At 72.4% G+C, this 43488-nt stretch carries 44 protein-coding genes and 1 pseudogene (1 of these 45 only partly in view); 24 read left to right on the forward strand and 21 right to left on the reverse strand.

Going from position 1 to position 43488, the window contains the following annotated elements; translation table 11 throughout:
• The 6 genes from ACFQW6_RS16195 to ACFQW6_RS16220 all read left to right on the forward strand — a co-directional run.
• Positions 1–1401 carry the 3' portion of an L-aspartate oxidase gene (locus ACFQW6_RS16195; protein WP_378547385.1) on the forward strand. Its footprint begins 273 nt before the window's first position, so 1401 of the gene's 1674 nt are visible here — the last part of the coding sequence; the start codon falls outside the window, past its left edge; it ends in the stop codon at positions 1399–1401.
• A complete protein-coding gene (gene nadC, locus ACFQW6_RS16200) occupies positions 1398–2300 on the forward strand; it encodes a carboxylating nicotinate-nucleotide diphosphorylase (RefSeq protein ID WP_378547388.1) in 903 nt (300 codons plus the stop codon). Before ACFQW6_RS16195 ends, nadC begins: the two co-directional genes overlap by 4 nt.
• Positions 2297–3067: a type III pantothenate kinase gene (locus ACFQW6_RS16205; RefSeq protein WP_378547391.1), complete on the forward strand. Its 771-nt coding sequence runs from the start codon at positions 2297–2299 to the stop codon at positions 3065–3067. Before nadC ends, ACFQW6_RS16205 begins: the two co-directional genes overlap by 4 nt.
• A gap of 75 nt (positions 3068–3142) precedes the next feature.
• Complete coding sequence (locus tag ACFQW6_RS16210) at positions 3143–5110, forward strand: hypothetical protein (protein WP_378547394.1); 1968 nt, start codon at positions 3143–3145, stop codon at positions 5108–5110.
• A 247-nt stretch (positions 5111–5357) separates the two neighbouring features.
• Entirely contained in the window at positions 5358–5693 is a 336-nt protein-coding gene (locus ACFQW6_RS16215; RefSeq protein ID WP_378547397.1) for an Lsr2 family protein, read from the forward strand.
• Positions 5694–5855: 162 nt separating this feature from the next.
• Positions 5856–8435, forward strand: a complete 2580-nt coding sequence (locus ACFQW6_RS16220) for an ATP-dependent Clp protease ATP-binding subunit (RefSeq protein WP_378547400.1) — start codon at positions 5856–5858, stop codon at positions 8433–8435.
• Positions 8436–8455: 20 nt separating this feature from the next.
• Here the strand turns inward: ACFQW6_RS16220 and ACFQW6_RS16225 are convergent, their stop codons facing one another.
• Positions 8456–9337, reverse strand: a complete 882-nt coding sequence (locus ACFQW6_RS16225; RefSeq protein WP_378547403.1) for an A/G-specific adenine glycosylase — start codon at positions 9335–9337, stop codon at positions 8456–8458.
• 67 nt (positions 9338–9404) lie between these two features.
• Here ACFQW6_RS16225 and ACFQW6_RS16230 point away from each other — a divergent pair, with 67 nt between their 5' ends.
• The gene (locus tag ACFQW6_RS16230; RefSeq protein WP_378547406.1) at positions 9405–10214 is read left to right on the forward strand and encodes a hypothetical protein; all 810 of its coding nucleotides are present in this window, start codon (positions 9405–9407) and stop codon (positions 10212–10214) included.
• Between the two features lie 396 nt (positions 10215–10610).
• Here ACFQW6_RS16230 and disA read toward each other — a convergent pair whose 3' ends face one another.
• Positions 10611–11705 carry a DNA integrity scanning diadenylate cyclase DisA gene (gene disA / locus ACFQW6_RS16235; protein ID WP_378547409.1) on the reverse strand — a complete coding sequence of 365 codons (1095 nt, stop codon included), beginning with the start codon at positions 11703–11705 and terminating at the stop codon, positions 10611–10613.
• A 119-nt stretch (positions 11706–11824) separates the two neighbouring features.
• Positions 11825–13222 (reverse strand): DNA repair protein RadA, encoded by a 1398-nt coding sequence (gene radA / locus ACFQW6_RS16240; RefSeq protein WP_378547412.1) that lies wholly within the window; start codon positions 13220–13222, stop codon positions 11825–11827.
• A gap of 143 nt (positions 13223–13365) precedes the next feature.
• On the opposite strand from radA, the gene ACFQW6_RS16245 reads away from it, so the two are divergent.
• On the forward strand, positions 13366–14409 hold the full coding sequence (locus ACFQW6_RS16245; RefSeq protein ID WP_378547415.1) for a LacI family DNA-binding transcriptional regulator: 1044 nt from the start codon (positions 13366–13368) through the stop codon (positions 14407–14409).
• Between the two features lie 7 nt (positions 14410–14416).
• Here ACFQW6_RS16245 and ACFQW6_RS16250 read toward each other — a convergent pair whose 3' ends face one another.
• From ACFQW6_RS16250 to ACFQW6_RS16295, 10 genes are all read right to left on the reverse strand, one after another.
• Positions 14417–15100 carry a class I SAM-dependent methyltransferase gene (locus tag ACFQW6_RS16250; RefSeq protein WP_378547418.1) on the reverse strand — a complete coding sequence of 228 codons (684 nt, stop codon included), beginning with the start codon at positions 15098–15100 and terminating at the stop codon, positions 14417–14419.
• On the reverse strand, positions 15097–15735 hold the full coding sequence (locus ACFQW6_RS16255) for a VOC family protein (RefSeq protein WP_378547421.1): 639 nt from the start codon (positions 15733–15735) through the stop codon (positions 15097–15099). Before ACFQW6_RS16255 ends, ACFQW6_RS16250 begins: the two co-directional genes overlap by 4 nt.
• A gap of 59 nt (positions 15736–15794) precedes the next feature.
• The gene (locus tag ACFQW6_RS16260; RefSeq protein WP_378547424.1) at positions 15795–17165 is read right to left on the reverse strand and encodes an alkaline phosphatase family protein; all 1371 of its coding nucleotides are present in this window, start codon (positions 17163–17165) and stop codon (positions 15795–15797) included.
• 40 nt (positions 17166–17205) lie between these two features.
• Entirely contained in the window at positions 17206–18375 is a 1170-nt protein-coding gene (gene eboE, locus ACFQW6_RS16265; RefSeq protein WP_378547427.1) for a metabolite traffic protein EboE, read from the reverse strand.
• Positions 18376–18377: 2 nt separating this feature from the next.
• Positions 18378–19262 (reverse strand): TatD family hydrolase, encoded by an 885-nt coding sequence (locus tag ACFQW6_RS16270; protein WP_378547430.1) that lies wholly within the window; start codon positions 19260–19262, stop codon positions 18378–18380.
• On the reverse strand, positions 19262–19939 hold the full coding sequence (locus tag ACFQW6_RS16275; RefSeq protein WP_378547433.1) for an EboA domain-containing protein: 678 nt from the start codon (positions 19937–19939) through the stop codon (positions 19262–19264). The genes ACFQW6_RS16270 and ACFQW6_RS16275 overlap by 1 nt, the downstream gene beginning before the upstream one ends.
• Positions 19936–20814, reverse strand: coding sequence for a sugar phosphate isomerase/epimerase family protein (locus ACFQW6_RS16280; protein WP_378547436.1), 879 nt, complete (start codon positions 20812–20814; stop codon positions 19936–19938). Before ACFQW6_RS16280 ends, ACFQW6_RS16275 begins: the two co-directional genes overlap by 4 nt.
• Positions 20811–21674: an SCO3242 family prenyltransferase gene (locus tag ACFQW6_RS16285; RefSeq protein WP_378547439.1), complete on the reverse strand. Its 864-nt coding sequence runs from the start codon at positions 21672–21674 to the stop codon at positions 20811–20813. The genes ACFQW6_RS16280 and ACFQW6_RS16285 overlap by 4 nt, the downstream gene beginning before the upstream one ends.
• Positions 21671–22867, reverse strand: coding sequence for an inositol-3-phosphate synthase (locus tag ACFQW6_RS16290; protein WP_378547442.1), 1197 nt, complete (start codon positions 22865–22867; stop codon positions 21671–21673). Before ACFQW6_RS16290 ends, ACFQW6_RS16285 begins: the two co-directional genes overlap by 4 nt.
• Positions 22868–22934: 67 nt before the next feature.
• Positions 22935–23717 carry a hypothetical protein gene (locus ACFQW6_RS16295; RefSeq protein ID WP_378547445.1) on the reverse strand — a complete coding sequence of 261 codons (783 nt, stop codon included), beginning with the start codon at positions 23715–23717 and terminating at the stop codon, positions 22935–22937.
• 58 nt (positions 23718–23775) lie between these two features.
• Here ACFQW6_RS16295 and ACFQW6_RS16300 point away from each other — a divergent pair, with 58 nt between their 5' ends.
• The 5 genes from ACFQW6_RS16300 to ACFQW6_RS16320 all read left to right on the forward strand — a co-directional run bounded on the left by ACFQW6_RS16300 (position 23776) and on the right by ACFQW6_RS16320 (position 27790).
• Positions 23776–24720, forward strand: coding sequence for a Ppx/GppA family phosphatase (locus ACFQW6_RS16300; RefSeq protein WP_378547448.1), 945 nt, complete (start codon positions 23776–23778; stop codon positions 24718–24720).
• A gap of 2 nt (positions 24721–24722) precedes the next feature.
• The gene (locus tag ACFQW6_RS16305) at positions 24723–25529 is read left to right on the forward strand and encodes a sugar phosphate isomerase/epimerase family protein (RefSeq protein ID WP_378547451.1); all 807 of its coding nucleotides are present in this window, start codon (positions 24723–24725) and stop codon (positions 25527–25529) included.
• Entirely contained in the window at positions 25526–26143 is a 618-nt protein-coding gene (locus ACFQW6_RS16310; protein ID WP_378547454.1) for a TetR family transcriptional regulator, read from the forward strand. Before ACFQW6_RS16305 ends, ACFQW6_RS16310 begins: the two co-directional genes overlap by 4 nt.
• 125 nt (positions 26144–26268) lie before the next feature.
• A complete protein-coding gene (locus ACFQW6_RS16315; protein WP_378547456.1) occupies positions 26269–26988 on the forward strand; it encodes an ABC transporter ATP-binding protein in 720 nt (239 codons plus the stop codon).
• Between the two features lie 64 nt (positions 26989–27052).
• On the forward strand, positions 27053–27790 hold the full coding sequence (locus ACFQW6_RS16320; protein WP_378547459.1) for an ABC transporter permease: 738 nt from the start codon (positions 27053–27055) through the stop codon (positions 27788–27790).
• On the opposite strand, the gene ACFQW6_RS16325 is transcribed toward ACFQW6_RS16320, so the two are convergent.
• The 3 genes from ACFQW6_RS16325 to ACFQW6_RS16335 are packed head-to-tail and all read right to left on the reverse strand — an operon-like array spanning position 27771 to position 29843.
• Entirely contained in the window at positions 27771–28139 is a 369-nt protein-coding gene (locus ACFQW6_RS16325) for a hypothetical protein (protein WP_378547462.1), read from the reverse strand. The two genes, ACFQW6_RS16320 and ACFQW6_RS16325, sit on opposite strands and share 20 nt — an antisense overlap.
• Before the next feature lie 28 nt (positions 28140–28167).
• Positions 28168–28935, reverse strand: coding sequence for a hypothetical protein (locus ACFQW6_RS16330; RefSeq protein WP_378547465.1), 768 nt, complete (start codon positions 28933–28935; stop codon positions 28168–28170).
• Positions 28932–29843, reverse strand: a complete 912-nt coding sequence (locus ACFQW6_RS16335; protein WP_378547468.1) for an ABC transporter ATP-binding protein — start codon at positions 29841–29843, stop codon at positions 28932–28934. The genes ACFQW6_RS16330 and ACFQW6_RS16335 overlap by 4 nt, the downstream gene beginning before the upstream one ends.
• Before the next feature lie 89 nt (positions 29844–29932).
• Between ACFQW6_RS16335 and ACFQW6_RS16340 the strand changes: the two genes are divergently transcribed.
• The 7 genes from ACFQW6_RS16340 (at position 29933) to ACFQW6_RS16370 (ending at position 35714) form a co-directional block, all read left to right on the forward strand.
• On the forward strand, positions 29933–30862 hold the full coding sequence (locus ACFQW6_RS16340) for a proline dehydrogenase family protein (RefSeq protein WP_378547608.1): 930 nt from the start codon (positions 29933–29935) through the stop codon (positions 30860–30862).
• Positions 30863–30892: 30 nt separating this feature from the next.
• Positions 30893–31693 (forward strand): pyrroline-5-carboxylate reductase, encoded by an 801-nt coding sequence (gene proC, locus ACFQW6_RS16345; RefSeq protein ID WP_378547471.1) that lies wholly within the window; start codon positions 30893–30895, stop codon positions 31691–31693.
• Between the two features lie 29 nt (positions 31694–31722).
• Positions 31723–32904 carry an acetoin utilization protein AcuC gene (locus ACFQW6_RS16350; protein WP_378547474.1) on the forward strand — a complete coding sequence of 394 codons (1182 nt, stop codon included), beginning with the start codon at positions 31723–31725 and terminating at the stop codon, positions 32902–32904.
• A 150-nt stretch (positions 32905–33054) separates the two neighbouring features.
• On the forward strand, positions 33055–33261 hold the full coding sequence (locus ACFQW6_RS16355; RefSeq protein WP_191194381.1) for a helix-turn-helix domain-containing protein: 207 nt from the start codon (positions 33055–33057) through the stop codon (positions 33259–33261).
• Between the two features lie 118 nt (positions 33262–33379).
• On the forward strand, positions 33380–33481 hold the full coding sequence (locus ACFQW6_RS16360) for a 30S ribosomal protein bS22 (protein WP_008356322.1): 102 nt from the start codon (positions 33380–33382) through the stop codon (positions 33479–33481).
• A gap of 12 nt (positions 33482–33493) precedes the next feature.
• The gene (locus tag ACFQW6_RS16365; RefSeq protein ID WP_378547476.1) at positions 33494–34471 is read left to right on the forward strand and encodes an NAD-dependent epimerase/dehydratase family protein; all 978 of its coding nucleotides are present in this window, start codon (positions 33494–33496) and stop codon (positions 34469–34471) included.
• Complete coding sequence (locus tag ACFQW6_RS16370; protein ID WP_378547479.1) at positions 34464–35714, forward strand: lysophospholipid acyltransferase family protein; 1251 nt, start codon at positions 34464–34466, stop codon at positions 35712–35714. Before ACFQW6_RS16365 ends, ACFQW6_RS16370 begins: the two co-directional genes overlap by 8 nt.
• A 26-nt stretch (positions 35715–35740) precedes the next feature.
• Here ACFQW6_RS16370 and ACFQW6_RS16375 read toward each other — a convergent pair whose 3' ends face one another.
• The 3 genes from ACFQW6_RS16375 to ACFQW6_RS16385 all read right to left on the reverse strand — a co-directional run bounded on the left by ACFQW6_RS16375 (position 35741) and on the right by ACFQW6_RS16385 (position 38934).
• Positions 35741–37039 (reverse strand): DUF5667 domain-containing protein, encoded by a 1299-nt coding sequence (locus tag ACFQW6_RS16375; protein WP_378547482.1) that lies wholly within the window; start codon positions 37037–37039, stop codon positions 35741–35743.
• Positions 37040–37118: 79 nt separating this feature from the next.
• A complete protein-coding gene (locus ACFQW6_RS16380) occupies positions 37119–37928 on the reverse strand; it encodes a sigma-70 family RNA polymerase sigma factor (protein WP_378547485.1) in 810 nt (269 codons plus the stop codon).
• Positions 37929–38013: 85 nt separating this feature from the next.
• A complete protein-coding gene (locus ACFQW6_RS16385) occupies positions 38014–38934 on the reverse strand; it encodes an HAD family hydrolase (RefSeq protein WP_378547488.1) in 921 nt (306 codons plus the stop codon).
• On the opposite strand from ACFQW6_RS16385, the gene ACFQW6_RS16390 reads away from it, so the two are divergent.
• From ACFQW6_RS16390 to ACFQW6_RS16405, 4 genes are all read left to right on the forward strand, one after another.
• Entirely contained in the window at positions 38933–40501 is a 1569-nt protein-coding gene (locus ACFQW6_RS16390) for a class I adenylate-forming enzyme family protein (protein WP_378547491.1), read from the forward strand. The genes ACFQW6_RS16385 and ACFQW6_RS16390 overlap by 2 nt on opposite strands.
• Positions 40498–40737, forward strand: a complete 240-nt coding sequence (locus tag ACFQW6_RS16395; protein ID WP_378547494.1) for a glutaredoxin family protein — start codon at positions 40498–40500, stop codon at positions 40735–40737. Before ACFQW6_RS16390 ends, ACFQW6_RS16395 begins: the two co-directional genes overlap by 4 nt.
• A gap of 65 nt (positions 40738–40802) precedes the next feature.
• Positions 40803–41771 carry an MsnO8 family LLM class oxidoreductase gene (locus tag ACFQW6_RS16400; protein ID WP_378547497.1) on the forward strand — a complete coding sequence of 323 codons (969 nt, stop codon included), beginning with the start codon at positions 40803–40805 and terminating at the stop codon, positions 41769–41771.
• A gap of 54 nt (positions 41772–41825) precedes the next feature.
• Positions 41826–42374: a hypothetical protein gene (locus ACFQW6_RS16405; RefSeq protein ID WP_378547500.1), complete on the forward strand. Its 549-nt coding sequence runs from the start codon at positions 41826–41828 to the stop codon at positions 42372–42374.
• Positions 42375–42411: 37 nt separating this feature from the next.
• Here the strand turns inward: ACFQW6_RS16405 and ACFQW6_RS16410 are convergent, their stop codons facing one another.
• Both ACFQW6_RS16410 and ACFQW6_RS16415 read right to left on the reverse strand, forming a co-directional pair.
• Positions 42412–43188, reverse strand: coding sequence for a hypothetical protein (locus tag ACFQW6_RS16410; protein WP_378547503.1), 777 nt, complete (start codon positions 43186–43188; stop codon positions 42412–42414).
• Between the two features lie 107 nt (positions 43189–43295).
• Positions 43296–43488 (reverse strand): annotated as a pseudogene (locus tag ACFQW6_RS16415) (hypothetical protein); the annotation flags it as partial.

Raw genomic sequence — 43488 nt, forward strand, 5'->3', positions numbered from 1 at the left:
GGTGCCTGCGACGTGGAGGCCGTACGCGTCCTGGTGACCGAAGGCCCCGAGGCGGTGCGCGAGCTGATCGCCCTCGGCACGCAGTTCGACCACCACCCCGACGGCGAGCTCTCGCTGACCCGCGAGGGCGGCCACCACCGCGACCGCATCGCCCACGCCGGCGGCGACGCCACGGGCGCGGAGATCCAGCGAGCGCTGATCGCCGCCGTCGAGCGGGCGCCGGAGATCGAGGTCGTCCAGCACGCACTGGCCGTCGACCTGCTCCTCGCCGCTGACGGCGGCGTGGCCGGCCTGACGTTGCACGTCCTCGGCGAGGGCCAGCGCGACGGGGTGGGTGCCGTGCACTGCCGGGCGGTCGTCCTCGCCTCGGGTGGCCTCGGCCAGGTCTTCAGCCAGTCCACCAACCCCAGCGTGTCCACCGGGGACGGGATGGCCCTCGCGATGCGGGCGGGCGCCCGGGTCCGCGACCTCGAGTTCGTGCAGTTCCACCCCACCGTCATGTGGCTCGGCCCCGACTCCCAGGGCCAGCAGCCGCTGATCTCCGAGGCGGTGCGCGGCGAGGGGGCGTTCCTCGTCGACGTCGACGGCAACCGCTTCATGCAGGGCGAGCACCCGCTCGCTGACCTCGCGCCCCGCGACGTGGTCGCCAAGGCGATCACCCGCCGGATGATCGAGACCGGCCAGCCGCACATGTGGCTCGACGCCCGCCACCTCGGGGACGCGTTCTGGCGCAAGCGTTTCCCCACCATCCTGGGCGTCTGCCGCGAGCACGGTGTGGACCCCGTGACCGAGCTGATCCCGGTCGCCCCGGCGCAGCACTACGCGTCCGGCGGCGTGGCGACCGACCTGTGGGGGCGTACGACGGTCCCGGGCCTCTACGCCACCGGCGAGGTCGCCTGCTCGGGCGTCCACGGCGCCAACCGGCTCGCGTCCAACTCGCTGCTCGAGGGGCTGGTGTTCTCGCGCCGCATCGCCGACGTGCTGCCCGGCGAGCTGCGCGACTGGGCCGACCCCGTCGTCGACGAGCGCCCCGAGGGCCTCGTCTCGGGGGAGCGCCGCCGGTCGATGCAGGAGACGATGACCACCCGCGTCGGCGTGCTGCGCCACGCGGCCGGACTCGCCGATGCGTTGACCTTCCTCGGGTCGCTCGACCACGGTGCGGCCGAGGTCGGCCCCGACGCCTGGGAGACCACCAACCTGCTGACCGTCAGCACCGCCCTCGCCCGGGCCGCGGCGCTGCGCACCGAGACCCGCGGCTCGCACTGGCGCGAGGACCACCCCGACCGCGACGACACGAGGGCCGGCCACGTCGACTCGTGGCGTGACAGCGACGGCCGCGTGGCCGTCGAGTGGACGTACGCGCCCTCCACCGACCCGTCGAGCGCCGAGGTTCCCGCATGAGCAGCTTGCGTGACGTGCCCACCGAGGTCATCGACGACCTCACTTCTGCGGGGCTCGACCCCGACCACGTCTGGGACGTCGTGTCGCGCGCGCTCATGGAGGACCTCCCCGAGCGACCTCATGAGGACCCGACCAGCGAGTCGACCATCCCGGCCGACGCCCGCGCCGAGGCCGTCTTCGGGGCGCGCGAGCCGGGTGTCGTCGCCGGCCTCGGGGTCGCCGCGGTCGCCTTCTTCATGGTGGGCGCCGACGCGACCCTCACCGACCGCCTGCCCGACGGGACGCGCGTCGAGAAGGGCGACGTCGTGATGCGTGTCGAGGGGCTGACCCAGCGGATGCTCGTCGCCGAGCGCACCGCGCTCAACCTCGCGTGCCACCTCGCGGGCATCGCGACGGCCACCTCCCGCTGGGTCGAGGCGCTGGACGGGTCCCCGACGCGGGTGCTCGACACCCGCAAGACGCTGCCCGGCCTGCGCGCGCTGCAGAAGTACGCCGTGCGCTGCGGTGGTGGGGTCAACCACCGCTCGAGCCTCCAGGACATGGCGATGGTCAAGGACAACCACGTCATCGCCGCCGGGGGAGTGCTCCCCGCGTTGGAGGCCATTCGTGGCCGGCACCCGGGGCTGCCCGTCGAGGTCGAGGTGACGACGCTCGACCAGCTCGACGACCTGCTCGCCCTGCCCGCGCCGCCGGACCGGATCCTGCTCGACAACATGACTGACGAGCTGATGGCGGACGCCGTACGACGTACGGCCGGGCGGGTGCCGCTCGAGGCCAGCGGCGGGATCACCATCGAGCGAGCCGCGCGCATCGGCGCCACGGGCGTCGACTTCGTCTCGGTCGGGGCGCTCACCCACTCCGTGGTCGTGTTCGACATCGGGATGGACCTCGTCGAATGAGCCTGCTCGCCGCCGACATCGGCAACAGCCACACCTTCCTCGGCCTCCTCGACGGCGAGGAGGTCACCGCCCACTGGCGGGTCAACACCGACGAGCGCCGCACGGCCGACGAGTGGTCGGTCCTGCTCCGGGGGCTGCTCGACGAGCGGGTCGACGACGTCGACGGCATCGTCGTGTGCGCCACCGTCCCGGCAGTGCTGCACGAGTGGCGCGAGATGCTCGAGCGGCACTTCCACGACGTCAGGGCGATCGTCGTCGAGCCGGGCGTGCGCACCGGCATCCCGGTGCTGATGGACAACCCGCGCGAGGTCGGTACCGACCGGATCGTGAACTCGCTGGCCGCCGCGACGATCTACGGCGGTCCCGCGATCGTCGTCGACTTCGGCACCGCGACGACGTTCGACGTCGTCAACGGCAAGGGGCAGTACGTCGGCGGCGCGATCTCGCCCGGCATCGAGACCTCCCTCGAGGCGCTCGGTCGGCGCGGGGCCCAGCTGCGCAAGGTCGAGCTCGCGCGCCCGCGGTCGGTGATCGCCAAGAACACGGTCGAGGCGCTCCAGAGCGGGATGGTCTTCGGCGTCGCGGCGCAGGTGGAGGGGCTGGTGGCGCGCATGATCGCCGAGCTCGGAGCTCCGGCCGGCGACGTCACGGTGATCTCGACGGGCCACCTGGCCGCGCTCCTCGTCGACGACTGCGCGTGTTTCACCGAGCACTCCCCGTGGCTCACGCTGCAGGGACTCCGGCTCGTGTTCGAGCGCAACTCCTAGGACCTCGACCGGACCTCGCCCGGCCGACACGTAGCATCACGGGGGTCCTGACCATGATCGACGGGGGTACTCGAGGTGACGTCACGCGTCGCAGGCGCCGCACAGCCACACGTCGGTGACGAAGGCGAACCCGCGGGGACGTTCGGCGACCCCGAGCCCTCGAACGCGCGGCACGGCGTGGTCGTGGGCATCCTGGGAGCCGCGCTGGTCGGTGCGTGCGGTGTCGTCGTCGCGGGCGGCAGTCCGGCGGCGCTCCTCCTCACAGCGGTGGTCACGACGACGCTCGTTCTGCGCTCCTGGCTCAGCACCACCCTCGCGCTGGCAGCGGTCCTGTCGGGGGCGTTCGCCCTGCTCGCGGTGAGCATGCGGTTGTGGCCTGTGCTCGGTGCCTCCCTGACCACGATGCTGACCGTCCCGGCAGTCGTCGCCGCCATAGGTCTCGTCGTCCTCTGGCGTCGTCGTGCCACGGCGCTCGCGGTGTCCGGGTCCCAGCTGGCGCTCGGAGCGGGGCTGGCCGCGGTCTCGGTGCTGCAGGTCGTGACGGTGCCGCTGGCGCGATGGCTCTCGGACAGCCCGAAGCTCGCCTGGATGATGAGGAACGACAACACCTGGAACCTCGTCTCCTCCCGCTTCCTCGTCGAGGACGGAGGACTCGACCCGTCCTCCCACCGCAACCCGGCACCGCTCGCCAACGAGGTCGTGGCGCTCTTCGCCGCACCCGGGCGCTCAGGGGTCGGCCGGGGCGACCTGCTCGCCCACGACCTCTACCGCGCGTCCGAGGCCCTGCTGCTGATGGTGGGCGCCACTAGCCTGCTGGCGGGTCTCCTGGTGGCCTCTGCCTTCCCGGCGTCGAGGGTCTGGAGTCGTGCTGTCCTCGGCCTGGTCGCCGCGGTGATCCCCTGGACGTGGTCGCTGGCCGGCCTCGTGTTCGTCTACGGCTTCTGGAACTCCCTGCCCGCCGCGATCCTGGTCCTGGCCGCCTGGGTGGCGTGGACCTCGTCCGAGCGACGACCCGTGGTCTCCTCCGGCGTCCTCGCGATCGTCGGCACCGGACTGCTGGCCGCATGGGCGCCGCTGGTCCTGCTTCCCGCCGGCCTCGGGCTCGCCGTGGTGGTGTGGCGGCGACGCGCTCATCTCGACCTCCGCGGAGTGGCGCTGGTCGCCTGGGTCACGCCGTTGGCCGTCCTCCTCGCCTACCTCGGGCTCGTCACGCGCAGCGACATCACGGCCGCCTCCGACGCGCTCGCTGCAGAAGGCCTGTTCCCGGCGTACGGCGAGAACCTTCCGCCGGTGTACTGGTTCGTTCCGTTGGGCGTGCTGCTCGTGCTGTCCGTGTGGAGCCCGGTGCGTCTGGACCTGGTGGGCACCGTGGTGGTCGGGCTGGCAGGAGCCATCGGGATCCTCTACCTGATGCACCAGCGCGCGGGCTCCGCGGGAGGGCCCTGGGGCTACTACCCGCAGAAGTTCGGGTGGACCCTCTCGTTCCTCGCGCCGATGGTCCTGCTCATGTCCGCCCGGGGTGCCTTCGCAGTGCCGGGACTGCGGCGTACCCAGCGCGGCAGCCTGGTCGTCGGGACGGCCCTGCTCGCGGGCGTGCTCCTGATGCAGATCCCGCCGGCAGACCCTCGGCCGGTGAGCTCCGTCGACTACCCGATCGCCCACCGCACGCCGGACTACCGACTGTCGTCGGCCCTGCCCGCCGTGTCCATCGCGCTCCCGGACCGGTCCAGCGCGCTCGACCCGGCTGTCCGCGAGCTCCTGAAGCTGGAGGACCCCGCGAGAAAGGTCATCGTGTCGCGCTGGTTCGACGACCCCGGTGACAACGCGTTCGTCAACTTCTGGTTGTTGCAGCTCCCGGTCGACAAGGACGACGAGCTGCCGCGGCCCTACGCGTACGGCCTCGACAGCTTCGACCCTGTCGGCCTGTGTGACCTCGTGCGCGACTGGGGCGGTGGCGTCGAGATCTACACGCACAGCGACACCCTCGAGAGCGAGATGGCCAAGACGTGCAAGGGCCAGGACTTCACGGTCCGTCTGCGTTGATCGTCCCGTCCTGGAGTTCTACTTCACGAATTGATGGGATCTCCCTTCGTTCCCTTTGGCACTGATTTGCTTGTTCGATTGTCGCAAGGACGAAACCCGGCGCGGGAAATGCAAGCTTTCATCACCCTCGACTGAAGTGGACGAACCGCGTCAGGGAATTCCTGACTCCTTTGTGCGCATCAACGAGTAGTGCCACACTGCATTCGACGCGTTCAGCCTGAAGCGCGCACAAAGCAAAGGAATTCACATGGCACAAAAGGTCAACATCGTTCTCGTCGACGACCTCGACGGCACCGAGGCCACCGAGACCGTGTCCTTCGGCCTCGACGGCACCACCTACGAGATCGACCTGAACGACGCCAACGCCGCCTCCCTCCGCGAGGCGCTGAGCGGCTACGTCGGCCATGCCCGCAAGGTCAACGGCGGTGGCCGCCGCACCCGCCGCTCGTCCGGCGGATCGTCCTCCTCGTCGTCCTCCAACACCAAGGACGTGCGCGAGTGGGCCAAGGGCCAGGGCATGGAGGTCTCGGAGCGCGGCCGCATCTCCGCCGACGTGCAGCAGGCCTACGACGCCGCCCACTGACGTACGCTCTCCCCCTCCAACGCTGCCGAGCCCGTTCGCTGATAGCGGACGGGCTCGTCTGCGCCCCGGGAACACGTAGGCTGATGTCGGGCGTTGAGCCCAGTGTCCGTGCTCCCGCCCCGGTGGGAGGCCAGCGGACCACGCAGACGTAGAGGAGCGCACATGTTCGAGCGGTTCACCGACCGAGCCCGGCGAGTTGTCGTGCTGGCCCAGGAAGAGGCCCGCATGCTCTCCCACAACTACATCGGGACCGAGCACATCCTGCTCGGCCTCATCCACGAGGGCGAGGGCGTCGCAGCCAAGGCCCTCGAGTCCCTCGACATCTCCCTGGAGGCCGTGCGCGCCCAGGTCGAGGAGATCATCGGGCAGGGTCAGCAGGCCCCGTCCGGCCACATCCCGTTCACGCCGCGCGCCAAGAAGGTGCTCGAGCTCTCGCTCCGCGAGGCGCTCCAGCTCGGCCACTCCTACATCGGCACCGAGCACATCCTGCTCGGCCTGATCCGGGAGGGCGAGGGCGTCGCGGCCCAGGTCCTGCAGAAGCTCGGCGCCGACCTCAACCGGGTCCGCCAGCAGGTCATCCAGCTGCTCAGCGGCTTCCAGGGCAAGGAGTCGGCGACCGCCGGCGCCCAGACCTCCGGCTCCGGCGGCGAGACCCCGTCGAGCTCGCTGGTCCTCGACCAGTTCGGCCAGAACCTCACCCAGGCCGCGCGTGAGGGCAAGCTCGACCCGGTCATCGGGCGCGAGCAGGAGATCGAGCGCGTGATGCAGATCCTGTCGCGCCGCACCAAGAACAACCCCGTCCTCATCGGCGAGCCCGGCGTCGGCAAGACGACGATCGTGGCCGGCCTCGCGCAGGACATCGTCAAGGGCAACGTGCCGGAGACGCTGAAGGACAAGCAGATCTACACGCTCGACCTCGGCGCCCTCGTCGCCGGCTCGCGCTACCGCGGTGACTTCGAGGAGCGCCTCAAGAAGGTGCTCAAGGAAATCCGCACCCGCGGCGACATCGTGCTGTTCATCGACGAGATCCACACGCTCGTCGGCGCCGGTGCGGCCGAGGGCGCGATCGACGCCGCCAGCATCCTCAAGCCGATGCTGGCCCGCGGCGAGCTGCAGACCATCGGTGCCACCACGCTCGACGAGTACCGCAAGTACCTCGAGAAGGACGCCGCGCTCGAGCGCCGCTTCCAGCCGATCCAGGTGCAGGAGCCCTCGATCGCGCACACCATCGAGATGCTCAAGGGCCTCCGCGACCGCTACGAGGCGCACCACCGCGTCACCATCACGGACGAGGCCCTGGTCTCGGCGGCGACGCTGGCCGACCGCTACATCTCCGACCGGTTCCTGCCGGACAAGGCCATCGACCTCATCGACGAGGCCGGTTCGCGACTGCGCATCCGCCGGATGACCGCGCCGCCGGACCTGCGCGAGTACGACGAGAAGATCGCCGACGTGCGCCAGCGGAAGGAGGCCGCGATCGACGGGCAGGACTTCGAGGCCGCAGCCCGACTGCGCGACGAGGAGAAGCAGCTCTCCGCCCGCCGTGCCGACCGCGAGAAGCAGTGGCGCGCCGGCGACCTCGACGAGATCGCCGAGGTCGACGAGGAGCTGATCGCCGAGGTCCTGGCCGTGGCCACGGGCATCCCGATCGTGAAGCTCTCCGAGGAGGAGTCGACCCGTCTGCTCAAGATGGAGGACGAGCTCCACAAGCGGGTCATCGGCCAGGAGGAGGCCGTCAAGGCACTCTCCCGCGCGATCCGTCGCACGCGTGCCGGGCTCAAGGACCCCAAGCGCCCCGGTGGGTCGTTCATCTTCGCCGGCCCCTCGGGTGTCGGCAAGACGTGGCTGTCCAAGACGCTCGCGGAGTTCCTCTTCGGTGACGAGGAGGCGCTCATCCAGCTCGACATGAGCGAGTTCTCCGAGAAGCACACGGTGTCGCGACTGTTCGGTTCGCCTCCCGGCTACGTCGGGTACGAAGAGGGCGGCCAGCTCACCGAGAAGGTGCGCCGCAAGCCGTTCTCCGTCGTTCTCTTCGACGAGGTCGAAAAGGCCCACCCCGACATCTTCAACAGCCTGTTGCAGATTCTCGAGGAAGGTCGACTGACGGATTCCCAGGGTCGCGTCGTCGACTTCAAGAACACCGTCATCATCATGACCACGAACCTGGGTTCGCGTGACATCGCCAAGAGCGTCAACCTCGGCTTCGGCGCGGTCGGCGCGGACGCCGCCGGCTCCTACGAGCGGATGAAGAGCAAGGTGTCGGAGGAGCTCAAGCAGCACTTCCGTCCCGAGTTCCTCAACCGTGTCGACGAGATCGTGGTCTTCCCGCCGCTGTCGCAGGAGCAGATCGTGGCGATGGTCGACAACATGATCGCGGCCGTCGAGCTGCGCATGAAGGACCGCGACATGTCGCTCGAGCTCACCCAGCCCGCCAAGGCGCTGCTGGCCGAGCGCGGCTTCGACCCGGTCCTCGGTGCGCGTCCGCTGCGCCGCACGGTGCAGCGAGAGATCGAGGACGTGCTCGCCGAGAAGATGCTCTTCGGTGAGGTCGGTCCCGGCCAGATCGTGCTGGTCGACGTCGAGGGAGAGGGCCCCCAGGCCAAGTTCACCTTCAGGGGCCAGAAGAACTCCGCGGTTCCTGACATGCCTCCGCTGGAGACTGTCGACGCCGATGGCGCCCCGGTCGTCGGTCCGGACGACACCGAGGGTCCCACCGACGTGCCGAAGGCCAACGAGGCCTGATCCGACACGTCCTCACCTGATCACCCCGGGAGCGCCCAGCGCCCCGGGGTGATCTGCGTCAGGAGCCCGTCGGCGACGAGCCCGGCGAGGCACCGCTCACGCTGCTCGTCCTCCGGCCAGGCGACCCGGAGCTGCGCGGCGCCGATCGAGTCGGCCTCCCGGGCGAGCGCCAGGATCCGGCCGCGGCACTGCCGGTCGGTGCCCGCCCAGGCCTGTCCGCGGCGGGGCGGTCCGTCGTACGCCGGGAAGCCGGCGCCGCGCCACGTGCAGTCCGCCGCGATGGGGCAGGCGTCGCACGACGGCTGGCGGGCGGTGCACACCAACGCCCCGAGCTCCATCGTCGCCACCGCCCACGTGGCGGCCGTGGCGGGGTCGTCGGGCAGCAGCGTGGTCGCCACGTCGCGCTCGGCGCGGGTGACGGCCGGCGCGGGCAGCTCGCGCCCGGAGACCGCGCGCGTGAGGACCCGGCGGACGTTGGTGTCGAGCACGACGTGCCGCTGGCCGAAGGCGAAGCTGGCGATCGCCGCGGCGGTGTAGTCGCCGACGCCGGGGAGCGCGAGCAGGTCGTCGTACGATGCCGGCACCTCGCCGGCGTGGCGCTCGACGATGGCCGTCGCCGCCGCGTGGAGGCGGAGGGCACGACGCGGGTAGCCGAGCCGCCCCCACATCCGCACGGCCTCCCCGGTGGGGTCGGCGGCCAGCGCGGACGGGGTCGGCCACCGCTCGAGCCATACGGCGTGGACCGGCAGCACGCGCGCGACCGGCGTCTGCTGCAGCATGAACTCGCTGACCATCACCGACCAGGGGGTGGCGGACTCCCCGCGCCACGGCAGGTCGCGCGCGTGGTCGTCGTACCAGTCGAGCACGGCGTCGTGCAGCGCGCTCGGGAACAGTGCGTCCATCGCGGCGATCGTAGGTGAGCCGGTGCGCCTCCGCCGAGACGGGCCGACCGCTACCTAACCTGAACCCATGCCGACGACCGTACGACCTCGTGGGCCGCTCCCGGCCCGGGTCTACTGGACCCGACGCCTCGTCGTCCTCGTCGTCCCGGTGCTGCTCGTCGTCGTGCTCGCCCGCGTGCTCGGCGGCTCGGCCGACGGCAAGGACCAGTCGAGGGCCACGGCCGCGCAGGCAGGCGCGACCACCGAGACGACCGCTGCGCCCACGGCCGGCCCGACCGCCGAGGTGGCGCCCGGCACCGGCAAGAAGGGCAAGAAGAGGAACCGCACCGTGGAGACCGTGCCGCCGGAGCCGGTCCTGGCCGAGCCGACCGGGCCGTGCACCGAGTCCGACATCGTCGCCACGCCTGTCCTGACGTCCGCGGCGGGTGGCGCGGACGTCCCGATCACGATCAACCTCCGCACCCTCGTCACCGAGGCCTGCACCTGGCAGGCGTCGCCGGAGACGATGACCGTCACCATCACTTCCGGCAGCGACTACATCTGGAGCAGCCGCGAGTGTCCGGTGTCGATCCCGCCGCAGGACGTGGTGGTCCGGCAGGCCGTCGACGCCCCGGTCGTCGTCACCTGGTCGGCCAAACGGTCCGACGAGGGCTGCACGAAGTGGACCGACTGGGCGATGCCGGGCTTCTACCACGTGCAGGCCGCGGCGCTCGGCGGTGACGCCACCGACGTCCAGTTCGAGCTCACCGGGGGTGTGCCCGCTGTGGTCACCACCACCGCGGACCCCCAGCAGCAGGGCGGCAAGAACAAGAACAACAAGAACGGCGACACCTCGCACACGCCCGGCGAGGACGGCGCGGGCAACTCCGCCGGCTGATCGCTCCGGCCGTTTGGTCTGTCGTTCCGCCTGTCGTTCCGCCTGTCGTTCCACCTGTCGAAGTCCCCGCTCGAGCGGGGAAACTGTCTCCTCGAGGCCGTTGCAACGGCCACCAGGAGTCAGAATCGCCCGCCAAGTCGTCCGGTGATGGGTACGTCGCGCCCCCGATCCCGGACCCTCGCACGTGCGGCGGTTGTGGCCCGCGGATCGCCGGGTCGGGGGCAACAACACGGGCACGTGCGGCGGGTGTGGCCCGTGCCTCCGCGCCCGCGCGTACGTCGTACGACCTGGTGAGGTCTCGACGCGGCCGTCACGACCTCGTGCCTCGGTCGTGGGCCTTGCTCGACATGGCCGCGCCCACACCGACCGCTCGTTCCTCGCGGCCGGCTGCGCGTCTCAGATGTAGCGCTCGGTGATGCTCGACTCGGCGAGGCGGGAGAGGCCCTCGCGCACGCTGCGGGCACGGAGCTCGCCGACGCCCTCGACGGCCTGGAGGTCGTCGATGCCTGCGGAGAGCAGCTGCTGGAGGCCGCCGAAGTGGTCGACGAGGCGGTCGACGACGGCCGCGGGAAGTCGGGGGACCTTGGCGAGGAGCCGGTAGCCGCGCGGGGCGACGGCGGCGTCGAGGTGCTCGGCGCCGCCGAGGCCGATGGCACGGGCCACCGCCGCCGGGTCGACCAGCTCGGTCGGGGAGAGGGCCTCGAGCTCGGCGACGTGGGAGGACGGGTCGGCCTGACGGCGACGGCCGCCCGGGAGGTAGTCGCGGACGACGAGGTCGCGCTCGGCGTCGACGCCGGTGACGAGCTCCTCGAGCTGGAGGGAGAGGAGGCGTCCGTCGGTGCCGAGCTCGAGGACGTAGTCCTCGATCTCGCGGGCGATCCGGATGACCATCTCGAGGCGCTGCGCGACGACGGCGACGTCGCGCACCGTGACGAGGTCCTCGATCTCGAGGGCGGACAGGGTCGCGGAGACCTCGTCGAGGCGGAGCTTGTAGCGCTCGAGGGTGGCGAGGGCCTGGTTGGCGCGGGACAAGATCTTGCCGGAGTCCTCGAGGACGTGGCGGATCTCGCCGACGTAGGCCGCGATGATCTGCATCGACTGGGACACCGAGACGACGGGGTGGCCCGTCTGCTTGGCGACGCGCTCGGCGGTGCGGTGGCGGGTGCCGGTCTCCTCGGACGGGATCGTGTGGTCGGGCATCAGGTGGACCGCGGCCCGGTGGATGCGGGTGATGTCCTTGTCGATGACGATCGCGCCGTCCATCTTGGCCAGCTCGCGCAGGCCGGTGGCGGTGAAGGGGACGTCGAGGGTGAAGCCGCCCGTCGAGATGGACTCGACGACCCTGTCGAGCCCCAGGACGATCAGCGCGCCGGTGCGGCCGCGGAGGATGCGTTCGAGCCCGTCGCGCAGGGGCGTGCCCGGTGCGATCGAGGCCAGGGTCGCGCGCAGCCTCAGCTGCTCGTCGATGCGCTCTGCCACCGGTCCCTCCACGTGCTCTCTCCTCGGGCGCCCCCGTGCGCCATCGGGTGAAGTGTAGGGGTGGGCGGGGTCGATCCACCGATCGTTTCGCCGCTAGGGGCCTCCGTCCGCGGTGAGGCGCCCCCCGCTCGTCAGAGGGGCGGCGTCAGGTCGAGGGTGAGCAGGGCGCCCAGGACGTCGTCGACCTCCACCACGCGGAGGCCGTCGACCACGCGTCGCGAGGGGATCCCGCGCTCGCTGGGCAACGCCCGCCCACGGGGGACGACCGCCACCTTGAAGCCGAGCCGTGACGCCTCGGCGATCCGCTGCGGCAGGTCGCGCACCCGGCGCAGCTCCCCGGCGAGGCCGATCTCGCCGATGGCCACGGCCCCCCGCGGCGGCGGCACACCGAGGTGGGAGCTCGCCACGGCGACCGCGATCGCCAGGTCGGCAGCGGGGTCGTGCAGCTTGGCCCCGCCGACGGTCGCGACGAAGGTGTCGCTGCCGGCGATCCGCAGCCGGGCGTGCCGCTGGAGGACGGCGAGCACCATGTCGACCCGCGACGACTCCACGCCCGAGACCGTACGGCGGGGCCGCTCGAGCGGGGACGGCGTCAGCAGCGCCTGCACCTCGGCCAGCAGCGGCCGGCGTCCCTCCATCGTCACGGCCACGCAGGTGCCGGAGACGTCCTGGGTGTGGTGCTCGACGAAGAGCCCGGTCGGGTCGGTGACGGCGGAGATGCCCTCGGAGGACAGATCGAAGCAGCCAACCTCGTCGACCGGGCCGTAGCGGTTCTTCATGGCACGGACCATGCGGAAGCGGGAGTTGCGGTCGCCCTCGAAGTGGAGCACCACGTCGACGAGGTGCTCGAGCACCCGCGGGCCGGCGATCGAGCCGTCCTTGGTGACGTGGCCGACGATCATCGTGGTGATGTTGCGGGTCTTCGCGACGCGGATCAGCGCGGCGGCGACCTCCTTGACCTGGGTGACGCCCCCGGGGACGCCGTCGATGCCCGAGGCGCCGATCGTCTGGATCGAGTCGACGACCAGCAGCGTCGGTCGTACGTCCTCGATGTGGGTGAGCACCGCCCCGAGGTCGGTCTCGGCGGCGAGGAACAGCTCGTCGTGCACGCCGCCGGTGCGGTCGGCGCGCAGCCGCACCTGGGCGGCCGACTCCTCGCCGGTGACGTAGAGGGTGCGCTGCCGGGTGCTCGCGGTCTGCGCGGCCACCTCCAGCAGGAGCGTGCTCTTGCCGACGCCCGGCTCGCCGGCCAGCAGGATGGCGGCGCCCGGCACGAGCCCGCCGCCGAGGACGCGGTCGAGCTCGGGGACCCCGCTGGGCCGCGCGACCGACTCCGTGATCGAGACCTGGCCGATGGGCACCGCCGGCGTCGAGACCGGACCGGCGGCGGCGCGCAGGGTCGGCGCGCCCGCCTCGGCGACGGACCCCCAGGCCTGGCACTCCCCGCAGCGGCCGACCCACTTGGCCGTCTCCCACCCGCACTCCGAGCAGCGGTAGGAGGAGCGCACCCGAGCGGTCTTCGTCGACATGCACCACACGCTAGGCGAGCCCACCGACACCCCGGCGCCCGCCGCGCGCGCCGTGCCTCACCCGTCCGGTGGGCGTGCCCCCGCGGGGCCGGGGCTTATGCTCACCCGGTTGGATCGATCTAGGGCGATCGGGAGGGGGAGCCATGGCGCGCAACGAGCACCGCACCGGGAGCACGCTGCCGGTGACGCCGCCCACCCTCGCCGACGTCGCCGAGCGCGCCGGGGTGTCGCGCCAGACGGTGTCCAACGCGGTCAACAACCCCGACCTGCTGCGCCCCGACACCCTCGAGCGGGTGCGCCAGACGATCGCCGAGCTCGGCTACTCACCCAACCGCGCCGCCCGCAACCTCCGCACCCGTACGTCGTCCCTCATCGGCCTGCGCTTCGCCCCCGCCCAGGAGGGCACCGCCAACGCCGCGATGGACCGGTTCGTGCACTCGTTGGTCGAGGCGAGCGAGGGGGTCGGCTACCACGTCCTCCTCTTCCCGGGCGACGACGAGGACCCGGTCGGCGGCTACGACAACCTGCTGCGCTCGACCGCGGTGGACGCCTTCGTCGTCACCGACACCTACCTCGGCAACCCGCAGGCCGCGTGGCTGAGCCAGCAGCGCGCCCCGTTCGTCGCCTTCGGCCGGCCGTGGGACGACGACGAGGCCCGCCACGTGTGGGTCGACGTCGACGGCGCCGCGGGCATCGCGCTCGCCACCCAGCACCTCATCGACCGCGGCCACACGCGGATCGCGTGGATCGGCTGGCGCAAGGACTCCCCGATCGGCGAGGACCGGCGCTCCGGCTGGCTGCGCACGATGCACAAGAACGGCCTCTCCACGACCGGCATGGCTTCCAGGGTCGAGGACGTCGTCCACAGCGGCGCCGAGGCGGCCGCGGTGCTGCTCGACGAGTCCGCCCCGACGGCGTTCGTCTGCGCGTCCGACACCCTCGCGATGGGCGTCCTCCACACCCTCTGGATCCGGCAGCTCGCGCCCGGACGCGACATCGGCGTGGTCGGCTTCGACGACTCCCAGGTCGCCCAGGTCTACCCGGTGGGTCTCACGTCCGTACGCCAGCCGCTGGAGGACGTGGCGGTCGAGATCATCCGCACCCTGCGCGCCCTGCTCTCCCACCAGCCCGTCGAGACGCGCGGCGTGCTCCTCGAGCCGACGCTGGCGATCCGCGAGTCGAGCTGACGCCAGCTCAGAAGTGGCGCCACCAGAGGTTGACCGCGTAGTCGACGTCGGTGCCGCGGTGGGAGACGAGCGCCTCCTCGGCCACCTCGGGCGGCAGCTCGATGCGGACGACGGACTCGAGGTCCACGCGCGAGGCGAAGGACCACCCCATGTCGATCGGCCGCCGCTGCCAGCCGTGCATCGACCAGAACCGCTCCACCGCCCCGGGGTCGACCTCGGGGAAGCCGCGGCGGAACCAGCGACCGAACGTGGACCGGGTCGGGTCGTTGTCGACCACGAACGCGGTGCCCCCGCGGCGTACGACCCGGTCGAGCTCCCTCAGCCCGGGCTCCGAGCCGGGGCCGAAGAAGTACGCCCAGCGGGCGTGCGCCACGTCGACGGACGCGTCGGGCAGGGGGAGCGCCTGGGCGCCGCCCTCGAGGACGCGGACGTGCACCAGCGAGCGCATACGACGACGCGCGAGCGCGACGAGCGGCGGGTGCGGCTCGACGCCGACCACCCGCGCCGCGGACCCGGCCCACATCGGGAGGTGGAAGCCGCTGCCGCAGCCGATGTCGAGGACCGTGCGCCCCGCCCAGTCACCGATCTCGCGCATCGCGGTCGCGATGCGGTCGTGGGGATCGGCGGCGCGGTTCTCGAGCTCGTACAGCTCGGGGGTGTTCCAGATGTTCGGAGAGGGGCGTGGCTTCAAATACGGACGAGCCCGTGGGGGGTCTGCAGCTGGACCGCGACGATGCCGGGGGTGCCGTTGGGGGCGACCCACTCCACCTTCACGTCCTCGAGCGGCGCCTCGACGGTCTCGCCGAGCCACTCGCTGACGCGCTGGGGGTCGCCGGCGATCTCGAGGCAGTCGAGGGAGTACGCGCCCGTCGCGCCGTTGCTGGGGTGGAGGTCCGAGGAGGACTGCCACTGGATGAAGAACGGCAGCTGCGGGTCGGAGAGCAGGCCGTTGACGCCGATCTGCTGCCAGAGCAGCTCGGTGCCGTCGGGACGACGACGGTTGCCCTTGACCGCCTCGCGACCGAGCCGCGACTCGATCTGGGAGATGTCGGCGACGGAGACGACCCAACCGAGCCAGCCGCCGCCGAGGGCGGAGCGGGCGCGAACGGCCTGGCCGAAGGGGGCCTTGTCGCTGGCGGGGTGGTCGAGGACCTCGACGATCTCCATGTAGATGTCGCCGGCCAGCGGCAGGGTCATGTTGCGGGTGCCGAAGCGGGGATGGATGCCCCCGTCGACGAAGTCGGTGCCGAGCAGCCCCCCGATGCGCTGGGCGGTGCTGGCAAGTCCATCAGGTCCGGCGGCGAAGCTGACGTGGTCCAGGCGCATGACCAGATTCTGGTCCGCGCGCATGTCGGCTCTGACACCGGGGTCGGAGTTTCTTGACGTCAAGAGGTGCCGGCGAGCCTCAGCATCAGGTCGCGCACGTCGGTGGCGGCCACCGACCCGGAGACCGCGCCCGGGGTGCTGCACACGAGCATGGGCCCCAGCGTGGGGTCCTTCGGCAGCCGTCCGTGGGTGCCGCGCACCGGCGACGGGTCGAGCGGCACGACCTTCATCGCGTACCGCAGCCCCGCCATCTTCCTGGCGAGGGTGAGCCCGGCCTTGAGCTTGACCGCCTTGTCCTCGGGATCGAAGAACAGCTCGGCGGGGTCGTAGCCCGGTTTGCGGTGGATCTCGACGCCCCGGGCGAAGTCGGGCGCCCGGGCGTCGTCGAGCCAGTAGTAGTAGGTGAACCAGGCGGTCTCGTCGGCGACGAGCACCAGGTCGCCGGAACGCTCGTGGTCGAGGCCGTACGCCGCCTGCGCGCTGCGGTCGAGCACCTGGTCGACGCCGGGAAGCTCCGCGCACAGCCCGCGGACCGTCTCGAGGTCGGCGGGGTCGTCGACGTAGACGTGCGCGACCTGGTGGTCGGCGACGGCGAAGGCCCGCGAGGTCCACGGGTCGAGGTACTCCATGCCGTCCTGGGTGTAGACCTCGAGCAGCCCGCTGCGCCGCAGCATCCGGTTGACGTCGACGGGCTGGTCGGCGTCGGTGATGCCGTACTCCGAGAGCACCAGCGTGGTGACGCCGGTGCGCTCCGCGTCGTCGAGGAGCGGCGCCAGCGCGGCATCGATCTCGCGGGCGGCCCTCACGGCCTCGTCGGAGTCCGGGCCGAAGCGCTGGAGGTCGTAGTCGAGGTGCGGGACGTAGCAGAGGGTGAGGTCGCTGCGCGGCATCAGCCGGCGGGTGGCGGCGATGATCCACTCGCTCGAGGCGATCGCGGCGGTCGGGCCCCAGTAGGTGAACAGTGGGAACTCGCCGAGCGCGTCGACGAGCTCGTCGTGGAGCTCGGGCGGACGGGTGTAGCAGTCGGGGGCCTTCTTGCCGTCGGCGTAGTAGATCGGCCGCGGGGTGACCGTGTAGTCGGTCGTCATGCCCATGGCGTACCACCAGCAGACGTTGGCGACGGTGTAGTCGGGGCGCTCGCGGCGGATCGTCTCCCACACCTTCTCGCCCTTGACGAGCTTGTTGTGCTGGCGCCAGAGGAAGACCTCGCCCAGCTCGCGGAAGTACCACCCGTTGCCCACGGCGCCGTGTCCGGACGGCGGCAGGCCGGTGAGGAACGTCGACTGCACCGAGCAGGTCACGGCCGGGAGGATCGGCTCCAGGGTGGCCTGCGAGCCCGCGTCGGCGAGGCGGCGCAGGCGGGGCATGTGCCGGAGCAGGTCGGGGGTCAGGCCGACGAGGTCGACGACGAGCAGCTTGGGGTGGGCCACGGTGGCGTCCTGTCTGGGGTGTGGGGGGCGGGGAGGTCGGTCAGTCGAGGGGGGTGAGGCCGAGCCCGACGAGCTCGTCGCGCACCCACGCCAGCTCGGCGGCGAGCCCGGCGGCCAGGGCGTCGTCGTCGGCGGGGGCACCGTCGGGCAGCACGGACCAGGTGTAGGTCTCGACCTCGAGGTGGTCGGTGCGGGCGGTGTCGCCGCCGAGGAGCGCGTCCAGCGAGGCTCGCAGGTCGTCGCGGCTGTTGCGCAGCGGTGGCGCGGGGTCGGCGTGGACCGGCACGTGGAAGTGCACCCGCCACGGCGACCGGTCGTCGAGCGGCCGGCGTCCGTCGAGGGCGTCGGGGAGGTCGTCGCGGGACGCGAGCCGCTGCCCGACGCGCTGGCGGACCTGGTGCAGGAAGCGGTCCTCGGAGTACGACGTCAGCGCGGCGCGGGTGTCCGGGTCGGCGGGGTCGTCGACGACCAGCGCGGCGGCCGGCTGCACCTTGACGACGTCGAGGCCGGCGGCGTCGAGCCGGGCGAGCGCGTCGGTCGCGTCCTCGAAGCCGACGGCGAGGTGGCACAGGTCCAGGCACACGCCGATCCGCTCGCGGTCGGCCGCGTCGAGCCGCTCGACCGCCTCGGCGATGGTCTCGATGACGCAGCCGGGCTCGGGCTCGAAGGCGACCCGCACGGTGCGCCCGGTCTCGGCCTCGACCTCGGCCAGCCCCTCGGCCAGGGCCTTGAGGTGCAGCTCGGCGTGCGACTGGCGGTCGGCCAGCCACGGCGCGCGCCAGGCGAGCGGCAGGGTCGAGATGCTGCCCCGGACGGCGTCCTCCGGCATCAGCGCGGCCAGCACGCGGGCCACGTCGAGGGTGTAGTCGAGGCGGGAGCGCTCCGCCCAGGTCGGGTGGTAGACGCGCTTCTTGACGACCTCGTCCTGGAAGGCGGCGTAGGGGAAGGCGTTGAGGGTGACGATCTCGACGCCGTGCTCGTCGATCGCGTCCCGCAGCCGGGCCACGGCGTCGAGGTCGGAGGCGAGGCGGCGCGCCGCGGCCGCCGGGAGCCACATCCCGAGGCCGACGCGGTCGGTGCCGAGGTGCTGGCGCAGCCGGTCGCCGTACGTGCCCACCTGGGCGATGAGCCCGTCGACGTCCTCGGCCGGCAGGACGTTGGTGCCGTAGCCGAGGTGGACGACGGTGCCGTCGGGGTGCTGCAGCCTCATCGTCAGTCCCGCGAGCCGCGCAGGATCGAGTTGCCCTCGAAGGTCGCCGAGGCGTCGGCGGACGCGTCGGCGGAGGCGTCGTCGGCGAGGTCCGGGTCGACGAGCAGCCGGCCGCTCTGGCCGAAGAACTCGATCGGGTTGCGCCACAGCACGCGGTCGACGTCGTCGGCGGAGAAGCCGGCCTCGAGCATCGCCGCACCGGTCTTCGAGGTCTTGAGCGGGTCGCTGCGGCCCCAGTCGGCGGCCGAGTTGACCAGCACCCGGTCGAGGCCGCGGCGCTGCAGGATCGCGACCATCCGGTGCTCGTCCATCTTGGTGTCGGGGTAGATCGAGAACCCCATCCAGCAGCCGGCCTGGTCGACCTGGTCGACGGTGACCTCGTTGAGGTGGTCGACGACGACCATGCCGGGTGCAAGGCCCGACTCGGTGACGAGCTCGAGGGTGCGGCGGGTGCCCTGCTCCTTGTCGCGGTGGGGCGTGTGGACCATCGCCGGCAGCTCGAACTCGACGGCGAGCTCCAGCTGCCGCACGAACGCCTTCTCCTCGTCGACGGTCATCGAGTCGAAGCCGACCTCACCCACGGCGACCACGCCGTCCTTGGCGAGGTAGCGGGGGAGCACGTCGAGCACCTCGGCGCACCGCGGGTCGTTGGCCTCCTTGGGGTTCAGCGCGATCGTGCAGTGGTGGGCGATGCCGAACTGCGAGGCGCGGAACCGTTCCCAGCCCACGAGCGCGTCGAAGTAGTCGGTGAACGAGCCGACGGTGGTGCGCGGCTGGCCCAGCCAGAACGCCGGCTCGACGAGCGCGCGGACGCCGGAGGCGTACATCGCCTCGTAGTCGTCGGTGGTGCGCGACGTCATGTGGATGTGCGGGTCGAAGATGCGCATCAGGAGTCCTTCTGCTGGCGCTGGTCGGGGTCGTTCTCGAGGGAGGCGGCGCAGGCGTCGAGGACGACCTGCACGTCGAGGGGTACGTCGCGCCCGGCGGCCTCGCGCTCGCGCTGGTAGCGCTGCACCATCTCGGCCAGCTGACGGTCGGCGCGGCGCGCGAGCCCGGTGACCGACGCGACCAGGACGCCGGTGAACAGGCACTTGAGCACGCCCTGGCGCCACGAGTCGTCGTCCAGCCGGTCGCTGTGCGGACCCATCGCGGCGGCGACGAGGCGGGTGTCGTTGGTCCGCAGGGCGTCGAGCACGATGTCGGTGCCGTCGAGCGCGCCCTCGACGGCGGCCTCGATGCCGTTGAGGACCTGCAGGACGGCGCGCTTCTCGTCGCTGTCGCCGTAGCGGTAGAGCTCGCGCAGCTCGTCGAGCAGCGCGTCGGACTCGATCCTGCTGGCGGCCAGCGCCACCAGCTCGACGCGTACGGCGTCCTCGAGGAGCACGCCGTCGGTCCCGGGCAGGGGCCCGCGCCCGGTCCTGCGTGCGGTGGCGGGGAAGACGCGCCCGAGCCGTGCCGGGTCGGCCGCGACCTCGTCGCGGAGCGCGTGCCACCGCTCACGAGCGCCGTCGTCGAGGGCGGCCTCGATGACGCTGTGGTCGGCGAGCGGCTGGATGGCGGTCATGGTCGTTCTCCTTCCGCGCCGAGGCGCTCGAGCGACGTGCGCAGGGCGGCGATCTGCCGCGCGGCAACGGTGGGTGCCGCGTGCGAGTGGCGCGGGAGCTCGACGCTGGCGAGGCCGCCGAAGCCGGTGGCCAGCAGCGCGCGGAGGACCGCGTCGAGGTTGAGGGTGCCGGTGCCGAGCTCGAGGTGCTCGTGGACGTCGCGCACCATGTCGTCGACCTGCACGTTGCCGATGAGCGGACCGGCGACGGCGATGGACGCCTCCGGGCTGCGCGGCTCGTTGCACACGAGGTGGCCCAGGTCGAGGGTCAGCCGGAGGTGCTCGGGCTCACCGAGCCGGCGGCGCAGCTCGAGCGCCTCGTCGACCGTGTCGACGTGCATGCCGGGCTCGGGCTCGAAGCACACCGTGACGTCGAGGTCGTGCGCGAGGTCGAGCACGGGACCGAGGCCGTCGGTGAGCCGGCGCCAGCCGTCCTCGGCGCTGGCGCCTTCTGGAAGGACGCCCGACCAGCACGACATCGCCTCGGCGCCCAGGTCGGCGGCGATGCGCACGGCACGGGTCAGGAGCTCGATGCGCGGGCCGCGGTCGCCGTCGCTGACCAGGGTGGGCTCGTGCTTGTGCCACGGGTCGAGGACGTAGCGCGAGCCCGTCTCGATGACGACGGCCAGCCCGTGGTCGGCGAGGGACTTCGCGGCACGCGCCGTCTGGGCGGTCGCGTCGTCGGCGAAGGGGTCGAGGTGCGGCTGGTCGAGGGTGAGGGCGACACCGTCGTAGCCGAGCCCGGCGATCACCGCGCAGGCGTCGGGGAACCGGTGCCCGGAGAAGCCGTTGCTGCCGTAGCCCAGCCGCAGGGCGCCCTTCGCCGGGGCGCTCACGTCGGGCTCCAGCGGCGCGACAGGGCGCGGTAGGCCGGGCCGGCGCCCACGACGGTCGCGGCCGCGGCCAGCCGGCCGCGGCGGGCGAGCCAGGCGCCCTGGAGGAGCGAGAACCCGCCGATCCCGGTGCGGGTGGCGGCACGGGCTGCCTCGGCCGTGGGCTGCTGCGCGGCGCGGGCCTGGGCGCGGCCGACCACGACGGCGTACGCCGCCGACAGGCCGACGCCTGCCGTGCGAGCGAGGCGACCGGCGTGCGGGTCGTGGAACGCGGCGTGCGCCGTGGCGGCGGCCACCGCGAGGGTGCCGGCCGCGACCGCACCGGCGACCTCGGGTCGGGTTCCGTGCACCTCCCCGCGGCTGAGCCAGGTGAGGCCCGCGGTGTGCGCGGTCATCGCGAGTGCCGGCTGCCAGGCGCTCGCGGGCGAGGCGTGGGCGCCGAGGAGGACGTCGAGCCCCCGTGTGGACGCCATCGCGAGGGGTCCGACGGCCGCGTCCTTCGCGACGGCGTCGTACGCCACCACCATGAGCGCGAGCGGGGCCGCAACAGCGACGGCAGAGCGACCGCCGACGATGGCGGCGACGCCAAGGCCGGCCGCACCGAGCCCGGCGGCGACGGCGAGGGCGGCGTCGGGACTGACCCGGCCCGAGGGGATCGGGCGCTCGGGCCGCTCCTCGGCGTCGACGTGGCGGTCGCACCAGTCGTTGAAGGCCATGCCCGACCAGTAGAGGCAGGTGGAGGCGATCGGCATCGCCCAGCCCCGCCCGGCGGTCGCCGCGTGCGCGGCGCCGGACCACGCGTCCCCCGGGATGGAGAACGCGGCGGGGGCCCGGGTCAGCTCGACGAGGTCGGCGACCCTCACGTCGTCACCCGGTCGGCGCACTCCGTCGACCAGGCGAGCAGGGCGTCCCACTGCTGCGCGAGTCGGTGCTCCTGCGAGCCGATCGGCTGCTTGAAGAAGAAGCCGAGGGCGGCCAGGGGGCCGGTCTCGCCGACGGCCACGGCCCGCGCGGTGAGGCGTGCGAGGTCGAGCACCAGCGGCGCCGCGAGGGCCGAGTCGCAGCCCTCCCAGGTGAACTGCATCGTCATCCGGGTGCCGAGGAAGCCGTCGAAGCGGACGTGGTCCCAGGCGGTCTTCCAGTCGCCGAGGTCCTCGACGTAGTCGATGTGCATCGGCCCGGGCACCGGGTGGCCGAGCATCGACTCGAGGCCGGACCGCTTGGTGCTCGTCTTGCTCTCCCGGGCCGCGGGGTCGGACAGGGTGGACCCGTCGCCGCCGCCGAGGAGGTTGATCGAGGTCCACGACCGCACGGCCAGCGACCGGGTGGAGAACATCGGCGCGAGCGCCGACTTCACCAGGGTCTCGCCCGTCTTGCCGTCGCTGCCGGCGTACGGCAGGCCACGCTCCGCGGCGAGCTCGACCAGGGCGGGCACGTCGATGCCGGGACTCGGCGTGAAGGCGACGTAGGCGGCTCCGGCCAGCACGGCCGCGCAGGCGTAGACCGAGCTCGCCGACAGGGGCGCGCGTCCGGCCGACCAGGCGGCCTCCAGGTCGGCCCAGGTGGCGGCGTCGGTGCCGGCGTCGTGCGGCGGCTCGGTGCTCGAGACGTCGACGACGACGACCCGGTCGACGCCGGCGGCGAACTCACGGATGTCGTCGGCGAGGCGCTCCACGTCGACGCGTTGGTCGCCGGACTCGCCGTGGCGCACGCCCGGGCGCAGCCGGGCCTCGGTCGCCTCGAGCTCGGCGGTGACCTGGTGCGCGAGGATCCCCGGCACCACGCCGCCCGCCACCAGGCGCTCGGCCTGCTTGACGAGCGGGAGGGTGTCGACGTCGTGGCCGCCCACGACGATGTCGGCGTACGCCGGCAGGCCGCGCGCGTCGAGGTCGGGGTGGGCGCAGACGCAGCCGGTCTCGTCGGTCAGGTGGGCGGCGAGGGCGCTCAGGCCGATGGTCGCGGTGGTCGCGAGCGAGCCGCGAGCGCCGATGAACCAGATGCCGAGAGTGCCGCCGGGGCCGTGATCCTCGGTCCGGGGGTTGGGGGAGGGTGCCACCTGTCGAAGGTAATGCACGTCACAACCACTTTCAACGCAGGGTCCAGCACTTTTGCGCGGCTGTCGCTCAAAAGTGCCGTGGCGACGCGGGGTGCAGTGCGAGCGCTGATCGCGAAACCGCGTGGGCCTCGCAGTGCCGCACCAGCTCGGCGTACGCCTCGGCGCCCATGAGCTCGACGAGCTCGGGCTCGTGGGTGAGGTAGACCGGCTCGGGCGCGACGTGCGCCTCGGTGTTGCCCGAGCAGTACCAGTCGAGGTCGTGCCCGCCCGGACCCCAGCCGCGGCGGTCGTACTCGCCGATCGAGACCTCGGTGTAGGAGGTGCCGTCCTGCCGCTCCACCTCGCGGAACTGGCGGCGGATGGGCAGCTGCCAGCACACGTCGGGCTTGGTCTCCAGCGGGTTGCGGCCCTGGCGCAATGCGAGGCCGTGCAGCGCGCAGCCGGCGCCGACGTGCCCGGCGCCGGTGGTGAAGTCGGTGCGGTTGTGGAAGACGCACGCCTGCTGGCCGTCGACCTCCACGACCCGCGTCTTGCGCTCGCCGTCGTCGTCGGTCTCGATCCAGTCCGCCTTGCGCACCGCACGACGCGGGTGGAGCTGCCAGTCGTCGGGGGTGAGCTCGGCGACGAACGCCGCGACCCGCTTCTCGTCGTCGCGGTCGGCGAAGTGGGCGCCGAGGGTGCAGCACCCGACGTCGGGGGCGTCCGCGTAGATGCCTTGGCACCCCTGGCCGAAGATGCACGTGTAGGCAGAGGTCAGCCAGGTCAGGTCGCAGCGGAAGACCTGGGCGTCGTCAGCGGGATCGGCGAACTCGACGTACGCACGGGGGAAGACCAGGTCGACTTCGGGCACACGGCCAGCCTAGTTGCGCCGTCCCGGCCCAGTAGCCCGGCCTAGTAGCGTGGCAGGCATGCGCCTGGGCGTCCTCGACATCGGATCCAACACCGGCCACCTGCTGGTGGTGGACGCGCACGGTGGCGCCGCCCCCCTCCCGGCCTCCTCGCACAAGCAGCCGCTGCGCCTCGCCGAGCACCTCGACGAGGACGGGGCGGTCACCAAGAAGGGCATCAAGGCCCTCACGGACTTCTGCTCCTCGGCGACGCGGATCGCCGAGGACAAGGGCTGCGAGGAGATGCTCGGCTTCGCCACCTCGGCCGTGCGCGACTCGGCCAACTCCGACGAGGTGCTCGCGCACGTCGAGAAGCACAGCGGGGTGGCGCTGGACGTGCTGTCGGGGGAGGACGAGGCCCGCCTGACGTTCCTGGCCGTCCGCCGGTGGTTCGGCTGGTCGGCCGGCCGGCTCGCCGTCTTCGACATCGGCGGCGGCTCGCTCGAGATCGCTGGCGGCACCGACGAGGCCCCCGACGTCGCCTGGTCGCTCCCGCTGGGCGCGGCCCGGCTGGCCCGGGCCTGGTTCGGCGGCGGCCGGCCCTCCGACGACGACGTACGCGAGCTGCGCCGGCAGGTGCGCGCCGAGATCGCCCGCGACGCCGGCCACCTGCTGCGCGGTGGTGTTCCCGACCGGGCGGCCGCGACCTCGAAGACCTTCCGCTCGCTGGCGCGGATCTGCGGCGCCGCGCCGAGCGGCGACGGTCCGCTCGTGCCGCGGGCGCTCGAGCTCGACGCGCTCTCGAGCTGGATCCCCAAGCTGATGGACATGTCCGCCGAGGACCTCGCCGAGCTGCCCGGGGTCTCGCCGAGCCGCACGCACCAGATCGTGCCGGGCGCCCTCGTCGCCGAGGCCTGCATGGACATCTTCGACCTGACGGAGCTGGAGATCTGCCCCTGGGCGCTGCGCGAGGGCGTGATCCTCGAGCGGCTCGACCAGATCTCCGTCATCACCAGGGTGCGCTGACCATGGTCACGTCCTCGTCCGTCCCGCTGATCGGGCTCTCCTCCGCCTCGGTCTACCCGGAGTCGACGGCGCACGCCTTCGGGTGGGCGGCGCAGCTCGGCTACGACGCGGTCGAGGTGATGGTCGGCATCGACTCGCTGAGCCAGCAGGTCGACGCGGTCAAGAAGCTCAGCGACCACCACCAGGTGCCGATCTGCGCCGTGCACGCCCCCTGCCTGCTGTTCACCCAGCGGGTCTGGGGCACCGACCCGTGGGTCAAGCTGGAGCGGTCGGCCGAGATGGCGGACGCGGTCGGGGCCGACGTGGTCGTGGTGCACCCGCCGTTCCGTTGGCAGAAGGACTACGCCGCCGGCTTCGTGGAGGGCATCGCGTCCCTCGAGGCGCGCACCGGCATCGCCTTCGCCGTCGAGAACATGTATCCGTGGCGCGCGTCCTCGCGCCGCGGGATGGAGATGTACCTGCCCGGCTGGGACCCGAGCTCGGAGAGCTACGCCAACACCACGATCGACCTCTCCCACGCGGCCATCGCCCGAAGCGACGTCATCGAGATGGCCGACCGGATGGGCGACACCCTGCGCCACATCCATCTCACCGACGGCACCGGCTCGGCCAAGGACGAGCACCTCGTGCCCGGTCGCGGGGTGATGAAGGCCGAGGCGTTCCTGCGCCACCTCGCCGCTCGGGGCTTCTCCGGCCACGTCGTGCTCGAGATCAACACCCGGCGCGCCGCCAGCAAGACCGAGCGCGAGGCCGACCTCAGGGAGTCGCTGGAGTTCGCCCGCGCGCACCTCGCCGTACCCACGCCATGAGCACCCCGGCGACCTCTCCCACCAACCCGCGCACGTCCCGCGGCCGGCGCCCCGGAGCCCCCGACACCCGGGCCGAGGTCCTCGCCGCCGCGAGGGCGTCGTTCGCCGAGAAGGGCTTCCGGGGTACGACGATCCGGGCCGTCGCGGCGTCCGCCGGTGTCGACCCCGCGCTCGTGCACCACTACTTCGGCAGCAAGGACGACCTCTTCCTCGCCGCGCTGGAGATGCCCGTCGACCCGCGCGAGCTCCTGGCTCCCGTGGTCGCCCAAGGGCCGGACGGCGCCGGGGAGCGGCTCCTTCGCACCTTCCTGTCGGTGTGGGACGATCCGGAGATCCAGGTGCGGCTGCTCGCGGTGGTCCGCTCGGTGCTCAGCGAGGACGGCGCGACCCTGCTCAACGAGGGCTTCATCCCGGTAGTCGTCGGCCCCGTGCTCGCGCAGCTCGTGGTGGACCGCCCGGAGGTGCGCGTACCTCTCGTCGCCAGCCAGGTCGTCGGGCTCATCGTCACCCGCTACCTCCTCGCCCTCCCGCCGATGGCCGAGATGTCGGCCGACGACGTCGTGGCGCGGGTCGGCCCGGTGCTCCAGCACTACCTGACGGGCGACCTGCCGTAGCCGTCGTACGCCTGTCCGCCGCGAGGGTCGAGCGGTGTGTGACGCACGTTCTCGGCCGTCAGAACCTGCCTCACTCACCGCTTGCGGGGTTGACGGCGTGCTCGCCTCGGCGCACAATTCAACACATGATGAAAAACGTCGTGGAGGTACGGGACCTCGTCGTCGTGCGCGGCGAGCGCGAGGTGCTGCCCGGCATCTCGCTCGACGTCCCGGCCGGCGTCACCGGCCTGCTCGGACCGAGCGGCTGCGGCAAGACGACGCTGATGCGCTGCCTGGTCGGGGCGCAGCAGGTGCGGTCAGGGACCGTCGAGGTGCTCGGGGAGCCCGCGGGCAGCCGCCCGCTGCGGACCCGCGTCGGCTACGTCACCCAGGCCGCGAGCGTCTACGACGACCTCACCGTGGCGGAGAACCTCGCCTTCTTCGCCCGCGTGCTCGGGGTCGACCGCGCCCAGGTCGACGAGGCCGTCGACGCGGTGGGTCTCGACGACCACCGCTCGCAGGTCGTGGGCCGGCTCTCGGGCGGACAGCGCAGCCGGGCCAGCCTGGCGGTGGCGCTGCTGGGTACGCCGGACCTGCTGGTGCTCGACGAGCCGACGGTCGGCCTCGACCCGGTCCTGCGCCGCGACCTGTGGGACCTGTTCCACCGGATCGCCGACGGCGGGGCCGCCGTGCTGGTCTCGAGCCACGTCATGGACGAGGCCGAGCGCTGCCACCGGCTCCTGCTGATGCGCGAGGGCCGGATCATCGCCGACGGCTCGCCCGACGAGATCCGTCGCAGCACCGGTGCCCCGGACGTCGAGCAGGCGTTCCTCCACCTCGTCGAGGGACCGGGTGGTGCCCGATGAGTAACACCCCACGACGTTCTTCTCCTCCGCTGCGCTCCCCCGAACAACGCCCCGGGGACCCCGAATGAGCGCGCGCATCACGCTCGCCGTCGCCGGTCGCGTCCTCACGCAGGTCCGTCGTGACCACCGCACGCTGGCCATGCTGATGGTGGTCCCGTGCGCGCTGATCACCCTGTTGTGGTGGATGTTCGCGGACCTGCCCGGTGACCTCTTCGACCGCTTCGGGCCGGGCCTGCTGGCGATGTTCCCCTTCATCGTGATGTTCCTGGTGACGAGCGTGACGACGCTGCGCGAGCGCTCGTCCGGCACCCTCGAGCGGCTGCTCACGATGCCCCTCGGCAAGCTCGACTTCCTGCTGGGCTACGCGATCGCCTTCGGCCTGCTGGCCGCCGTGCAGTCGACGCTCGCGGTCGCCGTCAGCGTCGGCCTGCTGGGCCTCGACGTCGCCGGCCCGGTCTGGCTCCTCGGTGTCGTGGCCGTCGCCGACGCCGTCCTCGGCACGGCGCTCGGGCTGCTGGTGAGCGCGTTCGCGACGACCGAGTTCCAGGCGGTGCAGTTCATGCCCGCGTTCGTGCTGCCGCAGATCCTGCTCTGCGGGCTCTTCGTGCCGCGCGAGGCGATGCCCGCCGTGCTCGAGGCGATCAGCAACGTGCTGCCGCTGTCGTACGCCGTCGACGCCATGCAGGAGCTCGTCGGAGCGGCCGACACGAGCGCGGTGTGGCGCGACGTGGCGGTCGTGGCCGGCTTCGCGCTGGGTGCGCTCGCGCTGGGCGCCGGCACCCTCAGGCGCCGGACACCCTGACCCGGCTGAACAGCCACGCGCCCACCGCGAACAGTCCGGCGTACATCGCGGTCAGCATGATCACGTCCGCGATCGACGCGGCCGTGTCGTCGGCGGCGACCAGGACGACGGCGACGACACCTGCGACGACGGTGGTCGCCGCGGCGGCGCCGAGGGCCAGCACCATGCCGTCCGGTCGGAACCGGGTCGCCACGGCGACGACCAGCAGGACCGCCGGCGCCGCCAGGTAGAGCCAGTCGCGGTCGCCGTCGCCCACGATGCCGAGGGCACCGATGCCCAGCAGGAGGAACAGGACGGTGCCGAGGGACGCGCCGAGGGCGAGCAGGTAGCGGGAGCGGGGTGTGGACACGGGTTCCTCCGGGAGTGGTGGATGGACGTCAGTGGTCGGCATCGGTGGCGAGGAGCCGCCACCCGCCGGCGGCCAGCGCGGCGAGCGACCAGGCCACCATCGTGAGGCGGGCCGAGGTCGTGGTCATGTCGTCGCTCGGTCCCTCGCCGAAGATCAGGAAGAGGGCACCCGAGCCGGGCAGGTGGGTCGAGACGCTGAGGGTCCAGTCGTAGGGGAGCTGGGCCAGCAGGAGCGGTCCCACGAGGAGGAGCGCGATGGCGAGGACGAGGGCGGCGGCCGTGCTGCGGGTCGCGAGGCCCAGCCCGACCCCGAGCAGGGCGCCGCAGGCCAGGACCACGCCCATCTCGCCGACGAGGGCGGCGCCGTCGTCCAGCGGGAGGCCGAGGAACGGGACGAACGTCCACACCACGACCGCGCCAGCGGTCATCGACAGCAGCCCGAGGAGGGTCGTGGTGCCGGCGACGACCGCGGTGCGGGCCGCGAGCAGGATGCCCCGCCGGGGCGTCCACTGCAGCGTCGGCACGATTCCGCCGGTCGCGTTGTCGGCGGTCGCGATCACCGCGGCCATCGCGACGAGGCCGAAGAGCGCGAACATCCCGGTGAAGCGGATGCCGTCCCAGGCCGTCGACCCCGGTGTGATCTCCGACGGGTCGCCGGATGCGTCGTTCCCGATGACCGCGCCGAACCCGAGGACGACGACGAGCAGGGCGCCGGCGAAGATCCAGCTCGACCGGACGGTCCAGATCCGGGACCACTCCGCGCGACCGGCGCGGACGAGGGTGAGGGCGGGGCTCATCGGGCGAGTCCTTCCGGGACGGGGTCGACCTGCTGACCGGTGAGGGCGAGGTAGGCGTGCTCGAGCGACTGCTCGACCTCGGAGAGGTGGTGCACGGGTACGCCGACCGCGTGGGCGAGGTCGCCGACGTCGGCCGGCCCGATCCCGGCCACCTCCAGCTCGTCGGTGCCGGTCCGCTCCGCGAGGGCGTGGGCGGGGAGGTGGCGGATCAGGTCGTCGGGGCGCGGTGTGCGGACCCGCACCCGCGGGCCGCCCGCCCGGCCGAGGAGCTCGGCGACCGTCGAGTCGGCCACGAGTCGGCCGTCGCCGATGACCACGACGCGATCGGCGACGAGCTGCACCTCGCTCATCAGGTGGCTGGAGACGAGGACCGTGCGCCCCTCGTCGGCGAAGCCTCGCAGCAACGACCTGATCCAGCGCACGCCGTCGAGGTCGAGGCCGTTGACCGGCTCGTCGAAGAGCAGCACCTGCGGGTCGCCGAGGAGCGCAGCGGCGATGCCGAGCCGCTGCCGCATGCCGAGCGAGTACCCGCGGATCCGGCGGCGGCCCGCATGGGCGAGGCCCACCTGGTCGAGCACCTCGTCGACGCGCGACGAGGCGATCCCGTGGGTGTGGGCCGCGATCCGCAGGTGCGCCCGACCGGTGCGGCCGGGGTGCATCGCGCCCGCGTCGAGCAGCGCCCCGACCTCACGCAGCGGAGCCGGCAGTGCGGCGTACGGCCTGCCGCCCACGGTGGCCGTGCCTGCCGTCGGTCGGTCGAGGCCGACGATCATGCGCATGGTGGTGGACTTGCCGGCGCCGTTGGGCCCCAGGAAGCCGGTGACGGCTCCCGGCACGACGTCGAACGTGAGGTCGTCGACGGCGCGGATGCTCCCGTAGACCTTGGTGAGGCCGCGTGCGGTGATCATGCGGACGACGCTAGGAGAACACCGACCCGGAAGGGGTGGAGGAGCTGTGAAGGTTCGGTGGAGGTCGGCGTAGCCTTGCCGCCATGTCGTTGCTCCGCCAGCCGATCCTCCTCCTCGCCCGCAGCCAGGGGGTCAAGAAGCTCGTGTCCACGATGCCGGTCTCGAGCTCGATCGTGACCGGCTACGTGCCGGGCGAGAAGACCGCCGACGCGGTGGCGGCCACGTCGGTCCTGGTCGACGACGGCCTGCGGGTGACGCTCGACTACCTCGGCGAGGACACCACCGACGCGGCCCAGGCCGAGGCGACGGTCGCGGCCTACAAGGAGGTCCTCGCCGACCTCGCGGCCAAGGGCCTCGCGCCGCACGCGGAGGTGTCGGTCAAGCTCAGCGCGATCGGCCAGTCCCTCCCCGACAACGGCCACAAGGTCGCCCTCGAGAACGCCCGCGAGATCTGCCGCGCCGCCCGCAACGCCGGCACCACGGTGACCCTCGACATGGAGGACCACACCACCACCGACTCGACGCTCTCGATCCTGCGCGAGCTCCGCAAGGACTTCCCCGAGACCGGCGCCGTGCTGCAGGCGATGCTGCGCCGCACGGAGGCCGACTGCCGTGCCCTGGCCTACGAGGGATCGCGGGTGCGGTTGTGCAAGGGCGCCTACATGGAGCCCGAGAAGGTCGCCTTCCAGGACCGGATCGACGTCGACAAGTCCTACGTCCGCTGCCTCAAGGTGCTGCTCGGCGGCCAGGGCTACCCGATGATCGCGACCCACGACCCGCGCATGGTGCAGATCGCCTCGTCGCTCGCCAGCCGCTTCGGCCGGCGGCCAGGCACCTACGAGTTCCAGATGCTCTACGGCATCCGTCCCGAGGAGCAGAAGCGCCTCGCGGGCGCCGGCGAGACCGTGCGCGTCTACATCCCCTACGGCACCGAGTGGTACGGCTACCTGATGCGCCGGCTGGCCGAGAAGCCGCAGAACCTCGGGTTCTTCGTCCGGTCCCTGGTCTCGAAGAAATAGGAGCCGGCCGGCCGGCAGTAGATTGCTGCCATGAGCACAGCGATCATCGGCGCCGGCGTCATGGGCGAGACCCTGCTGTCCGGACTGGTGCGTGCCGGTCGCCGCGTCGACCAGCTGATGGTCGGCGAGAAGCGTGCCGAGCGGGCGCGCGAGCTCGAGGAGCGGTACGGCGTGGCCGTCGTGTCCAACCGCGAGGCCGCCGCCAAGGCCGACACGGTCGCGCTGGTCGTCAAGCCGCAGGACATGGGCGACGTGCTCGACGAGATCGCCCCCGACCTGCGCGCCGGCCAGCTGCTCGTGTCGCTCGCCGCCGGCATCACGACGTCCTTCATCGAGGCGCGGGTGCCCGACGGCGTCGCCGTGGTCCGGGTCATGCCCAACACCCCGGCGCTCGTCGACGAGGGGATGGCCGCCATCTCGCCCGGCTCGCACTGCGACGAGTCGCACCTGACCGAGGCCGAGTCGCTGATGGCGTCGACGGGCAAGGTGCTTCGCATCCCGGAGAAGCAGATGGACGCCGTCACCGCGATCTCCGGGTCCGGGCCCGCCTACATCTTCTTCGTCGTGGAGTCGATGATCGAGGCGGGCGTCCACCTCGGCCTGCCGCGCGCCACGGCGACCGAGCTGGTCGTGCAGACGCTCGTCGGGTCGGCGGCGATGCTCCGCGAGACCGGGTCCCACCCCGTGGTGCTGCGCGAGCAGGTCACCTCGCCGGGCGGCACGACCGCCTCGGCGTTGCGCGAGCTGGAGGTGCACCGCGTGCGTGCGGCCTTCCTCGCCGCGATGGAGGCCGCCCGCAACCGCTCTCGCGAGCTGGCCGAGGGCAGCTGACCGCTCGGGGTGGGAGTAACGTCCGCCACATGGAGTGTGCAGGGCCTGCGTCCGTCGTCTTCGACCAGACGCTCACGGAGTACAACTTCGGGCCCACCCACCCGATGTCGCCGGTGCGCGTCGACCTGACGATGCGCCTGGCCGACGAGCTCGGCGTGCTCGCCGGCATCAAGCGCGTCGACGCCCCCGTCGCCACCGACGAGCAGATCGCGACCGTGCACGAGCAGGGCCTCATCGACGCGGTCACCCGGGCCGGCGCGACGCCCGGCTTCGAGGACGCCGCCCGCGGCCTCGGCACCGAGGACGACCCCGTGTTCGCGGACATGCACCTCGCCAGCGCGCACGTCGTCGGCGCCACCCTGGAGGCGTTCCGCCAGGTCTGGAGCGGGGAGTCGCTGCACTCCGTCAACATCGCCGGCGGCCTGCACCACGCGATGCCCGACAAGGCCAGCGGCTTCTGCATCTACAACGACGTCGCGGTGGGGATCACGCAGCTGCTCGCCGATGGTGCCGAGCGGGTCGCCTACGTCGACATCGACGTCCACCACGGCGACGGCGTCGAGAAGGTCTTCTGGGACGACCCGCGGGTCCTCACCATCTCCCTGCACGAGACCGGGCAGATGCTCTTCCCCGGCACCGGCTTCCCCAGCGACACCGGCGGCCCCGGTGCCGAGGGAACGGCGGTCAACGTCGCACTGCCGCCCGGCACCGCCGACGCCGGGTGGCTGCGCGCGTTCCACGCCGTCGTACCCCCGATCCTGCGTGAGTTCGCCCCGCAGGTGCTGGTCACCCAGCACGGCTGCGACTCCCACATGAACGACCCGCTCGCCCACATGATGCTCAGCGTCGACGGCCAGCGGGCGGCCTACCTCGCCCTGCACGAGCTCGCCCACGAGGTCGCGGGCGGGCGGTGGGTCGTCACGGGCGGCGGTGGCTACTCCGTCGTCGACGTCGTGCCGCGCGCCTGGACGCACCTGCTGGCCATCGTCGCGGGCACCCCGATCGATCCGGAGCAGCCGACGCCTCCGGCATGGCGGGCGTACGTCGAGGAGGTGCTCGGGGCGACCGCGCCGCACCGGATGACCGATGGCCGCACGCCGGCCTACCGGGACTGGTCGGGGGGCTACGACCCCGAGACCTGGCTGGACCGCGCCATCAACGCCACGCGCACCGAGGTCTTCCCGCTCCACGGCCTCGACCCGCTGCCCTGAGGCAAGCCGACACGCCGCAGTCACACAAGTTTCTCTGGCATTACCCTTCCCCACGCGTCACGCGAGCCCTATTGTCAGCGAGAGCGGCACGCCTGTGACGCCGGTTCGGAAGCCGGCGCCGTCGCCGCGCAGAAGGATCGGTGCACACCCATGGCTGAGAACACCCCAGGTGACATGTCCGAGGCGCAGTTCCTGACCATCGCCGAGGTCGCGGCCAGGATGCGCGTCTCGAAGATGACGGTCTACCGGCTCGTGCACGGCGGCGAGCTGCCCGCCGTCCGCGTCGGCCGCTCCTTCCGGGTCCGCGAGGACGACGTCAACGAGTACCTCCGCAAGAGCTTCTACAACGCCGGCTGACGCCGCTCGTCCCCGGCCGGGATCCACTGGTCCGACTCGATTCCACGCTGCCCGCACCCGGCAAGTAGGGTGAGCGGGTCCGACCGACGAACGTCGGTCGCAAGGAAAGGTCTGATTCGTGGGTTCTGTCATCAAGAAGCGGCGCAAGCGCATGGCCAAGAAGAAGCACCGCAAGCTTCTCAAGAAGACGCGCGTGCAGCGCCGCAAGCTCGGCAAGTAACACCCCTCGACCATGGGGCGGGTCGTGCTGGTCACCGGGATCTCCCGGGACATCGGACGACGATTCGCGCGCGCCGCGACCGGCGACCCGTCCATCGATCGAGTCATCGGCGTGGACGCGGTCCCGCCGCGCGGTGACATCGGCGACGTCTCCTTCGTCCGCGCCGACATCCGCAACCCGGTCATCGCGAAGGTCATCGCGAAGGAGGACGTCGACACCGTCGTCCACATGAGCGTGATCGCGACCCCCGGCTCCGCCGGTGGGCGAGGGACGATGAAGGAGCTCAACGTCATCGGCTCCATGCAGCTGCTCGCTGCGTGCCAGAAGTCGACGACCGTCGAGCGGCTGGTCGTGAAGTCGACCACCACCGTCTACGGCTCGGGCCCTCGTGACCCCGCGATGTTCACCGAGGACATGGGTCCCAAGCGCCTGCCCTCCTCGGGCTACGCCAAGGACGTCTACGAGGTCGAGGGCTACGTCCGCGGCTTCGCCCGCCGGCGTCCCGACGTCGACGTCACGATGATCCGGGCGGCCAACGTGGTCGGCCCCCACGTCTCGAGCCCGCTGACCGACTACTTCCGGCTCCCGGTGATCCCGCGGGTCCTGGGCTTCGACCCGCGACTCCAGCTCCTCCACGAGGACGACCTGATGCGGGTGCTGCGCCACGCCGCGACCACCGGCGTGCCCGGCACCTTCAACGTCGCCGGCGACGGGGTGATGACGCTGAGCCAGGCCGTACGACGCCTCGGCACGCCGTCGGTCTCGCTGCCGCGCTTCGCGGTCGGTCGGCTCGCCTCGACCATGCGCCAGGCCCGCGTGTCGGACTTCTCGCCCGAGCAGCTGGGGTTCTTGACCTACGGTCGAGGCGTGGACACCACCCGGATGCGCACCGTGCTCGGCTTCGAGCCGCAGTTCACCACGGCCGAGGCGTTCGCCGACTTCTGCCAGTCGGTCGCGCCCGCCGTGAGGGAGGGGGCCGGCCGTGCCTGAGGAAGCCCGCCGCCGCGACGGCGACGACGCCGTCGTCATCCCGATCGGCACCGGCGGCCGCCCGGGCCGCGGTTCCGGCAGCGCCCGACCGTCCTCGGCCGCGCGCAACCTGGCCCCGTCGGCCCGCAAGGCCGCGTCCGCCGCGCCGGGCTCCCCGGCCGCGGGGAAGAAGAAGGCCCGCACCGGCGCGAGCCGGGCGAGCGGGTCGGCCCGCCCCACGTCGGTCCGCCCCACCACGTCGGCCCGGTCGACCGCGTCGACCGACCCGTCCGGCGAGGAGATCGTTGCGCCGCCCGCCGACGCGGGGCCAACCGCCGTCGACGACGTCGAACGGCCGTCGCCCACCACCGGCATCCCGGTCGGGGACTGGCTGGCCGCGGCCCAGGACGCCGCGCAGGAGATCTTCGGCGCCGACTGGGAGCGCCGCCTCGCCGAGCTGATGGCGTTCGTGCGCCGCCGCCTCGAGGGCGACTACGACGTCGACGACTACGGCTTCGACCGGGAGCTGACCGAGCGGTTCTTCATGGCCGCGCTCCGCCCGATCGCGGAGAAGTGGTTCCGCCTCGAGGTCCGGGGGCTGGAGAACATCCCCGCCGAGGGCGGCGCGCTCGTGGTCTCGAACCACTCCGGCACCGTGCCGATCGACGGTCTGATGACCATGCTGACGGTGCACGACCACGCTGGCCGCTTCCTGCGCCCGCTCGGCGCCGACCTGGTCTTCAAGCTGCCCCTGGTCAGCTCGCTCGCCCGCAAGGGCGGCGCCACCCTGGCCTGCACCGAGGACGCCGAGCGGATGCTGTCCGGCGGCGAGCTCGTCGGTGTCTGGCCGGAGGGGTTCAAGGGCATCGGCAAGCCGTACAGCGAGCGCTACAAGCTGCAGCGCTTCGGGCGCGGCGGATTCGTCTCGGCCGCGCTGCGCACCGGCGTACCCATCATCCCGCTCTCCGTGGTGGGGGCCGAGGAGATCTACCCGCTCGTCGGCAACGTTCCGTCGCTGGCGCGGCTGCTCGGGGTGCCCTACATCCCGATCACGCCGTTCTTCCCGTGGCTCGGTCCGCTCGGCATGGTGCCGCTGCCCTCGAAGTGGATCCTCGAGTTCGGCGAGCCGATCCGCACCGACGCCTACGAGCCCGGCGAGGCCGAGGACCCGATGCTGGTCTTCAACGTCACCGACCAGGTGCGCGAGACCATCCAGCACACGCTGTTCGACCTGCTGCGCGATCGCGGCAGCGCCTTCGGCTGACCTCCCGACGTCGTCGAGCCCAGCAGCTAGGGCAGGAGTCCGCCGGTCGCGTTGCCGAGCGTGCCGCCGGTGAGTCCGTCGAGGGTGCCGGTCACCTCGCCGATGAGCCCGCCGGTCGCGTTGTCGGCGCCCGACGTGAGGCCGCCGAGCGCGCCGCCGGTCACGTCGTCGAGCTGGCTCGTGAGGGTGCCGGTGGTGTCGGTGAGGCCGTCGGTGACGGTGTCGGTCGTGTCGGTCACCGTGTCGGTCGTGTCGGTCACCGTGTCGGTGAGGTTCTTGGTGATGTCCTTGACGGGCTTGGTCGGGTCGGGCTCGGCGGGGTCGGTGCTGGTCGGGTCGGGCACCACGGAACCCGGTCCGGGGCTGGGAGTGGTGGACGGCTGCGCGGTCGGCACGACCTGCTGCGGGTCGAGGGCCTCGGGGACAGTGATGCCGGTGAGGTCCTGGCCTGAGATCGGCGCTCCCTCCAGCGTCAGCTGGTCCGTGTCGAGGCCGCTGAGCAGGCCGACCTGCGGGGCGCTGGTCAGCAGGAACTCGGGGGTCGTGGTGATGCCGCCGGTGCAGGTCAGGCAGGTGTTGCTCACCTCGAGATCGAGGTCGGCGAGCGTCCGTCCGGCGGCGACGAGGTCGTCGCGGGCACTCTCGGGCAGCTCGCCCTGCAGTCGCTGGAGGCGGTCCATGCTGGTGGCGGTGAAGTCGCGCGCGACCTGCGCGTCGCTCTCGTTGCCGGTGGCCTCGTACGACACGAGCAGGCTGCGCACGCCGTCGCTGGACTGGCGGGTGAAGGAGTCGAGCGTGTCGGGCACGAGCTGGTCGCGCCCCGCGTCGCCGGCGGCCAGCTCCTCGAGCTCGGTGAGGCGGGTGCCGGCCTGGGCGAGCAGGGTGCGGCCGCGGTCGGCCTCGTCGGTGGCGAGGCGTACCTGCGCCGACTCGATCCCGCGCTTCACGCCGTAGAGGGACTCGCCGGGAAGCGCGGTCTGCGCCGCGACGGCCATGGTGGCCGCCGAGCCGACGAGGGCGGCGCCGCCGAGGAGGGCGCCGATGCGCCGCTGGCGAGTGCGCGACGAGGCAGGCATCGCCAGTGGTGACGGGGCGGGCGGCTGCCGCACCAGCGCGGTGTCGGCCTCGGCCATCAGGCGCTCGCGCAACGACGCGACGAACTCGGGCCGCGCGGTGACGGGCGGCACCGCCCGCAGGTCGGCGACGACGTCGAGCAGGTCGGCGTACGGCTCGGCGTCACGCCCCGAGGGCGTGGTCGTGGGGTCGCGGGAGAGGAGTGCCTCGAACTCTTCGGCACGGCGTCGTGCCGAGAAGGGGGCTGTCATCGCGGTCGTCCTGTCTCACAGCTGGCGGGTCCTCCCACTGGGGCGAACGAGCCAGACGGGGCAGGGGTTACGGGGTGTGTCACGCGTCTCTCAACCCCTCCGGCAGCAGCTTGGCGAGATTGCGCACCCCGCGGAGCTGGAGCTGCTTGACCGCACCGTCGGAACGGTCGAGGGCGCGCGCCGTCTCGGCGATCGAGAGGCCCTGCAGGAACCGCATGATGAGGCACTCGCGCTGCTCGACCGGCAGCTCGGTGAGCGCCTTGAGCAGCACCTCGTTGGTGAGGCCGGCGATGACGGTGTCCTCGGGCCCCTCGGTGGTGTCGTCGTGGGGGGTCATGTCCTCGGTGGTCATCTCGAGGCGGGTGCGGCCCGCCTTGAAGTGGTCCATCGTGAGGTTGCGCGCGATCGTCATCAGCCAGGCGCCGAAGTCCTTGCCCTGCCACCGGAAGCCGTTCATGCTGCGCAGCGCCCGGAAGAAGGTCTCCGAGGTGAGGTCCTCGGCGAGCGTCTGCGAACGGGTGCGGTAGTACAGGAAGCGGTAGACCGAGGCCTGGTAGTGGTCGTAGAGGAGGCCGAACGCCTCCTTGTCGCCGCCACGAGCGAGCTCGACGAGGGCGATCAGCCGCTCGCGCTCGGCCTCGTCGACCTCCGACGACGTCGCGCGGTCCTCGTCACCGACGGGGCCGGAGCCGGAGCGCCCGTCGGGGCCGCCGACGGACGCCGAGCCCGGCGTCGATGTCTGGGACAGCAGCACGTGGCCCACGGGCTGGAGGACGGGACGGAGGACGGGATCGAGGGACGGCTGGGGGGCCAGCGCAGCGAGGACCGCGCGCCGGAGCGCGTCCATGCCGTGCTCGAAGGCACGATCGAGGTCGTTCGTCGACCGCATGCGGTGTCCCCTCCCGGTTGCAGCACTATGCACGATAAGGGCCGTTCCCGGTCTTGTGAACCCGCGAGTAACTTTCAGTTACAGGTCAGGCGGAGCGGTCGCGCCCGCGCAGGCTCACCCCGGCGGCGACAGCGCCCGTCACCGCGCCGGCGACCGCTGCGCCGAGGAAGCCGACCCGCGCCGCCTTCCGGCCCGTGCGGTAGTCGTGGACCCGCCAGCCGTGGGCGCGGGCGTGCGCCCGGAGCCGGGCATCGGGGTTGATCGCGCACGGGTCGCCGACGAGCGAGAGCATCGGCAGGTCGTTGCTGGAGTCGGAGTACGCCGAGCAGCGGGCGAGGTCGAGTCCCTCGCGGGCCGCGAGCGCCTTGATCGCCTCCGCCTTGGCGGGGCCGTGGAGCAGGTCGCCCACGAGCTGGCCGGTGTAGACGCCGTCGACGTGCTCGGCCACCGTGCCCATGGCGCCGGTGAGGCCGAGCCGCCGGGCGATGATGGTGGCGATCTCGATCGGTGCCGCCGTCACCAGCCACACCCGCTGCCCCTCGTCGAGGTGGATCTGCGCCAGGGCGCGGGTGCCGGGCCACACCCGGTGCGCCATCGCCTCGTCGAAGATCTCCTCGCCGAGCTCCTCGAGCTCGGCCGTCGTGTGCCCGGCGATGAACGACAGCGCGGAGTTGCGCGCGTCGGCCACGTGCTCGGGGTCCTCGACGCCGGCGATCCGGAAGTAGGCCTGCTTCCACGCGGCGGAGGCGATCTCCTTCGTGGTGAAGAACTTGCGGCGGTGCAACCCGCGCGCGAAGTGGAAGATGCTGGCGCCCTGCATGACGGTGTTGTCGACGTCGAAGAAGGCGGCGGCGGTCGGGTCGCTCGGCCAGACGAGGGCGTTCTCGACGTCCGCCGATGCCGCCGCAGCCTCGCCCGCGAGGGCCGAGCGCTGCTGCAGGTTGAGGCGCCGGGGTCGCTCGGACGGGGTCACCCAGCCAGCGTAGCTGTGGAAGGATCGAGCCATGCCGCGCCACGACATCTCTGCGTTGGTGGCGGAGGCTGCCGACGACGTGCCCGACCGGCAGGCCCTCGTCGAGAGCGGCGGCCGCTCGCTCACCTGGGCCGGTCTCGAGGACGAGGTCGCCCGCATCGCGACGGGTCTCGGAGCCCACGGCATCCGCGCCGGCCAGCGCGTGATGTTCGCCGTCGGCAACCGCATCGAGTTCGTCACGACCTACCTCGGCGTCCTCCGGGCCCAGGTCGTCGCCGTACCGGTCAACCCCCGGTCGACCCCCGGCGAGCTCGCCCGGATGGTCGCCGACTCCGGCAGCCGGATGGTGGTCGCCGACGAGACCGCCCTCGACGCCGTACGCGCTGCGCTGGCCGAGCTCGACGCGGACGTCGCCCGGCCGGTCGTCGTCGCCACCGGCACCGCGCCCGGCGAGGGGGAGCTCTCCCTCGACGACCTGCGCGCGGACGTCGTACGTCCTGTCCCGCCGCTGCCCGACCCCGAGAAGCTCGCCGCCCTCCTCTACACCAGCGGCACCTCGGGTCGGCCCCGCGCGGCGATGCTCAGCCACCGCGCGATGCTGGCCAACCTCGAGCAGGTCGCCGCCGTCGAGCCGCCGATGATGCACGGCGACGACGTGGTGCTCGGGGTGCTGCCGCTCTTTCACGTCTACGGCCTCAACGCCGTGCTCGGCGGGGTGCTGCGACACCGTGCGCGGCTGCTGCTCGTCGAGCGCTTCGAGCCGCAGGCGGTGCTCGACCTCATCGACGACGAGGCGTGCAGCGTCGTGCCGATCGCGCCGCCCGTCTTCGCCCACTGGCTGCCCGACGAGCACCTGCGCGAGCGGCTCGGACCGGTCCGGCTCGTGCTGTCCGGGTCGGCGCCGCTCGAGGGCGCGGTGATCGAGGAGTTCACCTCGATCACCGGCATCCCCGTGCACCAGGGCTACGGGCTCACCGAGGCGTCGCCGGTGGTGACGAGCACGCTGTGCAGCCGCGACCCCCGCGCCGGTTCGGTCGGTGCGGCGCTGCCCGGCATCGAGCTGCGCCTGGTCGACGAGACCTGGGGCCAGGTCGAGGGGGAGGACCCCGGCGAGATCCAGGTGCGCGGGGACAACCTCTTCAGCGGCTACTGGCCCGACGGGTCCGACGGCCCCGACGACGAGGGCTGGTACGGCACGGGCGACGTGGGCTTCCTCGACGCGAGCGGCGACCTCTTCCTGGTCGACCGGGTCAAGGAGCTGGTGATCGTCAGCGGCTTCAACGTCTACCCGACCGAGGTCGAGGAGGTGCTGCGCGAGGTCGACGGCGTCGTCGACGCTGCCGTGATCGGCGTACCGGACGAGGTCACCGGCGAGGCCGTGGTGGCGTACGTCGTCGCGTCCTCCGACGGTGGGGACGCGGAGCGCGCGACCGACCTGGAGGGCGCCGTGCGAACCCACGCCGAGGGCCGGCTGGCGCGCTTCAAGCAGCCCTCACGCATCGAGGTCGTCGAGACCTTGCCCCTCACCGTGACCGGCAAGGTGCAGAAGGGCCGGTTGCGCGGCCTCGAGCGTCGTCGGGTCCAGGGGCTCCTCGAATGAGCACGCCCCGGATCACGCTGTACACCCGCCCGGGCTGCCACCTGTGCGACGACGCCCGCGTGGTCGTCGAGCGCGTCTGCGCCGACCTGGGGGAGTCCTTCGAGGAGGTCGACATCACCACCGACGACGACCTGGCGGACCGCTTCGGCGAGGACATCCCGGTGACCTTCGTCGACGGCAAGCAGCACGACTTCTGGCGCGTCGACGAGAACCGGCTGCGCGCCGCCCTGGGCTGAGCCGGCGGTCGAGCTGGGCTCGCGGGGCCGGGAAGACGGTCGGCCGATGCGGCGTTGGACGACAGGTGAAGGCATCCCTGCTCGACCGCTCCCGCACCCTCGTCGGCATGCCCGACGCCGAGGCCCTCGAGGCGACGGTCGCCCGGGCGGTGCACGCGGAGCAGGTCGGCTACGGCCGGTTCTGGGTCGCCGAGCACCACGCGGTCCCGGGCATCGCGTCCGGGACACCGGCGGTGCTCCTGGCCGCGATCGGAGCGCGTACTGACCGGGTCCGCATCGGGTCGGGCGGGGTGATGCTGCCGCTGCACCAGCCGCTGGTGGTCGCCGAGCAGTTCCTCGTGCTCGACGCGCTCCATCCCGGTCGGGTCGACCTCGGGCTCGGCCGGTCGCTCGGCTTCACACCGCCGGTGCGCCGCGCCCTCCGACGTGACCACGAGGACGGCGACACGTTCGAGGACGACCTCGAGGAGCTGCGCGGCTACCTCGAGGGCACCGCCGAGGTCACCGCACGGCCCTCCACGGGCGGGCCGGTACCGATGCACGTGCTGGCTACCGGGCGCGGGCTGGAGGTCGCCGCCCGGCTGGGCCTGCCCGTGGTCGTGGGTGGGCCCGTCCTCGGGTCCGCGGAGCTCCCCGACGCGCTGGCGCACTACCGCCGCGGGTTCCGCCCCCACCGCGGCAGCGAACCGCGCGTGACGATCTCCCTGGACGTCCTCGTCGCCGACGACGACTCGACCGGCCGCGAGCTCGCCCTGCCCGAGGCCTGGGCGATGGCACGCTCGCGTCAGACCGGCGAGTTCCCGCCGCTCCAGAGCATCGGTGCCATCCGCGAGGCGTCCTGGCCGAGCCAGGTACGCCGACGGGTGGAGGCGTCGCTCGACCGGGCCGTGGCCGGCAGCCCCGCGACCGTACGACGACGCCTCGACGCGCTGGTGGAGGCCACCGCCGCCGACGAGCTGCTGGCAAGCGGCTCCACCCCCGACCGCGAGGCCCTGCTGGCCTCGGACCTGATGCTGGCCGAGCTGCTGCGCTGAGCGGGCTGGTGGCGATCCCTCGCACCAGGGGCACGGTGAGCGCATTCTGAGGACATGGCTCACCTTGCAGCCCTAAGGACCGACAGCAGCGCGCGCCTGATCCGGATCGGTGGAGCTGCGGGCCTGGCAGGCGGACTGGCCTGGGTCGTCAAGGGCGTGACGATCCTCGTCGTGGGTGAGCAGCCGCCCCTGGCGTTCGGCCTGGCGCTTCCCCTGTTCGGCCTGAGCCTCCTGGGCGTGGCTCTCCTCACGTCGCGCGGGACCCGCCGGGCCGTCGCCGTGGGCCTGGCCTGGCTGGCCGTCATTGCCGGAGCGATGGCGTTGTGGACCGAGCTGTTCGACAGCGGATGGGACCAGTCGATCGCCGTGTCATCCCTGGCACTGCTGCTGGGGCAGCTGGCCCTGCCCAGGAGCGACGGCGCACCGGCCGCGTTGACGTTCTGGATCGGCGTGGCCACACTGCCGGCCCTTGCGGTCGGCGGCGCTCTGGCGGAGATCGACGAGCGACTCCTCGAGATCCCCCTCGTGTGCGTGGGGCTCGCGTGGATGCTGGTGGGATGGGGGACGTTGCGACACCGAAACGGAGCTCCTGCATCCGCATAGGTCCCGGTCAATCCATGCCCTCAGGTGGCGATCGTGCTCAGCGAGCCCAAACTCGGGCAGGAGTGCGACGACGGCTACGAACAGCAGGCCCCGGATCCAGAGCTGTGCCCGCTCCGGGCTGGGAGGGCGCGTCACCGGTCGAGCGCCGAACCAGAGATGGAGAGCTCCCGCCGCCACCACGATCAGTGCGGCCTGCCAGGACAGCCGAGAACGACCACGAGTCGGGTCGGGGCACCGCGGCGCCGATCCGGGCCGCGGCCACGGCGGTGAAGCATCCGGTGGCGATCGCCAGGGTGGTGAACGCGACGATGGCGAGCCATCCGGGCCCCACGATGCCGAAGTCCGGGTTGTCCGACCTGAGCGGGTCGATCGTGCTCCCGAAGACCACGAGCAGGCCAGCGCCGAACAGTGCCCCACCGGGGAGCCCGCGCGGAAGAGCGGGTTCGAGCACGGCGTACAGGAGACCGATGCCCGCTGCGGCGATGCTCATGAAGACGACGAAGAACACGGTGCCACCGACGGTGATGTCACCGACCACCGCTTCCGCCTCGGTGAGCCGGCCCTGGGCCTCCGGCGACGTCGCGGCCAACAGCCTCATCACCAGGCGTCCACCGGGGCCCACCACGAACAGTCCAGTGAGAACTCCGGCGTAGGCGCCTACGCACAGCCGACACGTCAAGGCGCGGACGGCCCGACCGCCCGGCGTCGAGTCCTCGTCGTCACCGGCAGGCACGTCGAGCGAGTAGCTGCGCCAGCGCACCGCCAGCACGAGGGCAACTGCCAGCATCACGCCGCACCCAAGCATCGCGGGCATCCCACCAGTATCGACCGGCGCTCGCGGGGCGGGAAGCCGCATCCGACGACGCCGTCAGGACGTTCCTGTGGCCCCACCGTCCGGGGGCGGCGGGGTCAGGGGCGGGGTCATGGTCGTCGCGGGCGCGGGATGCCGGGCAGTTCGGCCTCGTCGAGTGCGGTGGTGCCGGTGTGGTCGCGTCGGTAGCGGTGGCCGTGGGGGCTGGTCCACTCGAAGCAACAGGGCGAGGTCATCTCGTAGCGCCAGGCGGTGTGGGTCTTGAGGCGGTGGTGGAAGCGGCACAGGGCGGCGAGGTTGTCG

The organism is Nocardioides sp. GCM10028917, from assembly GCF_042666175.1.
GTDB lineage: Bacteria > Actinomycetota > Actinomycetes > Propionibacteriales > Nocardioidaceae > Nocardioides.

What these genes read in the sequence shown, in the direction of transcription:
- nadC (WP_378547388.1), top strand. Translation starts at nt 1,398, where the DNA reads ATGAGCAGCTTGCGTGACGTGCCCACCGAGGTCATCGACGACCTCACT.
- ACFQW6_RS16365 (WP_378547476.1), top strand. Translation starts at nt 33,494, where the DNA reads ATGGGGCGGGTCGTGCTGGTCACCGGGATCTCCCGGGACATCGGACGA.
- ACFQW6_RS16350 (WP_378547474.1), top strand. Translation starts at nt 31,723, where the DNA reads ATGGAGTGTGCAGGGCCTGCGTCCGTCGTCTTCGACCAGACGCTCACG.
- ACFQW6_RS16320 (WP_378547459.1), top strand. Translation starts at nt 27,053, where the DNA reads ATGAGCGCGCGCATCACGCTCGCCGTCGCCGGTCGCGTCCTCACGCAG.
- ACFQW6_RS16380 (WP_378547485.1), bottom strand. Translation starts at nt 37,928, where the DNA reads ATGCGGTCGACGAACGACCTCGATCGTGCCTTCGAGCACGGCATGGAC.
- ACFQW6_RS16275 (WP_378547433.1), bottom strand. Translation starts at nt 19,939, where the DNA reads ATGACCGCCATCCAGCCGCTCGCCGACCACAGCGTCATCGAGGCCGCC.
- ACFQW6_RS16205 (WP_378547391.1), top strand. Translation starts at nt 2,297, where the DNA reads ATGAGCCTGCTCGCCGCCGACATCGGCAACAGCCACACCTTCCTCGGC.
- ACFQW6_RS16270 (WP_378547430.1), bottom strand. Translation starts at nt 19,262, where the DNA reads ATGCGCATCTTCGACCCGCACATCCACATGACGTCGCGCACCACCGAC.
- ACFQW6_RS16405 (WP_378547500.1), top strand. Translation starts at nt 41,826, where the DNA reads ATGGCTCACCTTGCAGCCCTAAGGACCGACAGCAGCGCGCGCCTGATC.
- ACFQW6_RS16310 (WP_378547454.1), top strand. Translation starts at nt 25,526, where the DNA reads ATGAGCACCCCGGCGACCTCTCCCACCAACCCGCGCACGTCCCGCGGC.
- ACFQW6_RS16225 (WP_378547403.1), bottom strand. Translation starts at nt 9,337, where the DNA reads ATGGACGCACTGTTCCCGAGCGCGCTGCACGACGCCGTGCTCGACTGG.
- ACFQW6_RS16385 (WP_378547488.1), bottom strand. Translation starts at nt 38,934, where the DNA reads ATGGCTCGATCCTTCCACAGCTACGCTGGCTGGGTGACCCCGTCCGAG.
- ACFQW6_RS16330 (WP_378547465.1), bottom strand. Translation starts at nt 28,935, where the DNA reads ATGAGCCCCGCCCTCACCCTCGTCCGCGCCGGTCGCGCGGAGTGGTCC.
- ACFQW6_RS16395 (WP_378547494.1), top strand. Translation starts at nt 40,498, where the DNA reads ATGAGCACGCCCCGGATCACGCTGTACACCCGCCCGGGCTGCCACCTG.
- ACFQW6_RS16410 (WP_378547503.1), bottom strand. Translation starts at nt 43,188, where the DNA reads ATGCCCGCGATGCTTGGGTGCGGCGTGATGCTGGCAGTTGCCCTCGTG.
- ACFQW6_RS16390 (WP_378547491.1), top strand. Translation starts at nt 38,933, where the DNA reads ATGCCGCGCCACGACATCTCTGCGTTGGTGGCGGAGGCTGCCGACGAC.
- ACFQW6_RS16255 (WP_378547421.1), bottom strand. Translation starts at nt 15,735, where the DNA reads ATGCGCCTGGACCACGTCAGCTTCGCCGCCGGACCTGATGGACTTGCC.
- ACFQW6_RS16315 (WP_378547456.1), top strand. Translation starts at nt 26,269, where the DNA reads ATGATGAAAAACGTCGTGGAGGTACGGGACCTCGTCGTCGTGCGCGGC.
- ACFQW6_RS16335 (WP_378547468.1), bottom strand. Translation starts at nt 29,843, where the DNA reads ATGATCACCGCACGCGGCCTCACCAAGGTCTACGGGAGCATCCGCGCC.
- ACFQW6_RS16355 (WP_191194381.1), top strand. Translation starts at nt 33,055, where the DNA reads ATGGCTGAGAACACCCCAGGTGACATGTCCGAGGCGCAGTTCCTGACC.
- radA (WP_378547412.1), bottom strand. Translation starts at nt 13,222, where the DNA reads ATGTCGACGAAGACCGCTCGGGTGCGCTCCTCCTACCGCTGCTCGGAG.
- ACFQW6_RS16305 (WP_378547451.1), top strand. Translation starts at nt 24,723, where the DNA reads ATGGTCACGTCCTCGTCCGTCCCGCTGATCGGGCTCTCCTCCGCCTCG.
- ACFQW6_RS16245 (WP_378547415.1), top strand. Translation starts at nt 13,366, where the DNA reads ATGGCGCGCAACGAGCACCGCACCGGGAGCACGCTGCCGGTGACGCCG.
- ACFQW6_RS16230 (WP_378547406.1), top strand. Translation starts at nt 9,405, where the DNA reads ATGCCGACGACCGTACGACCTCGTGGGCCGCTCCCGGCCCGGGTCTAC.
- eboE (WP_378547427.1), bottom strand. Translation starts at nt 18,375, where the DNA reads ATGAGGCTGCAGCACCCCGACGGCACCGTCGTCCACCTCGGCTACGGC.
- ACFQW6_RS16220 (WP_378547400.1), top strand. Translation starts at nt 5,856, where the DNA reads ATGTTCGAGCGGTTCACCGACCGAGCCCGGCGAGTTGTCGTGCTGGCC.
- proC (WP_378547471.1), top strand. Translation starts at nt 30,893, where the DNA reads ATGAGCACAGCGATCATCGGCGCCGGCGTCATGGGCGAGACCCTGCTG.
- ACFQW6_RS16375 (WP_378547482.1), bottom strand. Translation starts at nt 37,039, where the DNA reads ATGACAGCCCCCTTCTCGGCACGACGCCGTGCCGAAGAGTTCGAGGCA.
- ACFQW6_RS16215 (WP_378547397.1), top strand. Translation starts at nt 5,358, where the DNA reads ATGGCACAAAAGGTCAACATCGTTCTCGTCGACGACCTCGACGGCACC.
- ACFQW6_RS16300 (WP_378547448.1), top strand. Translation starts at nt 23,776, where the DNA reads ATGCGCCTGGGCGTCCTCGACATCGGATCCAACACCGGCCACCTGCTG.